This is a genomic window from Streptomyces sp. NPDC020780 (assembly GCF_044334475.1).
Taxonomy (GTDB): Bacteria; Actinomycetota; Actinomycetes; order Streptomycetales; family Streptomycetaceae; genus Streptomyces.
In genome coordinates this window covers 629,038-686,708 of record NZ_JBIRTB010000001.1, presented here as the reverse complement: position 1 = coordinate 686,708, position 57,671 = coordinate 629,038, and the positions used below count along the sequence as shown (strand labels likewise).

General features: G+C 71.1%; 48 protein-coding genes and 1 pseudogene (1 of these 49 running past the window's edge). 17 read left to right on the top strand and 32 right to left on the bottom strand.

What is annotated here, in order from left to right; all coding sequences use genetic code 11:
- The 8 genes from ACH4VO_RS03060 to ACH4VO_RS03025 all read left to right on the top strand — a co-directional run.
- Positions 1-236, top strand: partial view of a nitrate- and nitrite sensing domain-containing protein gene (locus ACH4VO_RS03060; protein WP_360998268.1) — the end only. Its footprint begins 3,544 nt before the window's first position; the window shows 236 of its 3,780 coding nt (coding positions 3,545-3,780); its start codon lies off the left edge, out of view; it ends in the stop codon at positions 234-236.
- 9 nt (positions 237-245) lie between these two features.
- A complete protein-coding gene (locus ACH4VO_RS03055; protein WP_006127850.1) occupies positions 246-659 on the top strand; it encodes a roadblock/LC7 domain-containing protein in 414 nt (137 codons plus the stop codon).
- A gap of 134 nt (positions 660-793) precedes the next feature.
- The gene (locus tag ACH4VO_RS03050) at positions 794-1,201 is read left to right on the top strand and encodes a DUF742 domain-containing protein (protein WP_003966010.1); all 408 of its coding nucleotides are present in this window, start codon (positions 794-796) and stop codon (positions 1,199-1,201) included.
- Positions 1,182-1,763: an ATP/GTP-binding protein gene (locus tag ACH4VO_RS03045; RefSeq protein ID WP_360998266.1), complete on the top strand. Its 582-nt coding sequence runs from the start codon at positions 1,182-1,184 to the stop codon at positions 1,761-1,763. The genes ACH4VO_RS03050 and ACH4VO_RS03045 overlap by 20 nt, the downstream gene beginning before the upstream one ends.
- A gap of 349 nt (positions 1,764-2,112) precedes the next feature.
- A complete protein-coding gene (locus ACH4VO_RS03040) occupies positions 2,113-5,292 on the top strand; it encodes a nitrate- and nitrite sensing domain-containing protein (protein WP_360998264.1) in 3,180 nt (1,059 codons plus the stop codon).
- Positions 5,293-5,302: 10 nt separating this feature from the next.
- Positions 5,303-5,716, top strand: coding sequence for a roadblock/LC7 domain-containing protein (locus ACH4VO_RS03035; protein WP_030125847.1), 414 nt, complete (start codon positions 5,303-5,305; stop codon positions 5,714-5,716).
- A gap of 89 nt (positions 5,717-5,805) precedes the next feature.
- Complete coding sequence (locus ACH4VO_RS03030) at positions 5,806-6,528, top strand: DUF742 domain-containing protein (protein WP_360998262.1); 723 nt, start codon at positions 5,806-5,808, stop codon at positions 6,526-6,528.
- Positions 6,509-7,090: an ATP/GTP-binding protein gene (locus tag ACH4VO_RS03025; RefSeq protein ID WP_014048542.1), complete on the top strand. Its 582-nt coding sequence runs from the start codon at positions 6,509-6,511 to the stop codon at positions 7,088-7,090. Before ACH4VO_RS03030 ends, ACH4VO_RS03025 begins: the two co-directional genes overlap by 20 nt.
- 100 nt (positions 7,091-7,190) lie before the next feature.
- Here ACH4VO_RS03025 and ACH4VO_RS03020 read toward each other — a convergent pair whose 3' ends face one another.
- The 3 genes from ACH4VO_RS03020 to ACH4VO_RS03010 all read right to left on the bottom strand — a co-directional run bounded on the left by ACH4VO_RS03020 (position 7,191) and on the right by ACH4VO_RS03010 (position 13,206).
- Positions 7,191-7,394, bottom strand: coding sequence for an acyl-CoA carboxylase subunit epsilon (locus ACH4VO_RS03020; protein ID WP_360998260.1), 204 nt, complete (start codon positions 7,392-7,394; stop codon positions 7,191-7,193).
- A gap of 62 nt (positions 7,395-7,456) precedes the next feature.
- Positions 7,457-9,040: an acyl-CoA carboxylase subunit beta gene (locus ACH4VO_RS03015; protein WP_398440852.1), complete on the bottom strand. Its 1,584-nt coding sequence runs from the start codon at positions 9,038-9,040 to the stop codon at positions 7,457-7,459.
- A gap of 296 nt (positions 9,041-9,336) precedes the next feature.
- Positions 9,337-13,206 (bottom strand): endo-alpha-N-acetylgalactosaminidase family protein, encoded by a 3,870-nt coding sequence (locus tag ACH4VO_RS03010; protein WP_360984331.1) that lies wholly within the window; start codon positions 13,204-13,206, stop codon positions 9,337-9,339.
- A gap of 439 nt (positions 13,207-13,645) precedes the next feature.
- Here ACH4VO_RS03010 and ACH4VO_RS03005 point away from each other — a divergent pair, with 439 nt between their 5' ends.
- Entirely contained in the window at positions 13,646-14,857 is a 1,212-nt protein-coding gene (locus ACH4VO_RS03005) for a glycoside hydrolase family 64 protein (protein ID WP_360984367.1), read from the top strand.
- A 73-nt stretch (positions 14,858-14,930) separates the two neighbouring features.
- Here ACH4VO_RS03005 and ACH4VO_RS03000 read toward each other — a convergent pair whose 3' ends face one another.
- Positions 14,931-15,452, bottom strand: coding sequence for a hypothetical protein (locus tag ACH4VO_RS03000; RefSeq protein WP_360984328.1), 522 nt, complete (start codon positions 15,450-15,452; stop codon positions 14,931-14,933).
- Positions 15,453-15,677: 225 nt separating this feature from the next.
- Between ACH4VO_RS03000 and ACH4VO_RS02995 the strand changes: the two genes are divergently transcribed.
- Complete coding sequence (locus ACH4VO_RS02995; RefSeq protein WP_360984325.1) at positions 15,678-16,298, top strand: YceI family protein; 621 nt, start codon at positions 15,678-15,680, stop codon at positions 16,296-16,298.
- A 124-nt stretch (positions 16,299-16,422) separates the two neighbouring features.
- Here the strand turns inward: ACH4VO_RS02995 and ACH4VO_RS02990 are convergent, their stop codons facing one another.
- The 3 genes from ACH4VO_RS02990 to ACH4VO_RS02980 form a co-directional block, all read right to left on the bottom strand.
- The gene (locus ACH4VO_RS02990; RefSeq protein WP_360984365.1) at positions 16,423-17,025 is read right to left on the bottom strand and encodes a class I SAM-dependent methyltransferase; all 603 of its coding nucleotides are present in this window, start codon (positions 17,023-17,025) and stop codon (positions 16,423-16,425) included.
- A gap of 110 nt (positions 17,026-17,135) precedes the next feature.
- Positions 17,136-18,176 (bottom strand): NAD(P)/FAD-dependent oxidoreductase, encoded by a 1,041-nt coding sequence (locus ACH4VO_RS02985; RefSeq protein ID WP_360984322.1) that lies wholly within the window; start codon positions 18,174-18,176, stop codon positions 17,136-17,138.
- Positions 18,177-18,190: 14 nt separating this feature from the next.
- A complete protein-coding gene (locus ACH4VO_RS02980; protein WP_360984319.1) occupies positions 18,191-18,637 on the bottom strand; it encodes an ATP-binding protein in 447 nt (148 codons plus the stop codon).
- A 110-nt stretch (positions 18,638-18,747) separates the two neighbouring features.
- Here ACH4VO_RS02980 and ACH4VO_RS02975 point away from each other — a divergent pair, with 110 nt between their 5' ends.
- The 3 genes from ACH4VO_RS02975 to ACH4VO_RS02965 are packed head-to-tail and all read left to right on the top strand — an operon-like array spanning position 18,748 to position 20,230.
- A complete protein-coding gene (locus ACH4VO_RS02975; protein ID WP_360984316.1) occupies positions 18,748-19,569 on the top strand; it encodes a helix-turn-helix transcriptional regulator in 822 nt (273 codons plus the stop codon).
- Complete coding sequence (locus ACH4VO_RS02970) at positions 19,566-19,829, top strand: DUF397 domain-containing protein (RefSeq protein ID WP_360984313.1); 264 nt, start codon at positions 19,566-19,568, stop codon at positions 19,827-19,829. Before ACH4VO_RS02975 ends, ACH4VO_RS02970 begins: the two co-directional genes overlap by 4 nt.
- Before the next feature lie 14 nt (positions 19,830-19,843).
- Positions 19,844-20,230 (top strand): cytidine deaminase, encoded by a 387-nt coding sequence (locus ACH4VO_RS02965; protein ID WP_360984310.1) that lies wholly within the window; start codon positions 19,844-19,846, stop codon positions 20,228-20,230.
- Here ACH4VO_RS02965 and ACH4VO_RS02960 read toward each other — a convergent pair whose 3' ends face one another.
- The 10 genes from ACH4VO_RS02960 to ACH4VO_RS02915 form a co-directional block, all read right to left on the bottom strand.
- On the bottom strand, positions 20,231-20,746 hold the full coding sequence (locus tag ACH4VO_RS02960; protein WP_360984307.1) for a DinB family protein: 516 nt from the start codon (positions 20,744-20,746) through the stop codon (positions 20,231-20,233).
- Between the two features lie 152 nt (positions 20,747-20,898).
- Positions 20,899-22,290, bottom strand: coding sequence for a hypothetical protein (locus tag ACH4VO_RS02955; RefSeq protein WP_360984304.1), 1,392 nt, complete (start codon positions 22,288-22,290; stop codon positions 20,899-20,901).
- Between the two features lie 59 nt (positions 22,291-22,349).
- On the bottom strand, positions 22,350-25,439 hold the full coding sequence (locus ACH4VO_RS02950; RefSeq protein ID WP_360984301.1) for a glycoside hydrolase family 3 N-terminal domain-containing protein: 3,090 nt from the start codon (positions 25,437-25,439) through the stop codon (positions 22,350-22,352).
- 70 nt (positions 25,440-25,509) lie between these two features.
- The gene (locus ACH4VO_RS02945) at positions 25,510-26,922 is read right to left on the bottom strand and encodes a GH1 family beta-glucosidase (protein WP_360984298.1); all 1,413 of its coding nucleotides are present in this window, start codon (positions 26,920-26,922) and stop codon (positions 25,510-25,512) included.
- Positions 26,923-26,970: 48 nt separating this feature from the next.
- Complete coding sequence (locus ACH4VO_RS02940) at positions 26,971-27,957, bottom strand: ABC transporter ATP-binding protein (protein WP_360984294.1); 987 nt, start codon at positions 27,955-27,957, stop codon at positions 26,971-26,973.
- Complete coding sequence (locus ACH4VO_RS02935) at positions 27,954-28,982, bottom strand: ABC transporter permease (protein WP_360984291.1); 1,029 nt, start codon at positions 28,980-28,982, stop codon at positions 27,954-27,956. The genes ACH4VO_RS02940 and ACH4VO_RS02935 overlap by 4 nt, the downstream gene beginning before the upstream one ends.
- A 166-nt stretch (positions 28,983-29,148) precedes the next feature.
- On the bottom strand, positions 29,149-30,129 hold the full coding sequence (locus ACH4VO_RS02930) for an ABC transporter permease (protein ID WP_360984288.1): 981 nt from the start codon (positions 30,127-30,129) through the stop codon (positions 29,149-29,151).
- On the bottom strand, positions 30,126-31,181 hold the full coding sequence (locus ACH4VO_RS02925) for an ABC transporter ATP-binding protein (protein ID WP_360984285.1): 1,056 nt from the start codon (positions 31,179-31,181) through the stop codon (positions 30,126-30,128). Before ACH4VO_RS02925 ends, ACH4VO_RS02930 begins: the two co-directional genes overlap by 4 nt.
- A gap of 180 nt (positions 31,182-31,361) precedes the next feature.
- A complete protein-coding gene (locus ACH4VO_RS02920; protein ID WP_360984282.1) occupies positions 31,362-33,044 on the bottom strand; it encodes an ABC transporter substrate-binding protein in 1,683 nt (560 codons plus the stop codon).
- Positions 33,045-33,261: 217 nt separating this feature from the next.
- Entirely contained in the window at positions 33,262-34,236 is a 975-nt protein-coding gene (locus ACH4VO_RS02915) for a LacI family DNA-binding transcriptional regulator (protein WP_360984279.1), read from the bottom strand.
- 292 nt (positions 34,237-34,528) lie between these two features.
- Here ACH4VO_RS02915 and ACH4VO_RS02910 point away from each other — a divergent pair, with 292 nt between their 5' ends.
- Positions 34,529-36,397: a ricin-type beta-trefoil lectin domain protein gene (locus tag ACH4VO_RS02910; RefSeq protein WP_360984276.1), complete on the top strand. Its 1,869-nt coding sequence runs from the start codon at positions 34,529-34,531 to the stop codon at positions 36,395-36,397.
- A gap of 26 nt (positions 36,398-36,423) precedes the next feature.
- Here the strand turns inward: ACH4VO_RS02910 and ACH4VO_RS02905 are convergent, their stop codons facing one another.
- The 10 genes and pseudogenes from ACH4VO_RS02905 to ACH4VO_RS02860 all read right to left on the bottom strand — a co-directional run bounded on the left by ACH4VO_RS02905 (position 36,424) and on the right by ACH4VO_RS02860 (position 47,078).
- Positions 36,424-36,810, bottom strand: a complete 387-nt coding sequence (locus ACH4VO_RS02905; protein ID WP_360984273.1) for a VOC family protein — start codon at positions 36,808-36,810, stop codon at positions 36,424-36,426.
- A gap of 253 nt (positions 36,811-37,063) precedes the next feature.
- Positions 37,064-38,671, bottom strand: a complete 1,608-nt coding sequence (gene cimA, locus ACH4VO_RS02900; RefSeq protein WP_360984270.1) for a citramalate synthase — start codon at positions 38,669-38,671, stop codon at positions 37,064-37,066.
- Between the two features lie 279 nt (positions 38,672-38,950).
- Complete coding sequence (locus ACH4VO_RS02895; protein ID WP_360984267.1) at positions 38,951-39,583, bottom strand: TetR family transcriptional regulator C-terminal domain-containing protein; 633 nt, start codon at positions 39,581-39,583, stop codon at positions 38,951-38,953.
- Between the two features lie 4 nt (positions 39,584-39,587).
- Positions 39,588-40,592, bottom strand: coding sequence for an agmatine deiminase family protein (locus tag ACH4VO_RS02890; RefSeq protein ID WP_360984362.1), 1,005 nt, complete (start codon positions 40,590-40,592; stop codon positions 39,588-39,590).
- Between the two features lie 109 nt (positions 40,593-40,701).
- Positions 40,702-42,384 (bottom strand): urease subunit alpha, encoded by a 1,683-nt coding sequence (locus tag ACH4VO_RS02885; protein ID WP_360984264.1) that lies wholly within the window; start codon positions 42,382-42,384, stop codon positions 40,702-40,704.
- A 299-nt stretch (positions 42,385-42,683) separates the two neighbouring features.
- Positions 42,684-43,358: pseudogene (gene ureA, locus ACH4VO_RS02880) on the bottom strand (urease subunit gamma); the annotation flags it as partial.
- Between the two features lie 128 nt (positions 43,359-43,486).
- Positions 43,487-44,590, bottom strand: a complete 1,104-nt coding sequence (locus ACH4VO_RS02875) for a branched-chain amino acid aminotransferase (protein WP_360984261.1) — start codon at positions 44,588-44,590, stop codon at positions 43,487-43,489.
- Between the two features lie 270 nt (positions 44,591-44,860).
- Positions 44,861-45,904, bottom strand: coding sequence for a 3-isopropylmalate dehydrogenase (locus ACH4VO_RS02870; protein WP_360984258.1), 1,044 nt, complete (start codon positions 45,902-45,904; stop codon positions 44,861-44,863).
- An 87-nt stretch (positions 45,905-45,991) separates the two neighbouring features.
- Complete coding sequence (locus ACH4VO_RS02865) at positions 45,992-46,120, bottom strand: hypothetical protein (protein WP_360984255.1); 129 nt, start codon at positions 46,118-46,120, stop codon at positions 45,992-45,994.
- Positions 46,121-46,478: 358 nt separating this feature from the next.
- Entirely contained in the window at positions 46,479-47,078 is a 600-nt protein-coding gene (locus ACH4VO_RS02860; protein WP_360984252.1) for a helix-turn-helix domain-containing protein, read from the bottom strand.
- Positions 47,079-47,176: 98 nt separating this feature from the next.
- Between ACH4VO_RS02860 and ACH4VO_RS02855 the strand changes: the two genes are divergently transcribed.
- Positions 47,177-49,504 (top strand): glycoside hydrolase family 3 N-terminal domain-containing protein, encoded by a 2,328-nt coding sequence (locus tag ACH4VO_RS02855; RefSeq protein ID WP_360984249.1) that lies wholly within the window; start codon positions 47,177-47,179, stop codon positions 49,502-49,504.
- A gap of 13 nt (positions 49,505-49,517) precedes the next feature.
- Here the strand turns inward: ACH4VO_RS02855 and ACH4VO_RS02850 are convergent, their stop codons facing one another.
- The 3 genes from ACH4VO_RS02850 to ACH4VO_RS02840 form a co-directional block, all read right to left on the bottom strand.
- The gene (locus ACH4VO_RS02850; protein ID WP_360984246.1) at positions 49,518-50,057 is read right to left on the bottom strand and encodes a GNAT family N-acetyltransferase; all 540 of its coding nucleotides are present in this window, start codon (positions 50,055-50,057) and stop codon (positions 49,518-49,520) included.
- Positions 50,058-50,181: 124 nt separating this feature from the next.
- Positions 50,182-51,813, bottom strand: coding sequence for an L-glutamate gamma-semialdehyde dehydrogenase (pruA, locus tag ACH4VO_RS02845; protein WP_360984243.1), 1,632 nt, complete (start codon positions 51,811-51,813; stop codon positions 50,182-50,184).
- 45 nt (positions 51,814-51,858) lie between these two features.
- Entirely contained in the window at positions 51,859-52,785 is a 927-nt protein-coding gene (locus ACH4VO_RS02840) for a proline dehydrogenase family protein (RefSeq protein WP_360984240.1), read from the bottom strand.
- A gap of 176 nt (positions 52,786-52,961) precedes the next feature.
- Between ACH4VO_RS02840 and ACH4VO_RS02835 the strand changes: the two genes are divergently transcribed.
- Positions 52,962-54,119, top strand: coding sequence for a helix-turn-helix domain-containing protein (locus ACH4VO_RS02835; protein WP_360984237.1), 1,158 nt, complete (start codon positions 52,962-52,964; stop codon positions 54,117-54,119).
- Between the two features lie 86 nt (positions 54,120-54,205).
- The gene (locus ACH4VO_RS02830) at positions 54,206-54,604 is read left to right on the top strand and encodes a hypothetical protein (protein ID WP_360984234.1); all 399 of its coding nucleotides are present in this window, start codon (positions 54,206-54,208) and stop codon (positions 54,602-54,604) included.
- 121 nt (positions 54,605-54,725) lie between these two features.
- On the opposite strand, the gene serA is transcribed toward ACH4VO_RS02830, so the two are convergent.
- Both serA and ilvC read right to left on the bottom strand, forming a co-directional pair.
- A complete protein-coding gene (serA, locus tag ACH4VO_RS02825) occupies positions 54,726-56,318 on the bottom strand; it encodes a phosphoglycerate dehydrogenase (protein WP_360984231.1) in 1,593 nt (530 codons plus the stop codon).
- Between the two features lie 297 nt (positions 56,319-56,615).
- Positions 56,616-57,617 (bottom strand): ketol-acid reductoisomerase, encoded by a 1,002-nt coding sequence (ilvC, locus tag ACH4VO_RS02820; protein WP_069170532.1) that lies wholly within the window; start codon positions 57,615-57,617, stop codon positions 56,616-56,618.
- Positions 57,618-57,671 lie beyond the last annotated feature (54 nt).

The following is a 57,671-nucleotide window of genomic DNA, read 5'->3' as shown; positions in this document are numbered from 1 at the left end:
CCGCAGGCGGGATCACCACGTCCGGGCTGCCTCGCCGGGTCCCACGTGCCAATTTGGTGCCGGGCACTGCTCAGCAGCAGAATCATCAGTCCGGACCTCAGGTCTCGCGTGCGCCCGATGACGTACGTGGCCGTCTGACCAATCTCCGCCGGGGCATCCAGCAGGGACGGCAGGCCAACAACGGCCCGTCTACCGGCAGTTTCCAACTCGGCCCCACTCACCAGCAGGAGCGTTAGTTGAGCCCCATGAGTCAGGCCGCGCAGAATCTGAACTGGCTGATCACCAACTTCGTGGACAACACCCCTGGGGTGTCGCACACGGTGGTGGTCTCCGCGGATGGCCTGCTGCTGGCGATGTCCGAAGGTTTCCCGCGTGACCGCGCCGATCAGCTGGCGGCCGTCGCCTCCGGTCTGACGTCGCTGACGGCGGGTGCCTCCCGGATCTTCGAAGGCGGCGCCGTGAGCCAGACCGTCGTGGAGATGGAACGCGGGTTCCTCTTCCTCATGTCCATCTCGGACGGATCCTCGCTCGCCGTTCTCGCCCACCCGGACGCGGACATCGGCCTGGTGGGATACGAGATGGCTCTCCTGGTCGACCGCGCGGGGACCGTACTCACCCCCGACCTCCGTGCCGAACTACAGGGGAGTCTGCTCCACTAGGCGGCCCCGCGGCAGTCACCTGACGCGATCCCCCCAGGTACTACTCAAAACCCTCACCCGTCCGGCCGTCCCAGTCCCCTCACCGGCCCCTTCCGACGGCAAGGCGACACCCTGCTGTCACGCCCGGAGGATTCATGACCCCGCCACCCGCCTCACCTGATCCGTACGGCGCACTGCACCACGCGTCGTACGACGGTGAAGGCGACCAGCCGCTGGTCCGTCCCTATGCCATGACCGGCGGCCGGACCCGGCCGCGTTACCAGCTCGCGATAGAGGCGCTGGTCAGCACGACGGCAGACCCCGCTCACCTCGGGACCCTGCTCCCGGAGCACCAGCGGATCTGCCACCTCTGCCGCGAGGTCAAGTCGGTGGCCGAGGTCTCGGCCCTGCTGTCCATGCCGCTGGGCGTGGCCAGGATCCTCGTGGCGGACCTGGCGGAAGCCGGCATGGTGGCCATCCACCAGCCGGGCAACGGAGAGGCCGGCGGCGCGCCGGATGTGACACTGCTCGAAAGGGTGCTCAGTGGACTTCGCAAGCTCTAGCGGCGGGACCGCCCGCGCCACCACATCGGCGAAGATCGTGGTGGCAGGGGGCTTCGGCGTGGGTAAGACCACGTTTGTCGGTGCCGTTTCGGAGATCAACCCGCTGCGCACCGAAGCCGTGATGACGTCCGCCTCCGCGGGCATCGACGACCTCACTCACACCGGCGACAAGACCACCACCACGGTGGCCATGGACTTCGGACGCATCACCCTGGACCAGGACCTGATCCTCTACCTGTTCGGCACCCCCGGACAGGACCGCTTCTGGTTCATGTGGGACGACCTGGTCCGCGGCGCCATCGGCGCCGTCGTCCTCGTCGACACCCGCCGCCTCGCCGACTGCTTCCCCGCCGTCGACTACTTCGAGAACAGCGGCCTCCCCTTCGTCATCGCCCTCAACGGCTTCGACGGACACCAGCCCTACACCCCCGACGAGGTCCGCGAAGCACTCCAGATCGGACCGGACACCCCCATCCTGACGACGGACGCCCGCCACCGGGCGGACGCCAAGAGCGCGCTGATCACCCTGGTCGAGCACGCCCTGATGGCAAGGCTCAAGTAACCGCAAGTCGGTATTGCCCTACGGAACTTGCTGTAGTCGCAAGGGGGCGGACTGTGTCCTTTGACACGATCCGCCCCCGTGTTCATAACGTTTCGACAGAGAATTGGAACCACATCGCCACCCGACGCATCCGATCGGTACCACTGCGCTCACATGAGCCCCGCCTTTTGACGGGGCTCGCTCTTTATGCCCGTTTTATCCAAGGCGTGAGCCACTCGGAATCCCTCATTCCGACTGTTTGGAACGCGACCCGTCCGCGTGCTGCAATGCCTCGAACTACCCAGTAGTACGGCCCCTGAACGATAATCCGGCACAACGTAGGTGCCGACGCCGAGAGGTTGTTGGTCGAGTGAGGCGAAGCAACGAGGGCTCCGCGGCGCAGCCGGAGCGGGGCAACTTCACCCCGCCGCCGCGCGCTGCGGTGTCGCCGTCACCGGAGCCGCCCCGGGCTGAACCGGCAGGTGGGGGCAGCAGCAGCCGGTTGTCACCGCGCAACTGGCGGGTGCCCACGCGGCTGAACGCGATCCTCCTCATCCCGGCCGTCGTCGGCCTGGTCATGGGCGGCTTCCAGGTGAAGGGGTCGATCGACACCTGGAACGAGGCCCAGGACGCCGAGAAGACGGCCCTGGTCGTCCGCGCCGCCGCGGAGTACGGACAGGCGCTGCTGAACGAGCGTGACCTCACCGCCCAGCCGCTGCTGTCCAACAAGCGCACCGCCGCCGAGGTCGAGCAGGCCCGGGCCACCACCGACGAGGCCGCGTCGAAGTTCGACACCGCCGTGCGGGGCATGCCGGCCAAGCGGGGCCTGGAGCGCCGCCTGAAGCTGTTCAAGGTCGAGGAGCCGCTCCTCCCCGAACTGCGCAAGGCCGCCTACGCCGAGGCGATGGACCCGGTGAAGACGGAAGAGGGCTACACCAAGGTCCAGCACTCGTTGATGGAGTTCTCCAACGAGCTCGGCCTCGGCACCGGCAACATCACCAGCTACGGCCGGACCGTCTACGCGATCGAGCTGGCCAAGGCTGCAGAATCGCTTCAGCGCTCGATCGGCATGCACCTCCTGGTGCGCCCGAGCCAGGAGGACGGCACGTTCAACGACCAGGTCAAGGCGTTCGGCTCGTACAACTACCTGGAGCAGATCGCCCTCGGCGAGTTCGTCTCCGGCGGTACGGAGGCCGACGCGGCCCGGCTCAAGGAGGTCATGGCGGCCAAGGCCGCCGAGGGTGCGAAGCGGCTCCAGGAGGCCAAGGCGCAGGCCGAGGCCGCCGGGGATCCGTTCGTCATACCGCCGAGCGTCGACGGCTCGGTCTTCGACGGCATGGCCCAGCAGATCGGGCAGGGCAAGGACCCGAAGCAGCTGAAGGCCAAGGGGATCACCCCCGAGACGTGGATGGCCGCCGCCACCGCGAAGTTCGACGGCTACACCACGGTCGAGAACGAACTCGTGGACAAGGCCGTGACCGAGGCGGCGGAGATCTCGTCCGCCGCGAAGACCGACGCCTTCGTCAACGGCGCGATCGTGCTCGTCGCCCTGCTGGCCGCCTTCGTCATCGCCGGCCTCATGGCCCGTCAGATGAGCCGCTCCATGCGCCGGCTGCGTACGGCCGCCTTCGGGATCGCCGAGCAGCGGCTGCCGATGCTGGTCGACCAGCTGTCGCGGACCGAGCCCGGCCGGGTGGACACCCGGGTGCAGCCCATCCCGATCGACAGCAGGGACGAGATCGGTGAGGTCGCCCGCGCCTTCGACCAGGTGCACCGCGAGGCGGTCCGGCTCGCGGCCGAGCAGGCCATGCTCCGGGGCAACGTCAACGCGATCTTCACCAACCTCTCGCGCCGCAACCAGTCGCTCATCGAGGGCCAGCTGACCCTCATCACCGACCTGGAGAACAACGAGGCCGACCCGGACCAGCTGGAGAGCCTCTTCAAGCTGGACCACCTGGCCACGCGTATGCGCCGCAACGGCGAGAACCTCCTCGTGCTCGCCGGCGAGGAGCCCGGCCGCCGCTGGAACCAGCCGGTGCCGCTGGTCGACGTGCTGCGGGCCGCGTCCTCCGAGGTGGAGTCCTACGAGCGCATCGAGCTCACCGGTGTACCGGAGAGCGAGATCCACGGCCAGGCCGTGACCGACCTCGTCCACCTGCTGGCCGAGCTGCTGGAGAACGCGACCACGTTCTCCTCGCCGCAGACCAAGGTGCGCGTGACGGCGACCCGGCTGCCGGACGGCCGGCTCATGGTCGAGATCCACGACAAGGGAATCGGCCTGACCGCCGAGGACTTCGCCGACATCAACCACAAGCTGGCCAACCCGCCGACGGTGGACGCAGCGGTGTCCCAGCGGATGGGCCTGTTCGTGGTCGGCCGGCTGGCCGACCGGCACGGGATCCGCGTCCAGCTGCGCCCCTCGGGCGAGCAGGCGGGGACGACGTCGCTGGTCATGCTGCCGGACGCGATCACCCATGGTGGTGGCGGCGAGGGGCTGCCGCAGGACGACTTCACGGTCTCCTCGATCATGCCCGCGCAGCAGCAGGCGTTCGACCCGATGCCGCCGCAGGTCCCCGTGCGTACGGCGGCGGAGCTCGGCTTCGACGACTCGCGCTACGAGACGCCGGCGGCGGACTCCCCGCGGCTGGACCCGGTCAACCGCTCGCTCATGCGGGAGGAGCGGCGGGCGGCCCTGGATGCGCAGACGGGCGGCGAACAGCCGGCGTTCCCCGGTGAGGACGCGGACCGGCAGGCCTACACCCAGGACAGCTTCGGCGCCCAGCAGTACGCGCCGCAGGCGTACGCCCAGGAGCCCCAGGCGTTCGCACAGCCCGCCTACGAGGGCGGCTACGAGCCGTACGGCGCCGAGGGCACTTTCCCCGGGCCCTCCCAGCAGGACGGCTATGCGGAGGCCGGGTACGCGGCTCCGCAGGAGTCGCAGGAGCAGTACGCCGACCCGTTCGCCCCGCAGTCCGGCCAGCCCCAGCAAGGCGATTGGGCGAACCAGGGTGCCTACCAGCAGACCTACGAGCCGCTTCCGCAGCCCGAAGCGGAATCTGCGTCCAGTGCTCCCGCCGAGCCGCAGGAACACGTAGGCTTCGACCGGCCGGGCCCGACCCCGAACAGTGGTCAGGAGCTCACGGAGGCGGGTCTTCCGCGCCGGGGCGCCGGCCAGCAGCACTGGCAGCCGACCGGTCGCGGAAGCGAGCAGGCGCCCGAGCAGCGGCAGCGGCCGCCGGAGCCGGCACAGCAGCAGGCGGCAGCGGCGAACGGCACCGACGACTGGCGCTCGGCCAACGACGAGCGCTGGGAGCGCGCCGAGAAGCTCCGGGAGCCGAAGGCGGGCGGGATCACCCCCTCCGGTCTTCCCCGGCGGGTGCCCAAGGCCAACCTGGTCGAGGGCACGGCGGAGCAGACCCAGCAGGGCGGCCCCCAGGTCTCCCGCGCCCCCGAGGACGTACGCGGCAGGTTGAGCAACCTGCGCCGGGGCGTCCAGCGGGGTCGCACCGCGGGGTCGGATACAAGTACTACCTACAACCAGGAGCGTTAGTGTGAGCCCGATGAGCCAGGCGGCGCAGAATCTCAACTGGTTGATCACCAACTTCGTGGACAACACCCCCGGGGTGTCGCACACGGTGGTGGTCTCCGCCGACGGACTCCTGCTGGCGATGTCCGAGGGATTCCCGCGTGACCGCGCCGATCAGCTGGCGGCCGTCGCCTCCGGTCTGACGTCGCTGACGGCGGGTGCCTCCCGGATCTTCGAGGGCGGCGCGGTCAATCAGACGGTTGTGGAGATGGAGCGGGGATTCCTCTTCCTCATGTCCATTTCTGACGGGTCCTCGCTCGCCGTTCTCGCCCACCCGGACGCCGATATCGGTCTGGTCGGGTACGAAATGGCACTGCTTGTCGACCGCGCCGGGAGTGTTCTCACACCGGACCTCCGCGCCGAACTCCAGGGAAGTCTTCTTAACTAACAGACAGACAGTGCGTTTCTCGTCACCGCACCATAAGGTGCGGTGGCGCGGCACCACTGGGACGACGACCGGCAGGCGGAGGAGGAAACGTGGCAGCACCCACAGACGGACACCCGTACGAGGGCGTCCAGCGGGTTTCGGGTGAGCAGGGTGACAACCGTTTCGGCACTCCCCCGACGCACGGCAGGCAGGGTTCGCAAGACTCTTACCAGCCGTATCAGTCGTACGAGCACCAGCAGAACGACGGCTGGCAGCAGCAGTCCCAGCAGAACGACCGCTGGCAGCAACAGCACCAGCAGGACACCGGCTGGCAGCAGCCCCGGCATGACGACGGCTGGCAGCAGCAGCCGGGGTCCGGGTGGCCTGAGCAGCAGCCGCACCATCAGCAGCCGCCGCAGCGGTACGAGGCGCCGCCCTCGCGCATCCAGCCGGTGCAGCGGCAGGCTCCGCAGCCGTCGGAGCCCGCGGCGCACAACCCGCTGGTCCGTCCGTACGCCATGACCGGTGGCCGGACCCGGCCGCGGTACCAGCTCGCCATCGAGGCGCTGGTCAGCACGACGGCCGATCCGGCCAGGCTGCAAGGGCAGTTGCCCGAGCACCAGCGGATCTGCCGGCTCTGCATCGAGATCAAGTCGGTCGCCGAGGTGTCGGCGCTCCTCTCGATCCCCCTCGGCGTTGCCCGGATCCTCGTCGCCGACCTGGCCGAGGCCGGACTCGTCGCTATCCATCAGCCCGGCGGCGACGAGGCCGCCGGCGGCCAACCAGATGTGACACTGCTCGAAAGGGTGCTCAGTGGACTTCGCAAGCTCTAGCGGCGGAGCGGCCCGCTCCACTACCTCGGCGAAGATCGTGGTGGCAGGGGGCTTCGGCGTGGGTAAGACCACGTTTGTCGGTGCCGTTTCGGAGATCAACCCGCTGCGCACCGAAGCCGTGATGACGTCCGCCTCCGCGGGCATCGACGACCTCACTCACACCGGCGACAAGACCACCACCACGGTGGCCATGGACTTCGGACGCATCACCCTGGACCAGGACCTGATCCTCTACCTGTTCGGCACCCCCGGACAGGACCGCTTCTGGTTCATGTGGGACGACCTGGTCCGCGGCGCCATCGGCGCCGTCGTCCTCGTCGACACCCGCCGCCTCGCCGACTGCTTCCCCGCCGTCGACTACTTCGAGAACAGCGGCCTCCCCTTCGTCATCGCCCTCAACGGCTTCGACGGACACCAGCCCTACACCCCCGACGAGGTCCGCGAAGCACTCCAGATCGGACCGGACACCCCCATCCTGACGACGGACGCCCGCCACCGGGCGGACGCCAAGAGCGCGCTGATCACCCTGGTCGAGCACGCCCTGATGGCCCGCCTGCGCTGATCGCGCCACCGAACCGGACGAAGGCCCCGTACTCCGAGGAGTACGGGGCCTTCGTCCGGTTCGGCCCCGGCAGGGCCGGGGAGCGGTCGCGGGGCCGCTCTCAGCCCTGCCAGCTGTGCGGGGCGCGGAAACCGGGGGTGCGCTCCAGACGGCGCCATCCGGCGGTGTCACGGCCCCGGCGGGCGGGCGTGGCGGGCTGGGAGGCGGCGCGGGCGAGCAGGACCGCGGTGATGGCCGCGAGCTCCTCGGGGCCCGCGTGGCCCTTCTCGACGCGCAGCACTGACTCGGCGGGGGTAGCACTCATGGGGTCTCCGTCTTCTGGGCAGCTGGTCGCGGGCGCCGTCAGGGTCACTGCGGCGGCTGCGGCTACTGCGGCGGGTTGCCGTGCTTGCGGGACGGCAGGTCGGCGTGCTTGTTGCGGAGCATCGCGAGAGAGGCGATCAGGACCTCGCGCGTCTCGGCGGGGTCGATGACGTCGTCGACCAGGCCGCGCTCCGCGGCGTAGTAGGGGTGCATCAGTTCGGCCTTGTACTCCTTGACCATGCGCGCCCGCATGGCTTCGGGGTCCTCGGCGTCCGCGATCTGACGGCGGAAGATGACGTTGGCGGCACCTTCGGCGCCCATGACCGCGATCTCGTTGGTCGGCCACGCGTAGGTGAGGTCGGCGCCGATGGACTGGCTGTCCATCACGATGTAAGCGCCTCCGTAGGCCTTGCGCAGGATCAGCGAGATCCGCGGCACGGTCGCGTTGCAGTAGGCGTACAGCAACTTCGCACCGTGGCGGATGATCCCACCGTGCTCCTGGTCGACGCCCGGCAGGAAGCCGGGTACGTCCAGAAGAGTGACGATCGGGATGTTGAAGGCGTCACACATCTGGACGAACCGCGCGGCCTTCTCGGACGCCTCGATGTCCAGGACGCCGGCCAGCGACTGGGGCTGGTTGGCCACGATGCCGACGACCTGGCCGTCCAGGCGGGCCAGCGCGCAGACGATGTTGCGCGCCCAGCGTTCGTGGACCTCGAGGAAGTCGCCGTCGTCGACGAGTTCCTCGATGACCTTGTGCATGTCGTAGGGGCGGTTGCCGTCAGCCGGGACGAGGTCGAGGAGGGCGTCGCCGCGCCGGTCTGCGGGGTCGTCGCTCGCCACGACCGGAGGGTTCTCCCGGTTGTTCGAGGGGAGCATGCCGATCAGGTAGCGGACCTCGGCGATGCAGGTCTCCTCGTCGTCGTACGCGAAGTGCGCGACGCCCGAGGTCTCGGCGTGCACGTCCGCGCCACCGAGCCCGTTCTGCGTGATCTCCTCACCGGTGACCGCCTTGACCACGTCCGGCCCCGTGATGAACATCTGCGAGGTCTCACGGACCATGAACACGAAGTCCGTCAGAGCCGGACTGTAGGCCGCGCCACCCGCGCACGGACCGAGCATCACACTGATCTGCGGGATCACACCCGAGGCCCGCGTGTTGCGCTGGAAGATGCCCCCGTACCCGGCGAGCGCGCTCACACCCTCCTGGATACGCGCCCCGGCACCGTCGTTCAGCGACACCAGCGGCGCCCCCGCCGAGATGGCCATGTCCATGATCTTATGGATCTTCGTCGCGTGCGCCTCACCCAGCGCACCCCCGAAAATCCGGAAATCATGCGCGTAGACGAAGACCGTCCGCCCCTCCACCGTCCCCCAGCCGGTGATCACACCGTCCGTGTACGGCCTCTTCGCCTCCAGGCCGAACCCCGTCGCCCGGTGCCGGCGCAACTGCTCGACCTCCTTGAACGACCCCTCGTCCAGCAGCAGCGCGATACGCTCCCGGGCCGTCAGCTTGCCCTTGGCATGCTGCGCCTCGGTCGCCCGGTCACCCGGCCCGCGCAGTGCCTGCTCGCGCAGCGCCAGCAGTTCGGCCACCCGGCCACGCGTGTCACTCGGCTCGCCCGGGATTTCGTCCACAACGGTCATGCATCGACCCTACGAACCCCGCCCCAAGAATCCCGCCGTCCACACCGGACAGTCTCCTGCCCCGTTTCCTGGTGGCACCTGACAGAAGTGGTAGGCCGTGCAGCCCATCCACCAGCTCACGGGGCTGTTCGATTGTGGAGCTCCAACAAACGGCCCGGTATGACGCACGTCACATCACGGTGTGCGCGCCACGCCGGGATCCACCGGTGCGGGGGAGGCGGGACCCCAGAATGGCAGAGGGCGGCGCCGGTTCCGGCGCCGCCCCCCGGGGTGTCCCGTCGGGGCACCCGCCGTGCTCAGCTCCCGCAGTGGAAGCGCGCGGCGCCCCAGTCGGCGTGGTCGTTCCCGTTGCCGTCCCCGCCGTCGCCGACCACCAGGTCGACGTACGCGGCGCCGGTCAGGTCGGCCGTGAGCGGCCATGCCGGGTCCGTCGCCCGCAGCACGGGTGAGGTCGCCCTGTCCGTGCCGTCCGCCCTGACGGAGAACGTCACGCTGCCGCGCGAGGTCTGCGCGTCGTCCACACCGACCTCGGCGGTGAAGGACGTGCACTTCCCGCCCAGGTAGTAGCGGACCTTCGACGGAGCGTGGGTGCCGAGGCCCTTCTCGTACGTGACGCCGCCGATCGTCAGCGGGCCTCCGTCGCCGGTGCCCGTCTCCCCGTTGGACAGGTTGCGCTCTACCGGCCCCCATCCGTTCTCGGACGCCGTCCAGTCCAGGTCACCGGCCCAGCTGTCGGTGACCGGCGGCGGGGGCAGGGTCCGCACGGTGGCCTGCGCGCCGAGGGTGCGCGGGGTGCCGTCGACCGTGTAGGAGGCCCGGGCGCGCAGGGTGTACGCCCGGTACTCGGCGTCCGCCGGCGGGGTGACCTCCCAGGTGCCGGTGGTCCGGCCCCCCGGAGCGACCGGGCCGGGGGTGACCGCGCCCGCGGGCCGGGCCGTCCAGCCGTCCGGGAGGTCCAGCGCCACCTCCACGCCGGTGGCCGCGGCCGTCTCGTGGTTGGTGAAGACCGCCTCGACGCTGTGGGGCTCGCCGGGCACGAGGGTCTCCGCCTCCGGTGCCACCGCGAGGGTCGCACAGGCGGCCCGTTCGCCGGCGGGGGTGGCTCCCAGGTCGGTCACGGTGAACCCGTCGAGGACGAAGTCGGCACCGTCGGGCGCGTCCCCGAGCTTGCGCAGTCCGGTCCAGGTGTCCCCGCAGCCGGCGGTGAGGGTCTGCGAGAAGTGGGCGGTGGTGAGCTGCCGGCCGATCGGCGTGGTCCGGGTCTCGGTCGAGACGGGTGTGCCGCCGGTACCGGTCCGGTCGTAGCCGTCGACCCACGCGTACGCCCCCGCGTGGCTGGACACGTAGTCGAACTCGACCTCGTAGCGGTGGCCGTCGGCCATCGGGACGGTCCAGGGCACGGTGCGGTGGACGAGGCCCGCGTTCTCCTCGTGGGACTTGAGGGACTCCTTGCCGTCGAGCACGTCGTCGACGAGCTTCCCGTTCCAGCCGGCCTGCGTGTACGGGGCGTGCAGCTGGGAGATGCTGGTGCGGGGGTCGGTGGAACCGCCCGCGTCGCCCTTCACGAAGGGCCCCCAGCCCTGGTCGACGTCCTCGAAGTCCTCGTACACGACGGTGCCCGGCTTCGTCGCCGGGGCGTTGGCGACGACGCGTACGTCGTCGGCCCGTACGCGCGCCGTGCTGCCGGCGTCCGCCTGGATCCGCAGGGTGGTCCGGCCGTCCGCGGGGGCGGTGAAGTTGACCTTGGCCCGCTGGAAGTAGGTGCCGTGCCGCTCGGAGGCGGCGACCTGGTCCTGGACCGTGGAGCGTTCCACGGTGACGGACCTCCCGCCGGCCGAGAGCGTGGTACGCCTGGTCTGTCCGGGTTCCACCTCGACGAGGGCCGAGGCGGTGTACCGCGCCCCGGGCTTCAGACCGGTGACGCGCTGCGAGACCGCGGCCGCCGCGCTCCCGGAGAGCCGGGCGCTGTGGTGGCCGAGGCTGTCGGTGTCACGGGTCACCGTGCCGGTCCGGGACCAGTCGTCCAGCCCGGCGTCGTTGAAGCCGGGGTCGGCGACAGGGGTGTCCTGTCCCCACCGGGGGTCGGCCGCCTTCGGTGCCGCGTCCGGGTAGAGGACGTACGGCTGTCCCGCGTCCGCCGTCAGTGTGATCCTCCCGCCGGCGGGCCGGACGGTGCCGGTCTTGACCCGGCCGTTGTCGGTGAGCTCGTAGACGGTGTACGGGCCGTGTCCAGGCACCTCCCAACTGGTCGTTCCGCCCACCTTGTTGTAGTGGTACAGCTTCCTGCCGCCGTCCCACGGCAGAAGGTAGCCGCTGCCGCTGAGGACCTTGCGGCCGTGCTCGTAGAAGGTCCGTCCGCCGCCCTCGACCGTGCCGCGGACGCCGCCGGTGAAGGTGATGTCGTTGCCCTGCCAGCGGGTGATCTTCTGCTGCTGGAGGTACTTGGCGGGCAGGTTCCGCTGCCAGATGTTGTCGTAGAAGGCGTTCCAGTCGGTCTCACCGGTCCAGCCCTCGAACTCCTCGAGGGCGCTCTGGCCGAGGACCGGGTCGTCGTTCCAGGTGTCCTTCTCGTTGTTCCGGATGAACCGGATGATCTTCGAGTTGAGGCCCTTGTTCGTCCTGCCGCCGTAGTTCAGGTCGTTGGCCCAGTGCGACCAGAGGGTGCCCCGCTCGAACTTGTCGGACCACTCGCTGGCCACGTTCCAGCCCTGCCGCTGCATGGTGCGCAGGGTGCGGTCGGCGATCCAGCCGTGCGAGTAGTAGACGTCGACGTAGAGCAGGCTGAGGTTGTGGTCCGTCTCGTCGCGCAGCTGCTGGAGCCGCCGGGCGAGGCCGCCGCTGTTGATGTCGCGGCGCTGGTCGATGTAGTAGCTCTGGTTGAGCCAGTTCCAACCGGGTTTCGTCCGGTCCACGAGCTGCTCGTCGAAGGCCTTGGCCTCGGGGTAGGACTCGGTGGCGTTGATGTGGACGCCGAAGGTGGCGCCCCATTTCCTGCCGCGCGCGAGGAGGGCGTTGAGGTCCTTCAGCCCGCCGGCCCGCTCATTGTAGTTCCCGCCGTAGTCGGGGTGGGCGGAGTCGTGGCCCTCGGAGCCGTAGCCCTTGAGCAGCGCGAGCTGACCGAGGCCGTCCGTGGCGAGCGAGATCCGCTTGACGTCGTCCAGGGTGCGCAGGAAGGGGTGAGTGGCCTGGCTGGCGAAGTTGAACGGGATGTGGGTCACGACCCTGTTCGCCGTGTCCTGTCCGCCTGGCGCCATGATGCCGATGCTCCGGAAGGCCACGGCACCGTCCTGCCAGTCGACCGCCCCGTCCCCGTTGGCGTCGGGGGTGACGACGACCTTGGCCCAGGGCAGGTCCGCGCCGCTCACCGGCGCGGGTGCTCCTTCGCCGCGGTAGGTCCACTGGCCCGACCCGACGCCGACGCGTACCGTGCCGTCGGCTTCCTTGCGGGTCTCGTGCCGGAGACGGGAGTCGTCGCCCCCGGTGGCGCCCGAGGGCTTGTCGTACGAGGAGTTGGACTCGATGGCCGCCGCGAGCGAGCCGGTGTTGACGATCGCGTAGGCGGCGCCGAGCGGCCCGGGGTCGGGTTGGGTGTCCGGGGTGATGTCCCGGAAGACGTCCGCGGTCTTCGTGGCGTCCGGGTCGAGGCGGGTGAAGGCCGTGGCGGCGCCGGCGTCGGTGGAGGCGACGGACATCAGGTCGTGGCCGGGTATCTCCAGGGTGCCCACCCGGAAGTCCCCGGTGTCCCGGACGGCGGTCACCGAGAAGGTGGTGGTGCGTCCGGCGAGGGTGAGTTCGGCCTCGATCTCGACGCCGGGCAGGCCGGGGAAGGCCAGGGTGTAACGGGCGGCGGCGGCGGTGAACCGGGGCGCGCCCTTGAGGTGCACCGGGTGCGCGGCGCCGTTGAGCGTGACGGTGGTGACGGGCCGGGTGCTGCCGGTGAGCCGGCCGCCGCCGGTCCGGTCGGTGTACGACAGGACGCGCGGGAAGTCGTCGGCGACGGCGACCGACAGCTCCCCGGACGTGAGGACGGCACCGGTGGCGGCGTCCGTGGCCGCGGCGGCGGGAGGCGGGTCTGCGGCCGCGGCGGGGAGGGCGGTCCCCGCGAGGGCCAGGACTGCGGCTGAGGCGGCGGCTGCTGCGGCTGCCGAACGGAATCTGGGCGACATGGGAACTGAGTAACGCGGGGCCGGGCCGCCCGGTCAACGGCTTCCGGCCCTGGGGGCCGTACCAGTCCAAGAGCCCCGCGCGTTAGTCCAAGTGCGGTACGGCGGAGGGTGGGAGCAGGGTGGGTGGTGCGTGGCGGGACGCGGGCCCGGGTGGCGCCCGGCGGACGGCCGAGGTGCCCAGGTGGACCGTCCTCGCGTTCAGTTCCTGTTCACGCGGAGCACACGCCGTTCGACCGAGAGCTCCCTAACTCCCTTCTGCAGCGCCGAGTTGTGAAGAAAGACGCAACCCTGAGAGCGCTCTCAGTCGTAACTCTTGACGGTCGCCACCGGCATGGCGAAAGTGGTGGGCACCGCAGACGACCCCCCCACTGCGCCACCTCCCCCATGCTTCCGTCTGCGGCCCCCACACCTCGGGAGTCCCTTCGTGATCTCACGCAGAATGTTCCTGACGGGCGCCGCCGCCTCCGCGACCGCGCTCTCCTACCCCCTCTGGGGCAGCGCCCTGAGCCCGCGCGCGTCGGCCGCGCCCGCCACGTGCGAACTCGCCCTGGAGAACCGTTCACTGCCCGGCACGGTGAACGCCTATGTCACCGGCCACGAGCAAGGCACCGACCGCTGGGTGCTCCTGCGTGCCGACGGCGGCGTCTACCGCCCCGACTCGCCCGGCGCCCCGCAGACCCCGCTGCCGGTGGACTGCGCCATCCCGCTGAAGCCCGCCGGCGCGGGCCCGGTCGTGCTGACACTTCCCCAGATGTACGGCGCCCGCGTGTACTTCGTACGGGACGACAAGCTGGACTTCTACCTGAACCCGGGCCCCGCCCTGGTGGAGCCCGCCTTCGCGACACCCACCGACCCGAACTACGGCCGCACCTGGTCGTTCTGCGAGTTCACCTTCAACCCGCAGCAGATCTACGCCAACATCAGCTACGTCGACCTGGTGACGGCCCTGCCCATCGGCCTCACCGTGGAGGGCGACGCCAGGCACACGGTGGCCCCGCTCCCGGACGGCGCGGTGCAGCGCATCGCCGACGACCTCACCGCCCAGGCCGCCGCCGACGGACAGCCCTGGGACAAGCTGGTCACCCGGGGCGCGGACGGGCGGGTGCTGCGTGTCGTCTCCCCGCAGAACCTGATGGCGCCGTTCTTCGACCGGCCGGACCAGATGCCGTTCCGGGACCTGTTCACCGCGCAGATCGACCAGGTCTGGGAGAAGTACCGCTCCACGGACCTGCGGATCGACCTGCAGGGCGGCCGGCCCACGCTCACCGGCCGGGTCAGCGGGGACGTCCTGACGTTCGAGGGCGGCCACACGTTCGTCAAGCCGACGTCGAAGGACATCTTCACCTGCAACCACGGGCCCTTCACGAACAACCCGGGCGACTCCGACGAGAAGAAGGCGATCCTGGCCCGGCTCGCGGCGGGCTTCAACCGGTCGATCATGCTGAGCCACCCCAGCCAGCCGAACGGCACCTCGGTGGCGGACTACTACAAGGGCGCGGTCACCAACCACTGGTCGCGCGTGGTCCACGCGAACTCCCCGATCGGCTACGCGTTCCCCTACGACGACGTACGCCCGGACGGCGAGCCGGACGTCTCCGGAGCCGCCCATGACGGCAACCCCCGCCGCTTCACGGTGAGCGTCGGTTCCTGACGGGCCCACGAGCCGCGCAGGCCCGCCCGCGTCCCCCGGACGCGGGCGGGCCTCGTGTGTTCTCCCCTGCGGGTCAGCAGCCGCCGCAGTTGTAGTACGTCACGTCCCAGTGGTTGCCCTCGTCCGCGTAGATGTTGCCGGAACCGGACTTGTACTGGGGGGCACCGTCGCCCCGCAGGCCGATGTAGCTGAACGTGCCCTTCACGTAGTTCGTGAGGCAGGTGCCCTTGGCGAAGTCGAGCTTGTAACCGTTCCAGTGCGAGTAGGTGCCGCTCGCGTGTCCGGTCTCCGTGCCGCCGGTGATGTTGAGCGCGCAGCCCGTGGCGCTCTTCAGGGTCTGGGCGCCCTGGGCGCTGGTCAGGTTCAGCTGCTCGAAGGACGTGCAGGTGGAGTTGTACCGGTCGGAGCAGCCACCCGACGACGACCAGGTGATCCCGGACGAGCTGAAGCGGGAGGTCGCCTGGGAGTGGGTCAGCTTGGTGACGGCGTGCGCCTCGGTCGCGCCACCGAGGACGCCGACGCCGGGCGCGAAGAGCGCGCCGAGGACGAGGGCGAGGGCGGTGAGGGCCGAGCGGAGTCGGGGGCGGGTCAACATGGGGCTTCCTCCTGCTCATGACAATCAGGGCAGGGAGATCCTGCCCTGTTCTACGCGCGTCCGCCAGTGGGCGGCAGCAGGACGGACAACCTGTGGGGCGAATTCCGGACCGGCCTGGACCCTTGCTGTTGAACTTTGAACAAAACAGGTCTACAGTGAATCTCGTTGAAGGTTAAACAAATACCTCGACAGCCACTCGTCTGAACCGTCCCCCGAGGAGGAGCCATGGCTCTGTTCACCCGTAAGAACAACGACGCCCCGTCCACCACCGCCACCCTCCCGGTGGACCCGGCGCTGGCCGCCCTGACCGGCGTGTACACGATCGACCCGGCTCACAGCAGCATCGGCTTCACCGTGCGCCACGCCATGGTCACCAACGTGCGCGGCTCCTTCGGTGAGCACGAGGGCACGCTGACGCTGGACGGCGCCGACCCGGCCAACTCCTCGGCCTCCGTGGACGTGAAGATCGCCAGCGTCGACACCGGCATCGCCGACCGTGACGGTCACCTGGTCAGCGGCGACTTCTTCGACGCCGAGAAGTTCCCCCTCATGACGTTCCGCTCCACCCGGGCGGAGCAGCTCGGCGGGGACACCTACCGGGTCACCGGCGAGCTCACCATCAAGGACGTCACGCGTCCGCTCGCCATCGACCTCGAGTTCAACGGCTCCGCCGTCGACCCTTACGGCAACCAGCGCGTGGGTTTCGAGGGCAGCGCCGAGATCCTGCGCTCCGACTGGGGCCTGACCTACAACGCGGCGCTGGAGACCGGCGGTGTGCTGGTCAGTGACAAGGTCAAGCTGAACTTCGACATCTCCGCGATCAAGGCCGCCCCGCAGGCAGCCTGATCCGCCGCACCACGCCGAGCGCCCGCCGTCCCCCTCGTGCGAGGGGGAGGCGGGCGCTCGGCGTGGCGCGGCGGCCGCGGGTGGCACCCGCGGCCCGGGACCGGTGATCAGTGAGGGCCTCGGGTCACCGCGTCCGCCGGAGCTTCAGCACGTTGTCGGTGCGCGTGGTGGGGTTCCCCTCGGGGTCGTTCTGGATCCGCTCGTACTCCTCGCTGAGCAGCACGTCCCACTGCCCCTCCGGCAGTTCGAGTGACGCCAGGACCTCGTCCGTCGTGGGGAGGACCACGTCGGGGTGGGGATTCTTCTCCCAGGCGGGGAAGCCCGCGTGGCCGACGACGAGGAGCACGCCTCCGGGCGCCACCGCCGAGGCGGCCCTGCGCAGGATCCGCTCGCGCGGAAGATCGCCCATGGAGTGCAGGAACGCGGCCGAGACCAGGTCGTACGCACCCTCGGGGAAGGTGGCGCCCAGGTCGTGCCACTGCCAGTCGACACGGTCGGCCACCCCGGCCTCCGCCGCGTGGCCGGCCGCCCGGTCCAGCGCGACGCGGGAGATGTCCGTGGCGGTGACCTGCCAGCCCCACCGGGCGAGCCACACCGCGTCGGCGCCCTCGCCGCACCCGAGGTCGAGCGCGCGCCCCGGCTTCATGCCCTCCACCTCGCGGACCAGCACGGTGTTCGGGTTGCCGCTCCAGATCCGGTCGCTCTCGCGGTACCGGTCGTCCCACATCTCGGCGTCGGTGCGCGCCGTCCCGGCCTCGGTGTGCGCCGTCCCGCCGGTCACCGCGCCCTCGGCGGTCGCGCCGCCGGTCGTCGAGTCATCGGTTGTCGGGTGCTCGTTCATCGGGTCTCCTGCAGTCCGTGTCGGCGGTCGCCGAGCACGCGCTCGGTGACCTTTCGCTCGGCCTCGGCCGAGAAGGGGGCTCGCCGGGTGTCGACCGCCCGGCGGGTGTCGTCGGTGACGAGGTCCATGTTGAGGGCCGCTGCCGCCTTGAGCCCGGCGGCGGCGGAGCCGATGACCTGCTCCATGGGGTTGGCGACGTTTCCGGCCACCCACACGCCGGGCACCTCGGTGGCTCCCGCAGGATCGGCCACGATGTGGGTGCCGATGACCTGGCCCCCCATCTCCAGCTCCGTGGGCGCCAGGCCCAGGCTCTCCAGGACGCCGGAACGCGCGGTGAAGCGTGGCTGGATCACGACTGCCTCACGCGGGATGAGCGTGCCGTCGGCCAGCCGCACCCCCGTGAGCCGGTCACCGGTCACCTCCACACCGGTCACCTCGCCTTCCACCACGGAGATGCCCCGCGCGGCCAGCTGCTCGTACTCCTCGTCGCCGAAGTCCTTCTGCTGGTGGCGGAAGAGCGCCACGTCGCCGGTCCACTGCCGCCACAGCAGGGCCTGGTGCACGGCCATCGGACCGGTGGCCAGGACGCCGACCGGCCGGTCGCCCACCTCCCAGCCGTGGCAGTACGGGCAGTGCAGCACCTCACGGCCCCAGCGCTCGGCCAGGCCGGGGACGGGCGGGAGCTCGTCGACGAGGCCGGTGGTGACGAGCAGCCGGCGCGCCTCGACGGGCTCACCGTCCTCCCTGACCACCCGGAATGCGCCGCCCGGCAGCCGTTCCGCGGCCACGGCCTTGCCTTGGACGATCTCGGCCCCGTAACCGGCCGCCTCCGCCCGGCCGGCGGCCAGCAGTTCCAGCGGCGGGACACCCTCACGGCCCAGGTAGTTGTGCGCGTGGGACGCCGGTGCGTTACGGGGGCTGCCCGAGTCGATCACGAGCACGGAGCGCCGCGCCCTGGCCAGTACCAGGGCCCCGCTCAGTCCGGCCGGCCCGCCCCCGATGATCACCACGTCGTAGCGCTGAGTCTTGTCGCTCATGCGAACACCTCCCTTTACGTGAGAGAGTGCGCCCGCAGGGCCGGACCGACAAACTTGCTTGCCGAAACTGCAAATTCGCACCACACGGTCTTACCCGGGTCCCGCTTCCCCACGCCCCACGCGTCGGCGAGCGCCCCGACGAGCACGAGCCCCCGCCCGCCCTCCGCCTCGGGTGCGGTGTGCGAGGGCCGAGCGACCTCCCCTCCCCCGCTGTCGTGCACCTCGACGCGGAGCACGGCACCCCACGTGAGGTGCACGCGGAACCCCCGACCGGGCGGGACGCCGTGGACCAGCGCGTTGGTGGCCAGCTCGCTCACGCAGAGCAGTACGTCCTCGACGTCCACCTCGCACGCCCAGTCGAGCAGTGCCTCACGCACGAACCGCCGTACGAGGGGGACGGACCTGCGCTCACGGCGGTAGAACGCCTCACGGAAGTGGACGAGTCGCGTTGTTTCATTCACGGGACGACTGTCACAGCCCGTCACTAGAGTTACCCAGCGCATCAGCCCGTACGTCGCGTTCGTACGGGTACTGACGGGTCGGGCCGGTTCGCGCACGGGAGAGGCACTGCATGCAATCGACGAAGAGGACCAAGCGGGTCACGTCCTGGCATCTGATCGGGGCCCAGCTCGCCGCCTTCCGCCGCGCGGCGGGGCTGACGCAGACCGCCCTGGCAGACCGGTTCTGCGTGGGCGAGGACACCATCGCCTCGATCGAGCAGGGCCGCCGGCCGCTCCAGGCGGACTTCGCCACACAGCTGGACGAACTACTGGAGACCAAGGGGGTGTTGAAGGTCGCGGTGGCGAAGGTGCCGCAGAAGGAGCGCTTTCCCGCGTTCGTCCAGGACTTCGTGGAGTACGAACAGGAGGCGGTGACGCTGCTCTGGTACGAGAACCAGGTGGTGCCGGGGCTGCTCCAGACGGAGGAGTACGCCCGGTTCCTGTTCTCGTGCCTCTACCCGCCGCTGGAGGAGGAGCAGCGGGAAGAGTGGGTGGCAGCCCGCCTGGGCCGGCAACGGCTCCTCGAACGCAAGCCGCGTCCGATGCTGCACTTCCTGCTGGAGGAGAGCATCCTGCGCGGCGAGATCGGTGGTCCCGCCCTGCGCCGGGACCAGATCCGGCACCTTCAGCAGTGCATGGAACTGCCGCATCTGGGCCTCCAGATCATGCCGATGCGACTGCCCAAACATGCCGGCCTGGCAGGACCCATGGTGCTGCTCGAGACACCTGACCACGACCACCTTGCGTACGTCGAGGGCCAGTTGACCAGCTTCCTGCATGACGACCCGGACGACGTCAGTGTGCTCCAGCAGAAATATGGGATGCTGCGTTCGCAGGCGCTCTCCGTCGCGAGCAGTGCCTGCCTACTGGCCGACCTGCTTGGAGAGTCATGACGCGCGCAGTACAGGGCACGGACCTCAGCTGGTTCAAGTCGAGCTACAGCAGCGACCAGGGCGGCGCCTGCGTCGAAGTCGCCTACGACTGGCGCAAGTCCAGTTACAGCGGCAGTGAGGGCGGCGACTGCGTCGAGGTCGCCGCGCACCCCGCCGCCGTACACGTCCGCGACTCCAAGGTCACCGACGGCCCGGTGCTCACCGTGCCCCCCGCCGCATGGACCGCGTTCCTCGGGGCCGCCGGCCGGCCCGCCGCGTAGGCGGGAGTATCCGCATGGCACTGGACCAGGAGCTGATCGCCGCGGCTTCCCGGCTCGCCGCGACCCTGCGCGGGAGCGAGGACCACTCGGTGGCAGCCGCGGCCCGCACCGGCGACGGCCGCATCGTCACGGGTGTGAACGTCTACCACTTCACGGGCGGCCCCTGTGCCGAACTGGTGGTGATCGGCGCGGCCGCCGCCGCGGGTGCCCGTGAACTCACCGGCATCGTGGCCGTCGGAAACGACGACCGCGGCGTGATGCCCCCGTGCGGGCGGTGCCGGCAGGTGCTGTCGGACTACTTCCCGGAGATCCGCGTCACGGTCGACACCGGCAACGGCCCGGAAGCGCTCCCCGTACGGGACCTGCTCCCGTACGCGTACAGCCTCACCGACACCGACTGATCAGGCGCCGGTCCGCCCGTCGACGAGTTCACGCACGATGTCGAGGTGGCCGTTGTGGCGGGACGTCTCCTCGACGAGATGGAGGATCACCCACCGGAGGTCGACGTGGCGGCCGTCGCCGATGGGACGCCTGGCCGTCGCGTCCAGGTCGTGGCCGGCCACCAGGCGACGGTAGCGGGCGCTCTGCTCCTCGTACTCGGCGAGAAGCCGGGGCAACGGGATGTCGACCGCTGTCCGCATCTCCGGGTCGGGGTCCTCGTCGGTCGCCTCGGCGAGCGGGCCCGCGAGCTCCTCGCCCAGGAACATCACCTGGACCCAGTAGTACTCGACCCACCGCAGATGGCTGATCAGACCGCACAGCGTCATCAGCGGCGAACCCGGGAGCGGGGCCTTGCGGGCGTCTTCGGGGGACACGCCCTCGCAGATGGCTCGCGCGGTGTCACGGGCGTAGTCCAGGAAGGTGACGAGCTGCGCGCGCTCGTCCCACGTGGGAGGGGTGTCGGTTCGTCGAGTCATCGCGGGGAGTCTCGCGCAGCTCGGAGCGGGTGTCGACCGGAATAGCCGTGAACGTGAGAACACGGACTTCGAAACCGGGCAGAACGCCCGCGTTTCCGTCCGTGGCCTCACAGTGAGCGGGGCGGGGGGCGCGGGGCGGGGCCCGGCGGCGGTCAGAAGCCGCCGCCGTCGAAGCCTCCGCCGCCACCGCCGAAGCCGCCGCCGTCGCCGAAGCCGCCGCCGCCGAAGCCTCCCGCGTCGAAGTCGGAGCCGGAGAAGTCACCGCCGCCCCAGTCGCCGCCCGTGCCTCCGCCGAAGTCGCCGCCGCCGTACTCGCCCGCGTACGCCGGGCTCGACAGCATCGAGCCGAGCATCGTGCCGACGAGCAGACCCGGCAGCAGGCCGCCGCCGAAGTAGCCGCCCGCCCAGGGGCCGTACGCCGGGCCCGCCTCCCAGTACGGGCGGCGGCGGCCGTCGCCGACGTCGACGGTACGGCTCATCGGGTCCTCGCCCTCACGCAGCCGGACCTCGTCCGCGCCGCAGACCGGGACCTCCCGGGACGCGCCTCCGGACGGGGTCCACCGCACGTCGGTGACCGAGGGGCCGTGGCGGGGGTCGAAGAAGCACGGCGGCCGGCGGGCGGGGATCTCGCGGTGCTTGCGGCGGGCGTCCAGGACGGCGAGGGAGAACCGGCCGTCCTCCAGGGCCTGGGTGACCCCGCGGACGTCGGACGGGTGCCGGGCGTTGCCCATTCTCGACTTGGCCTCCTCGTACGAGTCGAGCGCGCGCTCGTAGTCCGCGCGCATCGCGTCGTCGGCGCCCGCCTCCGCGGGATGGAAGTCGAGCCGGTCCAGGGTCTCGCCGTACGCCGTGATGTCCTCGTCCACGACGACCCGGAGCTTCTCCAGGGAGGCCTGTTCCTCGGCCTCCCTGCGCCTGCGGTTGCGATGGCCGACCGTGAGGGCGGCCGCCCCGCCGGCCACCACGACGCCGCCGAGCACGATCAGCCCGACCAGGGGTGCGCCGCTCGTGGTGCCGGTGCCGGTGCCCGTGCCGCCGCCGGACCACGAGGCGGGGGCGCTGCCCCGGGCCTGTTCGAGGGCCCGGTCGACGAAGGCGTTGAGCTGGGTGGTGGCGTTCGTGTCGGTGCCGGGCGCCTTGACGGCGGTGACGAGGTTCTGCACCGCCCGGGTCGGCATCACCTGCGGGTCGGCGCCCGCGTTGAAGCCGTCACCGAGGCGGACCGCGTACACACCCGTGATCCCGGTGTCGGCGCGCAGGTTCCGCAGGAGGTTGTCGGGTGGGTACTGGGACGTCGCGGGCAGCACGGCCACGAAGACCGGCTTGTCGGCGCCCTTGATCTTCTTCTCCAGGGCGGCCTTCTGGGAGGCCGGGAGCTGCCCGGCCGCCGCCGGGTCGACGTACACCGGGCCCTGACGCAGGGCCTGGGCGGCGTCACTGATGGTGGAGGGGGCGGCCAGGGCAGCGGGGGACATGGCCAGCACGGCCGCCGACAGCATCAGCAGCAGGCAGGCCCACAAGGGGGCGAACAGCCTTTTCCGCATACTCCGAAAGTAACCCGGACGGGCGATGAATGCCGCACCCGTCCGGGTCCTTCTCGTGCTTACGCGGCGCGGTACGCCGTGCGCAGCTTGGCCACCGCACCGGTCAGGTCACCGGTGAGCAGCAGGTGATCGGCGTCGGCGAACGGCGCGGACACCGCCTGCGTCAGCTTTCCGCCCGCCTTCCGCTGGACCAGCAGCCGCGCCTGTTCCACGATCGCCCGGCCCGCCGGGGTCTTCCCGAGGCCCGCCTTCTGGGTGAGGCGGGCGGTGGCAGCGAGGCCGGCGAGGGTGGCCTCGCCGGCCGTCGGGACCTTCTTCAGGGTGGTCAGGCCCCAGCCGTAGGGGAACTGCGGGTCGTACACCGCGTCACCGACGTTGACCGGCAGTTGCGACTCCGACTTCGGCCAGGTCACCGGGAGCTGCCCGGTGAAGGCGCGCTTGCCGTAGAGCACGTCGGCCACGCCGTCGCCCTCCGTGCCCGGCAGCCAGGAGGCCACCAGCGCGTCGATGTCCCCGAGCCGGTCGCCGATGAGCTGGGGGCGGCCGGAGACGACGAGGACGGCGCACTTCATCGCGGCGCAGACCGTGTCGACGGCCGCCTTGTCGGCGTCGGTCAGCTCCAGGTCGTGGCCGTTGCCGACGTCACCGATGCCCTCGGCGTACGGCTTCTCGCCGACGACGACGACTCCGACGTCGTACCCGTCGGTCGGGGCGGTGGCGTCCTGGGAGTAGGTGGCCGACGAGGTGTTCTTCCTGATGCCCTCCAGGATCGTGGTACCCGTGGTGGTCCTGCCCGAGGAGCCCTGCCAGCTGACGGTCCAGCCGCCGGCCTGGTTGCCGAGGTCGTCGGCGTTGGACCCGGCGACGTACACCTTCTGGGACGCCTTGAGCGGGAGGACGGCTCCGTCGTTCTTCAGGAGCACCTGGGACTTGGCGGCGGCCTCGCGGGCCACGGCCCGGTGGGCGGCCGAGCCGACGTCGTCCAGGTTGGAGGTGTCGGCGTACGGCTTCTCGAAGAGGCCGAGGCGGAACTTCTGGGTCAGTATCCGGGAGACCGCGTCGTCGATCCGGGCCTGGGTGATCCGGCCCGCGCCGGCCTCGTCCTGGAGCGTCCGCGTGAACTCCTGGTACGCGGTCGGGACCATGATCATGTCGAGGCCCGCGTTGACCGAGGTGCGGACGTCGCTCGCGTAGTCGCCTGGGATCTGGTCGATGGCCTGCCAGTCGCTGATGACGAAGCCCTCGAAGCCCATCCGGTCCTTGAGCACGCCGTTGATCATCTCGGCGTCGGCGTGCATCTTCACCGGGCCGGCGCCGTCGCCGATGATGTCCAGCGAGGAGTAGGAGGGCATGACCGTGCCGACGCCCCGCTTCACGGACTCGGCGAACGGCGCGAGGTGCACCGCTTCGAGCTCCTCGCGGGTGACCCGGGTGACGCCCTGGTCGATGGTGTACGAGCCGGTGGTGGACGAGCCGAACTCCGTGCCGCCGTCGCCGACGAAGTGCTTGGCGCTGGCCAGCACCTTGTCGTTGCGGTCCAGGTCCGTGCCCGAGGGGCGGCCCTGCATGCCGGTGATGACGGTCTCCATGGACTCGACGAGGGCCGGGTCCTCGCCGTAGGCCTCGTAGGACCGGCCCCAGCGCTCGTCACGGGTGACGCAGAGGCAGGGGGCGAAGTCCCACGGGATGCCGGTGGCGCGCACCTCGTTCGCGGTGACGGCGCCCGTCCTCTGCGCGAGCTCCGGGTCGCGTCCGGCACCGATGCCGATGTTGTGCGGCATGATCGTCGAACCGATGACGTTGTTGTGGCCGTGCACCGCGTCCACGCCGTAGATCAGCGGGATCTGGAAGCGCGTGGCCTGGGCGCGCAGCTGGTAGGCGTCGATCATCTTCGCCCAGGCGGCGGCCGTGTTCGGGGTGGGTACGGAGCCCCCGCCGGAGAGCAGCGAGCCGAGGTCGTACATGGCGATGTCACCCGGCGACCTGAGGGCGTTGCGCTCGGCCTGGGTCATCTGGCCGGCCTTCTCGGCCGGGGACATCCGCGACAGCAGGTCGGCGACGCGCTTCTTCACCGGCAGCTTCGCGTTCTGGTAGGGCAGCCCGTGGGCGTCGATGACGACCTGCGGGTTCTCCTTGGGCGGCTTGGCTCCGGTGACGGTGAGTTCGAGGGGGATCGTCTCGGCCGCCTCCGCTCCCCTGTCCTTCGTGGTGGCCACGGAGACGGTGTGCGAGGTGCCGGACGCGGTGCCTGCCGGGAAGGTGTACGTGCCGGTGACCGGCGTGTAGTCTCGGCCGGCCTCGGCGCTGCCGCCCTTGGTCGTGTACGCGACGGTGACGGGCTCCTCGATGGGGAGGGAGCCGGTGGTGGCGACGGAGACCTTGATGTCCGCCGTGCCACCCTCCGTGACCGGGTGCACCGCCGAGTCGACGACGACGCTCGACTTCAGGGCGGGATCGGCCTTGCCGTACAGCTCGACGGCGTCCATCGCGAACGCGCCGGGGGCGCCGGTCGGCAGCGTGAGCGCGTATCCCCACATCTCGTTCAGGCCGAGGACCTGGTCGATGCCGCCGACGGGCTGGTAGTCGGTCCGGTAGACGAAGTCCGCGAACGGGATCTCGACCTGGTGCCAGCCCTCCCAGTCGTCGGTGAACGAGGTGGTCCACAGTTCGGACGCGCCGCCGTTGGCCCCGCCGTCCTTGATCTCGAAGTGGATCCGCCTGCCCGAACCGGGCGGCAGGGGCGCGGTGTTCTGGCCGTACCACCAGAAACGGATGCCCTTGTGGGCGGTCCAGTCCTTCGGGGGCTGGTCCACGGCGAACTCGTGGCTGAGTCCGCCCCAGGCGCTGATGTCGTAGGTGCCCTGGAGGACCTTGGCGCCCTCGGGGGCGTCGGAGCGCTCGGCGAACGACAGCTTCGGCTGGTCGTCCGCGTCGCCGCCCCAGGTGAAGAGGGAGTCGGCGGGCGGGTTGCCGAGGGGGACCTCTCCCTCGAAGCGGTCCACGAGGACCGGCGCGGGCTCGTCCCCGCCGGCCGCTGCGCTGGGGACGGCTCCGGCGAGGAGTCCGGCGAGGACGGTGACGGCCGCGAGAGCGGCCGTGACCGGTCTCGCTGCCCCGCGGCGGGCGCGGGCTTGCGGTGTGCTCGGCATGTGCGATTCTCTTCCGTCCGGGTCGGTCGGTGCTGGTGTCACGGGTTCGGTCAGTGCTGCTGTCACGGGTTCAGGCGGTGCTGCTGCCGCGGGTGAGGTGGATCGTGTCGCGGTACCACTTGGCGCTGTCCTTGAGGGTCCGCACCTGGGTGTCGTAGTCCACGCGGACGATGCCGAACCGCTTGTCGTAGCCGTACGCCCACTCGAAGTTGTCCATCAGCGACCACGCGAAGTAGCCCCGGACGTCCGCCCCGCGCCGGCGCGCCTCGGACACGGCGGCGATGTGGTCGGCGAGGTAGGCGGTGCGGTCGGCGTCGGGGACGGTCCCGTCGGCCGCGACGGTGTCGTCGAACGCGGCCCCGTTCTCCGTGATGACGGTCGGCAGGGCGTAGTCCCTCTGGAGCCGCAGCAGCAGATCGGTGAGCTCACCCGGGGTGATCTCCCAGTCCATGGCCGTACGGGGCAGGTCGCGCTCCACCCCGCGGACGACGGGCAGGCCGTCGGCGCCGGTCGGTGAGCCGTCCTCGGTCACGCCGGAGAACAGGGCGCCCCGGTAGAAGTTGACGCCGAGGACGTCGAGGGGGGTGGCGATGGCGGCGAGGTCGCCGTCCCGGACGGGCAGTGCGATGCCCTGGGCCGCGAGGTCCTCGACGACGTCCTGCGGGTAGCGGCCGTGGACGATCGGGTCGAGGTAGAGGCGGGTGCCCATGCCGTCCGCCCGGCGGCAGGCCTCTCGGTCGGCCTCGCTGCCGGTCTCCGGGGTGGCGGTGCCGAGGTTGAGGGTGATGCCGAGTTCCAACGGGCGACTGCCCGCCGCCTCGCGCATCTGCCGGGCGGCTAGGCCGTGTCCCAGGAGCAGGTGGTGGACGGCGCCCATGGCGTCGCCCAGGTCGGTGCGCCCGGGGGCGTGCGCCCCGTAGGCGTAGCCGAGCATCGCCGAGCACCACGGCTCGTTCAGCGTCGTCCAGTGCTCGACCCGGTCGCCGAGCGCCTCGTAGGCGAGCATGGCGTACTCGGCGAAGCGCAGGGCGGTGTCGCGGGCCGGCCAGCCGCCCGCGTCCTCCAGCTCCTGCGGCAGGTCCCAGTGGTAGAGGGTGATCCAGGGGGTGACGTCCCTCCCCCGGAGCTCGTCGACCAGCCGCTTGTAGAAGTCGAGGCCCTTGGCGTTGGCCGGGCCCCGGCCGCCCGGCTGGATGCGCGGCCAGGCCAGCGAGAAGCGGTAGGTGTCGACGCCCAGGCCCGCGATCAGCTCCACGTCCTGGGGCATCCGGTGGTAGTGGTCGCAGGCCACGTCGCCGTGCTCCGCCTGGTGCACGGCGCCCGGGACCCGGCAGAAGGTGTCCCAGATGGACGGGGTCCGCCCGTCCTCCGAGGCCGCGCCCTCGATCTGGTACGAGGAGGTCGCCACACCCCAGCGGAAGTCGGCGGGGAGTCCCTGGACGGCGGCGGGCTGCGGGCTGCTGCGGGGCGTGACGAGGTTCATGGGTCTCCGTAACTCCTCTTGGCCGGTGGGTGGGTGGTGCTGGAGCGGTCAGTGGTGCAGCCAGCAGGCGACCTCGCGGTCCTGGGCGGCGTCCGGCGCGGCGAGGACCGGGACCCTGGCGGCGCACGGTTCGAACGCCTTGGCGCAGCGGGGGTGGAAGGCGCAGCCGCTCGGCATCGCGGACAGGTGCGGGGGTGATCCGGGGATGCCGGTGAGCTCGCGGCGCGGGCCGTGCAGCGCGGGGAAGGAGTGCAGCAGGCCTTCGCTGTAGGGGTGGCGGGGGTCGCGGTAGATCTCGGCGGCGCCCGCCTGCTCCACGATCCTCCCCCCGTACATGATCGCGATCCGGTCGGAGAACTCGATCAGCAGCGAGATGTCGTGGGTGATGAACACGACGGAGAAGGAGAGGCGCTCCCGCAGTTCCACCAGCTTGCGCAGGATCTGCCGCTGCATCACGACGTCGAGGGCGGTCGTGGGCTCGTCCATGATGACGATCTCGGGCTCCAGGGCGAGCGCCATCGCGATCATCACGCGCTGGCGCATGCCGCCGGAGAGCTGGTGCGGATAGGCCGCGAGCCGGTCGGTGGAGATCCCGACGAGGCGCAGCAGTTCCTCGGCCCGCGCGGTCCGCTCGGCGGCCCGCATACCGGGGCGGTGCGCGGTGAGTACGTCGGTGAGCTGGCTGTGGACGGTGTGCACCGGGTTCAGCGAGTTCATGGCTCCCTGGAACACGAGGGACAGCTCCTGCCAGCGGAAGGCGCGCAGCTGCTCCGGGGACAGGGCGAGGATGTCGACGGTCCCCCCGCCCGGCCGGTGGTAGTGGACGTCGCCCCCGGTGATCACCCCGGGCGGGGAGAGCAGCCGGGTGACGGCGTACGCCAGGGTGGACTTCCCTGACCCCGACTCGCCCGCCAGGCCGAGGACTTCGCCGCGGTGCAGGGTGAGGTCGATGTTCCGCAGCGCGCGGACGCCGCCGGCGCCGGTGCCGTAGTCGACGTCCAGGCCGCTGATGGTGAGGATCGGCTCGGCGGTCATGCGCTGTGCTCCTTGCTGGGCTGTCCGGACGGCCCGGGCGTGCCGGGCGGCTCGGGCCCCTCGGGTGCTGCGGGTGCTGCGGTGCGGGCCACGGGGGTGAAGCCGACCCGCATGCGGACCGTGCGGGAGGCGCCCGTCGCGGTGCGCAGGCGCGGGTTGACGAACTCGTCGATGCCGAAGTTGATGAGGGAGAGAGCGGTGCCCAGCAGGGCGATGCACAGGCCGGCGGGTACGAACCACCACCAGGCCCCCTGGGCCAGCGCCTGGTTGGACTGGGCCCAGAAGAGCACGGTGCCCCAGTTCCAGTGGGAGATGTCGGCGACGCCGATGAAGGCGAGGGTGATCTCGGAGAGGATCGCGAAGATGACCGTGCCCACGAAGCCCGAGGCGATGACGGCGGTGAGGTTCGGCATGACCTCGAACAGGATGATCCGCCAGGTGGACTCGCCGGTGGCCCGGGCCGCCTCCACGTAGTCGCGCCGTCTGAGCGACAGGGTCTGGGCGCGCAGGACGCGCGAGCCCCAGGCCCACGAGGTGAGGGCGATGACGAAGGCGATCAGCAGGTCCCCGGTGTCCTCGACGAAGCTCGCGATGATGATGATCAGCGGCAGCCCGGGGATGACGAGGAAGACGTTGGAGAGCATGGAGAGGGCCTCGTCGGCGGCCCCGCCGAGGAATCCCGCGCTGACCCCGATGAGCACCGAGAGCACGGTGGCGAGGAAGCCGGCCAGGAATCCGACGACGAGGACCCCGCGGGTGCCGACGAGGATCTGGGAGAGGACGTCCTGCCCGGTGTGCGTGGTGCCGAACCAGTGCTCGGCGGACGGTGGTTGCAGCAGCTGGTCGCTCATCGCGTCGGGGTCGTACGGGGCGATCCACGGGCCGATGACGGCGAGGACCACGAAGACCAGCAGGATGAGCAGCCCGGTGCGGGTCTTGCCGCCGCGCAGGAAGCGGAACCTGGCCCGGCCGGCCGCGGCCGGGACGGGGTCCGTGACGACTACGTCGGTGGTGGTGACGGCCATAGTCAGGGCCTCTCTTCCGGGACAGGCCGGAACAGGGAGCGTGGTCTGGTGCATGCAGCCGCAAGGCGGAGGAGGGAGGCAACGCGGAGCGTTGTGGACTGACGACAACGCGGCGGATGTGCGTGCCAGGCCGCGCGAGCCCGGCCTGTCCCGGAAGAGAGGCCCACTATGCCTCCTTGCGGGTGCGCGGGTCGAGGAGGGCGTAGGCCATGTCGGCCAGCAGGTTCGCGGCGAGCACGGAGAGCGTGATGATCAGGAAGACGCCCTGCATGAGCGGGTAGTCCTTCGCGCCGACGGCCTGGAGCAGCCGGAAGCCGATGCCGGGGTAGTTGAAGACCATCTCGACCAGCAGGGTGCCGCTGACGATGAAGCCCAGGGAGAGGGCGAAGCCGGAGATGTTGGGCAGGACCGCGTTGCGGGCGGCGTAGGAGAACATCACCCGCCGCTCGGAGAGCCCCTTGGCCTGCGCCACCATGACGTAGTCCTCGGAGGAGACCGTCACCATCATGTTGCGCATACCGAGGATCCAGCCGGCGACGGCGCTGAGCACGATCGTGATGCCGGGCAGCACCCCGTGGTAGAGCGCGCTGGAGATGAACGGCCAGTCGAAGGCCGGGACCAGGGAGCTGTCGTAGCCGCCCTCGAAGGGGAACAGCGGCCATTTCACCGCGAACAGCGCGATCGCGATGAGCCCCAGCCAGAAGTAGGGGACGGACGAGATGAAGGTGGTGACGGGCAGCAGCCCGTCCAGCCAGGATCCGCGCCGCCAGCCGCTGTAGACGCCGATGCCGGTGCCGAGCAGGAAGCTGATGAGGGTGGTGATCCCGACGAGCGCCAGCGTCCAGGGCAGCGCGTCGGAGAGCACCTCGCCCACCGGGGTGGGGAAGTAGGTGAAGGACAGGCCCAGGTCGCCGTCGAGCAGGCTCGACCAGTAGTCGGTGTACTGCGACCAGAGGGACTGGTTCTCGTCGAGTCCGAACAGGGCCTTCAGTGAGGCGATGGCGCTGGTGTCGAGCTGTCCCTGGTAGCGGCTCATCAGAGCCTCGACGGGGTCGCCCGGCATCAGGCGCGGGATCAGGAAGTTGATGGTGATCGCGGCCCACGCGGTGACCGCGTAGAAGGCGAGCCTCTGGAGGACGTACTTCACTTCGCCGCCCCCTCGGCCGTGGTGCCGTCGTACAGCCAGCAGGCGGCCCATCGGCCGTCCGCCAGGTCGAAGCGCGGCGGCAGTCCGGTGCGGCAGCGCTCCATGGCCTTCGGGCAGCGGGGATGGAAGCGGCAGCCGGCCGGCGGGTCGATCAGGGAGGGCGGCTCCCCGCTCCCGGCCTCCTCCTGCGCCTGGGCGTCGGCGACCCGGTCGGGGTCCGGCGCGGAGGCGATCAGCAGCTGGGTGTAGGGGTGGGCGGGGTGCTGGGTGACGCTCTCGCTGTCCCCGCCCTCGACGAGCCGGCCCGCGTACATCACCAGGGTCGTGTCCGCGAAGTAGCGGGCGGACGCGATGTCGTGGGTGATGTAGAGGATCGCGAGGTTCAGCCGCTCCTTGAGGTCGCGCAGGAGGTTGAGGACGCCGAGCCGGATCGACACGTCCAGCATCGACACCGGCTCGTCGGCCAGCAGTACCTGGGGGTCGGCGCCGAGCGCGCGCGCGATCGCGACGCGCTGGCGCTGGCCTCCCGACAGCTCGTGCGGGAACGTGTCCAGGAACCGGTGAGGAGGAGTCAGCTGGACGCGTTCGAGCAGAGCCGCCAGGTTCTTCTCCAGCTCCTCGTCCCCGCTCCCCGCCCGGCCGTGGATCCTGAGGGCCCGGGTCAGGTGGTAGCGCACGGTGTGCACCGGGTTGAGCGAGGCGAACGGGTCCTGGAAGATCAGCTGGACCTGCTTGACATACCTGCGGAAGGACCGGCCGCGCCCGGCCCTGACCGCCGTACCGCCCAGCTCCACCTCGCCCGCGGTGAGCGGGTACAGCTGGGCGAGCAGCCGTGCGACGGTGGATTTGCCCGAGCCGGACTCCCCCACCAGAGCCGTGACGGTGCCGCGCCGGAGCTGCAGCGAGACGTCGTCGACGGCGTGGACGGAACGGTGCCTGCGGGCCAGGAGGTCGCCGACGGTACGCCGTACGGGGAAGTGCTTGGTGACTCCGCGTGCTTCGAGGACCACATCGGTCCCGGTGCGCACGTCTGCGGACTGTTCGGTGGTCATGGTCGGTTCTTCCCCGTGCTTAGAGGGTCCGGCAGTTGAGGGGCGGGAGACGGAGCGGGGTTGGGCGCGTGCAGCTGCAAGGCGGAGGATTGAGGCAACGCGGAGCGTTGTCGATCGACGACAACGCCGCAGATGCGCGCGCCCGACCCCGCGACGCCGCCCCCCAACTGCCGGCCCCTCTCACTTCTTGGCGGGCTTCAGGTTCAGCACGACTTCCAGCGCGTCGGGCTGGGTGTGCTGCGGCGCGGCGTACGGGTCGGCCTCGGTCGGCCAGCCCACCCAGTTCTTCGTGGAGTACTCGGCGCCGATGGGGGCCGCGGCCGTCGGGATGACGGGAGCCTGCTCGACCATGATCTTCTGCAGGGCGTTCATGGCGGTGGTGCGCGCGGCGTCGTCCGTGGCGTTGGCGTACTGCTTGAGCAGGGCGGTGGCCTCCGGGCTCTTGAACCGGCCGAAGTTGCCGAGCTGGGCGGTCTTGCCGACGGGCTGGAGGATCGCCCCGTCCATGATGTTCTGGTACATGTCGTACGGCGTGGCGCCGCTGTTGGTCCAGTGCAGGGTGGCGTCGAAGTTGCCGGTGGCGACGTCGGTCCCCCAGGCCTCCGCGGTCTGTGTCTTGACCTTGGCCTCGATGCCCAGCTGCTTGATGTTGTCCTTGATGATGGACAGCCCGGTGATGTAGTCGTTCCAGCCGGCCGGGTCGGTGAAGGTCAGCTCCACCGGCTTGCCGCCCGGGTCCTTCAGCACGCCGCCGCTGAGGGTGAAGCCCGCCTCGGCGAGGATCTTCTTGGCGCCGGCCACATCGGGCTCGGTGGTGGCGTTCCTGTACTCCGGCGCGAGGAACGCCTCACCGGCGGGCAGCGGGATGCCGGTGGGGTTGGTGATCTCCGGGTAGAGGGTCGCCTCGGCCTGGACATGGATGGCCTTGCGGTCGACGACCATGGCCATCGCCTTGCGCAGCACCGGGTTGTCGAACGGCTTGCGGGCGGTGTTGAACCAGAGTCCGTGGATACCGAGGCCGGAGGGGAACCAGAGCTTGTGGTTCTGGGGGTCCTTGGCGATGTACAGCTGCTTGTAGTTCGGCATGAAGACGAACGACCACTCGACCTTGCCGTTCGCCAGGGCCGTGGTCGCCGCGCTGTTGTCGTTGTACGCGGTGTAACGCAACTCCTTGACCTGGGTCTTGCCCTTCCAGTAGGTGGGCGTGGCGGTCAGGGTGGTGGTCTGCGGGGTGAAGGTCTTGAGCTGGTACGGGCCGGAGCCGACCGGGGTGCGGTTGGGCCAGGTCTCCGGGTTCTCGACCTTCTCCCAGATGTGCTTGGGCACGACGTAGGTCGTGATGATCTTGTTCTGGTTGACGAACTGCGATTCCTTGAAGGTCAGGACGACCTTCCCGCCCTCGACGGCGATCCCGTCGTACGGGATGCCGTTGCCGTTGAGCGCCGGGTGCTTCTTGAGCAGGTCGAAGGTGAACGCCACGTCGGCCGCGGTCAGCGGCTTGCCGTCGGCCCACTCGGCCCGCTCGTCCAGGGTGAAGGTGACCTTGCGGAAGTTGTCCTCCCAGGCCCAGTCGGTGGCGAGCCACGGGTCGCCCTTCTCCGTGGGGCGGACCTGGTTGGTCATCACCAGCGGCTCGTAGATCATGAACCGGTAGCCGAGGGTGGCGCCCGCCGAGGTGGCGAGGAACGGGTTGCTGTTGTTGGTCTGCGGTCCGTCCGGCTTGCCGAGGGTCAGCACCCCGGACGCGCCGGCTCCCCCTCCCTTGTTGGCACCCGAGTTGGCGGACGAGCAGCCGGCGGCGAGCGCGACCACGGCGGTGGCGGCTGAGAGCGCTCTCAGAGTGTGACGGCGGCGTACGGACATGACGACTCCAGGGGGACTGCGGCCGGGGGGAATCCGGGTGGTGGACAGCGCTCGACGCGCCGGGGTACGGGCGGTGCGGGGTGGGGCGGACCGCTACGGGCGGCGTGGTGCGGGCGGTTCGTGTGAGGTGGGTGGTGCGGGGGTGCTGGTGCGGGTGCGTGTGTGCGGGTCGGGGGCTGAGGGGGCGGGCGCGGGCCGTGGATCGTGGCCCCGCCCGTTACGGCGCCGAGTGACGCACGACCAGTTCGGTGGGCAGCACGACCGGTCCGTCCGGTACGGCGGTGCCGCCGAGGTGGGAGAGCAGCAGTCGCGCCGCGGCCTCGCCCATCCGTCGTGTGGGCTGGTGCACGGTGGTCAGCGGGGGTTCGGTGTGCTCGGCCATCGGGATGTCGTCGAAGCCGACCACCGCGATGTCGTCCGGCACTCGGCGGCCGGCGGCCCGCAGGGCCCTCAGCACCCCTGCCGCGGTGATGTCGTTGTGGGCGAAGACCGAGTCGAACTCCGTACCGGCGCAGAGGAGTTCCTCCACCGCGAGACGGCCGGACCGTTCGGTGAAGTCCCCGCGCGCGACGAGATCGGTGGGCAGGACCGCACGGAAGCCCGCGAGCCGGTCGCGTACGCAGCCGAAGTGCTCGGGGCCCGTGACGACCAGGGGTCTGGTGCGTCCGCCGGCCCGCAGATGGCGGGCCGCCGACGCGCCTCCCTCGTGATTGGTGGTCACGACGGAGGGGAACTCCGGATGGTGGCCGCGATCGTCGATGAGCACGATCGGCAGGCCGGACCGGTGCAGCTCGGTGAGGTGGGCGAGGGTGTTCTCCGGCTCGACGACGACGAGCCCGTCGAAGGCGCGCGCCGACACCTGGCTGGTGAAGCGCTCCACGGACTCCGCACCCCGGTTGCAGGTGAAGAGCAGCAGTCCGTAGTCGGCGGCCTCGACGGTGTCGACGACACCCTGCAGCACCTCACCCATCCACGGCCAGGTGAGCGAGGGCACCAGCATCCCGACCGTGCGGCTGCTGCCGCGGGCCAGTCCGACGGCGCCCGAGCTGGGCACGTAGCCGAGGTGTGCGATCACTTCACGAACACGAGCGGCCGTGGAACCGTCCACTTCCCCCTTGAGGTTGATGACCCGGGACACGGTCGTCTTGCTGACGCCGGCCTCACGGGCGACGTCGGCGATGGTGACACGCATCGGGGGCCTCCGGGGGCAAGGCAGGACAGGGCGGCCGAGAAGACGTCGGTACCGGTTCCGCAACCGGTACCGGAACCGGTTCCGGCGTTGCGGCTGGAGTTAACCGGGCCGGAACAGGGGCGTCAATACTTCACACCGAGATTGGTCGGGACAGACGTCCGGAGCAGCTTCGGGAAGCCACCCGTTCAGCTCTTGAACGCACCACCCTCTTGACGTGGGCACGTAAGAGCAGTTCACTCACGGCTCGTTCGACGGCACTTCCCCCACACCTCTGCCGAGAAAGGCAGCAGCCATGATGCGAACCAGCAGGGCGCTGAGAGTCCTCGTCGCGACGGCGCTCGCGACCGCGGGCCTCGCCGGCCTCTCCTCCGGTACGGCGCAGGCCGCCGGTGCGACCGTGAACATCGCGCTGACCACCACGGACGACGCCGGCGGGCGGCACGTCACCCGTGGCCTCCAGGCGCAGACACCGATCGCCTTCGGCGCCGGGAACGGCGGCACCGGCACGACCGTGACCGTCGACGAGAACACCCGCTACCAGACCTTCACCGGCGGCGGCGCCTCGTTCACGGACACGGCGGCCTGGCTGATGAAGGGCAGCGGTGCCCTCTCCCAGGAGACCCGCGACGCCACGATGAAGAAGCTCTTCTCCCCCACCGAAGGCATCGGGCTCTCGTTCGTACGCAATCCCATGGGCGGCTCCGACCTGGCACGGTTCGGCTACACCTACGACGACATGCCCGCCGGGCAGACGGACCCGAACCTCGCCCACTTCTCGATCGCACACGATCTGCAGGACGTGCTGCCGCTGACCAGGCAGGCGAAGCAGCTCAACCCGGCACTGACGACCGTCGCCTCACCGTGGACGGCGCCGGCCTGGATGAAGGACAGCGGTCAGCTCAACGGCGGGTGGCTGAAGGCCGAGAACTACGGGGCCTACGCCACCTACTTCGTGAAGTACCTCCAGGCGTGGAAGGACCAGGGTGTCCCGGTCGACTACGTCACCGCGCAGAACGAGCCGACCTGCTGCTCCGGCTATCCGTCGATGAGCTGGAACGGCTCCGGGCTCGCCTACTTCACCAAGAACGAGCTGCTGCCGAAGCTCCGGTCGGCCGGCCTGGCGGCCAAGGTCCTCGCGCACGACTGGAACTGGGACACCTACGACGCGTACGCCGCCCCCACGGTCGACGACGCGGCGGTGCGCAGCCACCCCAATTTCGGCGGGATCGCCTGGCACGGCTACGGCGGCGACATCGCGAAGCAGACGGCGGTGCACGACCGCTACCCGCAGCTCGACGCCTTCCAGACCGAGCACTCGGGCGGCACCTGGATCGCCGACCAGCAGCGCGAGGACATGCTGAACATCATCGACTACACCCGCAACTGGGCCAAGTCGGTGACCAAGTGGTCCCTCGCCGTAGACCAGGACCGGGGCCCGCACAACGGCGGCTGCGGCACCTGCGACGGCCTCGTCACCGTGCACAACGGGGACAGCAGGCACGGCCAGGTCGACTACACGGTCGAGTACTACACGATGGGCCACCTGACGAAGTTCGTCCGGCCCGGCGCCTCGCGCATCGCCTCCACCGCCAGCTCCACCGTGCCGAACGTGGCCTGGCGCAACCCCGACGGCTCCAAGGCCCTCATCGCCTACAACGGCTCCGCCTCCACCCGGCAGATGACCGTCAACTGGGGCGGCAGCACGTTCACCTACGCGCTGCCGGCCCGCACCTCGGCGACCTTCACCTGGTCGGGCGCCCAGTCCGGCACGCCGGGCACCACCGGAACCCTCACCGGCCTCGCGGGCAAGTGCCTGGACGCCACCGGCAACACCGGCGCGGACGGCACACCCGTCCAGCTCTGGGACTGCACCGGCGCGGCCAACCAGCGCTGGACCCTCTCCGGTGATGGCTCGGTCACGGTGCTCGGCGCCTGCCTGGACGTCACCTCGGGCTCGACGGCCGACGGAGCAAAGGTGCAGCTGTACACCTGCAACGGAACGGGCGCGCAGCGCTGGACGTACGACTCCGCGACCGGGGACCTGGTCAACACGGCGGCGGACAAGTGCCTCGACGTGGTGGACCACTCCTCGGCCAACGGAGCCCGTACGCAGATCTGGACCTGTACCGGAGCCGCCAACCAGAAGTGGCGGCTCGGCTGACGTCCTCCCGTCCGGGGCCCGGTTCCTCAGCCGCTGTGCACGATCTGGATCAGATTGCCGCAGGTGTCGTCCAGGACGGCGGTGGTGACCGGGCCCCTCTCCACCGGCTCCTGGGTGAAGCGCACCCCAAGGCCGCGCAGCCGCTCGAACTCCGCGGCCACGTCGTCCACGGCGAAGGACGCGGCGGGGATGCCGTCCTTGACCAGCGCCGACTTGTACGGCTTCACCGCGGGGTGGCCGTCGGGCTCCAGCAGCAGTTCGGTCCCGTCCGGGTCGTCGGGCGAGACCACGGTCAGCCAACGGGCCGCGCCCAGCGGGACCTCGGTCTTCTTCACGAAGCCCAGCACGTCGGTGTAGAAGCGCAGGGCCTTGTCCTGGTCGTCGACGAAGACGCTGGACAGGTGGATCCTCATGGGCTGCTCTCCGGGAGGTCGGGCCTGAGCCACCGGGGCGCGATGCGCTCAGGGGGGTCGGTGTGCGGACCGTGACCTGCCTATCACACCGGCGGCCCGCCCGTCCCGGCGTCGCGGCGTGCCGCACCGCCACTGCCACCGCCACCGCGTGGCCGGTGCGGTGACGGTGGGGCGGGACAGGCGGGCGGGGCCCTGCCCGGGCCCTCACCAGGCGGGTTCCGAAAGTCCCGCCGGGAAGAGCGCGGGACAGCCCTCAGTCGGTGGGCTCCACGCCGGCCCGCAGCAGGCCGTAGGTGTACGCGTCCTCCAGGGCCTGCCAGGACGCGGCGATCACGTTCTCGGCCACACCCACCGTCGCCCAGTCACCGGATCCGTCACCTGTGGTGATCAGTACCCGGGTGGTCGACTCGGTGCCCGTACGGCCCTCCAGGATGCGGACCTTGTAGTCGATCAGCTCCAGCTTGGCCAGCTGCGGGTAGATCCGCTCCAGCCCGACGCGCAGCGCCCGGTCCAGGGCGTTGACCGGGCCGTTGCCCTCGGCCGTGGCGACGATCCGCTCCCCCTTGGCCCAGAGCTTCACGGTCGCCTCGTTGGCGTGCGTACCGTCGGGGCGGTCCTCGACGATGGCCCGCCAGGACTCGACGCGGAAGTAGCGGCGCGGCCTGCCGTCGACCTCCGCGCGCAGCAGCAGCTCGAAGGAGGCGTCGGCGGCCTCGTAGGTGTAGCCCTTGAGCTCGCGCTCCTTGACCCGCTCGACGACGCGGCCGACCAGCGCCCGGTCGCCGCTCAGGTCGATCCCGAGCTCCTTGCCCTTGAGCTCGATCGAGGCGCGGCCCGCCATGTCGGACACCAGCATGCGCATGGTGTTGCCGACCATCTCCGGGTCGATGTGCTGGTACAGGTCCGGGTCGACCTTGATCGCCGAGGCGTGCAGTCCGGCCTTGTGGGCGAAGGCGGACACCCCGACGTAGGGCTGGTGCGTGGACGGCGTGAGGTTGACGACCTCGGCGATGGCGTGCGAGATGCGCGTCATCTCGGCGAGTGCGCCCTCGGGCAGGACGGTCTTGCCGTACTTGAGTTCCAGGGCTGCCACGACGGGGAAGAGGTTGGCGTTGCCGACCCGCTCGCCGTAGCCGTTGGCGGTGCACTGCACGTGCGTGGCGCCCGCGTCCACGGCGGCCAGGGTGTTGGCGACGGCGCATCCGGTGTCGTCCTGGGCGTGGATGCCGAGCCGCGCGCCGGTGTCGGCGAGGACGGTGGCGACGACGGCCTGGATCTGGGCGGGGAGCATGCCGCCGTTGGTGTCGCAGAGGATGACCACGTCGGCGCCGGCCTCGGACGCGGTGCGCACGACCGACGTGGCGTACTCCGGGTCGGCACGGTAGCCGTCGAAGAAGTGCTCGCAGTCGACGAAGACCCGGCGCCCCTGCTCCCGGAGGTGGGCGACGGTGTCGCGGACCATCTCCAGGTTCTCCTCGAGCGTGGTGCGCAGGGCCAGCTCCACGTGCCGGTCGTGGGACTTGGCGACCAGCGTGATCACCGGGGCACCGGAGTCCAGGAGCGCCTTGACCTGGGGGTCCTCGGCTGCCTTGCCGCCCGCCCTGCGGGTGGCGCCGAAGGCCACGAGCTGGGCGTGCTCGAAGGTGATCTCCTGCCGCGCCCGGGCGAAGAACTCGGTGTCGCGCGGGTTGGCGCCGGGCCAGCCGCCCTCGATGAAGCCCACGCCGAAGTCGTCCAGGTGCCGGGCGATGGTCAGCTTGTCCGCGACCGTCAGGTTGATGCCTTCACGCTGTGCACCGTCGCGCAGTGTGGTGTCGAAGACATGGAAGCTGTCGTCGGAGGCCGTGGCCTTGGTGGTCATGCTGATCTGACTCCTGTCGGGTGAGCGGATCCGGACGAATCGGCTCCACTTGCCCCCATCATCCCGCGTGCCTCGCCCCGGCCGTGGTGCGGGCCGGAAAACGAAAAAACCCCTCGCGGGTGCGAGAGGTCTGCGCGCGGGTCTGGGGCACGATGTCCGCTCCGTGCGTGGTGGTCACGGGGCGGTCACTGCGGACCGGCGCGCCTGCTGCCGATAATCATGGCGGTCCAGGACACGCACGCAGTCTTGCACAGCCCGGCCGCCGCACCCCTCCCCGTCTCAGGATGCGGGCGGAACGTCCACCGGGCCGGGTGCCGGGAGCGTTTCGTCCACGTACCGCCGCACCTGGTCCAGGACCCGCGCCCGGCCGGTTCCGGGGATACCGACGGTGACGTGGACGCTGAAGCCGTCCAGGAGGGCCCGGAGCCGGGTCGCGGCCCGGTCGGTGTCGACGGGGCGGAACTCGCCTCGCGAGACCCCCTCGGCCAGCAGTTCCACCAGGTCACGGTGCCAGGCGTCCTCGATCGCCGCCTGCCGGGCGCGGGCGTCGCCGTCGGCGTTCTGCGAGCGGTTCCACACCTCCAGCCAGAGCGTCCAGTGCGGGTCGCGGTGGCCGGCGGGGACGTACAGGGCGATGTACGCGTCGAGCCGCTCGCGGGCGGTGCCCGGGCCGGCGAGCAGGGCCCTGCGCTCCGCGCCGAGCCGTCCCTCGCTCCACTCCAGGGTCTGGAGCAGCAGTTCGTCCTTCGTGCGGAAGTAGTAGAGGAGGTGTCCGCTGCTCATGTGGACCTCGCGGCCCAGACCGGCCATGGTGAGGCCGTCCAGGCCGCGTTCGGCGACGGTGGCCATGACGGCGGCCAGGACGTCCTCCCGGGGCGGGGCGATGTTGCGGCGGCGCGGGGTGTCGGGCACGTTCTCAGATCCTGGGCTGTTGCTGCGTGACGCAGTGGATGCCTCCACCGCCGGCAAAGATCGTACGGGCGTCGACCGGTGTCACCGTACGGCCGGGGAACAGGTCGCCGAGAACGGCCGCCGCCTCGTCGTCCCTCGGGTCGTCGAAGGCGCAGAGGATCACGCCGTCGTTGCAGAGGTAGTGGTTGATGTAGGAGTGGTCCACCCAGCCGCCGTCGGGGCCCCGCAGAGTCGTGGGCGCCGGGATCTCCACGACCTCCAGGGGGCGTCCGCCCGCGTCGGTGGCGGCGCGCAGGAGCCGGACCGTCTCGCGGGTGACCTCGTGGTCCGGGTGGGACGGGTCGGGCTGGACATGCGCGAGGACCAGCCCGGGCCGGGCGAACGCGGCCACGATGTCGACATGGCCGAGGGTGCCGTACGTGCCGTAGTCGCCGGTCAGGCCGCGCGGCAGCCAGATGGCCCGCTCGGTGCCGAGCCGGGCGTGGATCTCCGCCTCGACGGCCTCCCGGGTCCAGCCGGGGTTGCGCTCCCTGCCGAGCTGGACGGTCTCGGTGAGCAGGACGGTCCCCTCCCCGTCGACGTGGATCGCGCCGCCCTCGTTGACCAGCGGCGAGCTGTGCACGGGCACACCGGCGAGCTCCGCGACACCGCGGGCGATGTGCCGGTCGTGCTCCCAGCGGGCCCAGCCCTGGGCTCCCCAGCCGTTGAACGTCCAGTCGACGGCGGCCAGCCGGGTGCCGTCGGTGACGAACGTGGGGCCGATGTCCCGCATCCAGGCGTCGTCCAGCGGACGGACGGCGATCTCGATGTCCGGACCGAGGAGGGAGCGGGCGCCGTCCTCCTGGCCGGGACCGGTGATCACCGTGACGGGCTCGAACGCACGGACGGCGCGGGCGACGGCGGCCCAGGCCCGGCGCGCCTCGTCCAGCTCGGTGCCGGTGGCGAAGGTCGGGTTGGGGCCGGGCCAGGCCATCCAGGTGCGCTCGTGCGGGGCCCACTCGGGCGGCATGCGGAAGGTCACGGGAGGTCCTCGGGTCTTTCGGTCCTGGTCGGGTCGGGTCGGGAAGGGAGTCAGGTGCCGCCCGCCTGGGGACGCGGGGCCGCCCTCGGAGGAACCCTCAGAGGAAGTAGAGGCGGTTGAGGGAGACGGATGCGGCCGCCGGGGAGCGCAGCGGGTCGCCGTCCAGGGTGACCAGGCCGCTGTCGGCGTCGACGGCCACCTGCCCCGTACGGGAGTTGAGGCGCAGGTCGGCCGGTCCGATGCCGCGCGTACCCCGGACCGCGACCCTGCGGCGGCGGGTGGGCATGAGGTCGCCGCCCAGCTGGGCGGCGGCCTCCGCGACGAAGGCGACGGAGAGATCGGCGGCGGTGGCTCCGTAGGCGCCGAACTGCGGCCCCAGGACGAGGGGTTCGCAGACGTCGGTGGCGGCGTTGGGGTCGCCGGTGACGCCGTACGCGGGAAAGCCGGACTTCAGCACCAGTTGGGGCTTGGCACCGAAGAACTCCGGGCGCCACAGGACGATGTCGGCGAGCTTGCCCGTCTCGATCGAGCCGATCTCGTGGGCGAGGCCGTGGGCGATGGCGGGGTTGATGGTGAGCTTGGCGATGTACCGCAGCACCCGGGCGTTGTCGTCGCCGGGGCCGTCGCCCTCCATCGGACCGAGTTCGGCCTTCATCTTCGCGGCCATGGCGAACGTGCGGCGCACGGTCTCGCCGGCCCTGCCCATGCCCTGCGCGTCCGAGGAGGTGATCCCGATGGCGCCCAGGTCGTGCAGCACGTCCTCGGCACCCATCGTGCCCGCGCGGATACGGTCGCGGGCCAGGGCGGCGTCGCCGGGCAGGTCCGTCTTGAGGTCGTGGACGGAGACGATCATGCCGTAGTGCTCGGCGACCGCGTCCCGGCCGAAGGGGAGCGTCGGATTGGTGGAGGAGCCGATGACGTTCGGGATCCCGGCCATCTTCAGCACGTCGGGGACGTGCCCGCCGCCGCAGCCCTCGATGTGGAAGGCGTGGATCGTGCGGCCGTCGAGGACGCTCAGGGTGTCCTCGACGGAGAGGCACTCGTTCAGCCCGTCGCTGTGCAGGGCGACCTGGACGTCGTAATCCTCGGCGACCCGCAGCGCGGTGTCCAGGGCGCGGGTGTGGGCGCCCATGTCCTCGTGCACCTTGAAGCCGCAGGCGCCGCCCTCGGCGAGCGCCTCGACCAGCGGGGCCTCGTGGGAGGACGAACCGCGGCCGAGGAAGCCGATATTGACCGGCCACGCGTCGAAGGCGCCGAACGCGTGGCGCAGGGCCCAGGGGGAGTTGACGCCGACGCCCCAGACCGGGCCGAACTCCTGGCCGATGATCGTGGTGACGCCGGAGGCCAGCGAGGCCTCCATGATCCGCGGGGAGAGCAGGTGGACGTGGGGATCAACGGCTCCCGCCGTCGCGATCAGGCCCTCGCCGGAGACGATGGTCGTCCCGGTGCCGACGACCACGTCGACACCGTCGAGGGTGTCCGGGTTCCCCGCCCGGCCGATCGCGGCGATCCGGCCCTCCCGGATGCCGACGGACACCTTCCGGATCCCCAGTACGGCGTCGATGACCAGGACGTTGCTGATGACGACGTCACAGGTCTCCCGGACCGCGGCGGCCTTGAGGTGCAGTCCGTCGCGGGCCGTCTTGCCGAAGCCGGCGAGGAACTCGTCGCCGGGCTTCTGGGCGTCGGACTCGACACGGACGGTCAGCCCGGAGTCGCCGAGCCTGACCCGGTCCCCGGCGCGTGGCCCGTGCACGGAGGCGTACGTGTAAGGGTCCATCAGTGCTCCTCCTCCCCCGGTCCGGGGGACGTCGCGGTGTCCGCCGGGGTCTCGGGGCCGGGAACCGCTCCGGTCTGCGGCACGGACCCGGATGCGTTTCCGGTTCCGAGTCCGGTTCCGGGGGTCGGTCCGTTACCGGTACCGGTGCCGGGGGTCGTTCCGATGCTGTCCGCAGGTCCGACCCCGGTTCCGAGTCCGGTTCCGAGTCCGGTTCTGGGGATCGTCCCGTCGACGCCCTCGGACCGGGCTCCGGCTCCGGCTCCGGCTCCGGGGATCGTTCCAATGTCGTCCGCGGGGCCGGCTCCGAGGTAGCCGCAGGCCGCCGCCCTGCGCAGCGCCTCCTCCTTCGCGCCGGGGGCGTCCAGCGGCCCGTCCACGAGCCCGGCGAAGCCGATCGCGATCCGGTCGCCGCCGATGGGCAGGAGATCCACCCGCGCACTCTCCCCCGGACCGAAGCGGACGGAGGACCCGGCCGGCACGCAGAGCCGCATCCCGTACGCCGCAGCGCGGTCGAAGTCGAGCCGCGGGTTGGCCTCGAAGAAGTGGAAGTGGGAGGTCACGCTGACCGGCACGGCGGCGGTGTTGCGGACGCCCAGCCGTACGGTGGGCTCCGCCCCGGGCCCCGCCGGGCCGGGCAGGAGCGCGCCGGGGGCGTCCTCGCCGAGCGAGCCGCCGTCGAGGGGGCGGCTGACCACCGCGAGCCGGGAGCCGTCGTCGAAGACGGCCTCCACCTGCACCTCGGTGACGATGTCGGCCACGCCGGGCAGCACGTCGCCGGGCCCGAGGACGGCGCGGGCCGCCTCGATCGCCTCGGCCAGCCGGCGTCCGTCCCTGGCCGCCTCGCAGACGGTGTCGGCGATCAGCGCCGTCGCCTCGGGGACGTTGAGCCGGAGCCCGCGGGCGCGCCGCGCCCGGGCCAGTTCGGCGGCGCCGAAGAGCAGCAGCCGGTCGCGTTCGGTCGGGGTCAGCCGCACGTCACCGCACCTCCTTGTTGGAGCAGCACTCTAACCACATTTAGAGCGGCGCTCAAACCTCGGAGGACGGCGCAGGCCGCGCCCCGGTACGGAGCGCGGCCTGCGGAGGGACCGTAGGGGCTCAGGGGCTAACCGAGCCGGTGCATCCAGCCGTGGGTGTCCTCGGCGATGCCCCGCTGGATGTCCAGCAGCCGCTCGCGCAGCCTGAGGGTGACCTCGCCGGGCGTGCCGTCGCCCTGGACCCACTCGCCGTCCGCGGACTTCACGGTGCCGACGGGCGTGATCACGGCGGCGGTGCCGCACGCGAAGACCTCGGTGAGGGTGCCGTTCGCGGTGTCGGCACGCCACTGGTCGATGGAGACCCGGCCCTCCTCGGAGGCGTAACCGAGGTCACGCGCGACGGTGAGCAGGGAGTCGCGGGTGACGCCGGCGAGCAGCGAGCCGGTGAGGGAGGGGGTGACGATCCGCTTGCCGCCGTCCTCCTGCTCGTACACGAAGTAGAGGTTCATGCCGCCCAGTTCCTCGACCCACTTGTGCTCGACGGCGTCGAGGTAGGCGACCTGGTCGCAGCCCTTCGCGGCGGCCTCGGCCTGGGCGAGGAGGGAGGCGGCGTAGTTGCCGCCGGTCTTGGCGTCGCCCATGCCGCCGGGGACGGCGCGCACCCGGTCCTGGGAGAGCCAGATCGAGACCGGCTTCACACCGCCGGGGAAGTAGGCGCCGGCCGGGGAGGCGATGACGATGAAGAGGTACTCGTTGGCGGGCCGCACCCCCAGGCCGACCTCGGCGGCGATCATGAACGGGCGCAGGTAGAGGGACTCCTCGCCGCCGTGCGCGGGAACCCATGCCTCGTCCTGCCGGACCAGCGCGTCGCAGGCCTCGATGAAGGTCTCGACCGGCAGCTCGGGCATCGCGAGCCGGGCGGCGGAGCGCTGGAAGCGGGCGGCGTTGGCCTCGGGGCGGAAGGTGGCGACCGAGCCGTCGGGCCGGCGGTAGGCCTTGAGGCCCTCGAAGATCTCCTGCGCGTAGTGCAGGGTCATGTTGGCCGGGTCGAGCGACAGCGGTCCGTACGGCACGAGCTGGGCGTCGTGCCAGCCGCGACCCTCGGTCCAGCTGATCGTCACCATGTGGTCGGTGAACTGCCGGCCGAATCCGGGGTTGGCCAGGACCGCCTCGCGCTCCGCGTCGGACAGGGGGTTCGAGGAGGGCTTGAGCTCGATCGTGGGCGTCGTCATGAGTGCGTGTCCTTCACCGGTCTTGTGTGTGATGGACCGCGCTCACGCCCGCTCCCGTCCGACGCGTGTCGGGCAGGTCCGAGGACGTCCGAGCTCTACCGCAAGCCACGGCCCCGCGTTCGATTATCGCTCGCGGGCGGCTCTGCACGAAATGGCACGTTTGCGGTGACGTGAAACGCGGTCCTGGGGTCGATGGTGGCACCCGGGGACCGCGAGGTGAAGCCGCCGGGCGCGGATGCGACCCGGCGGCTTCGAAGAGGAGTCGTCGGGTCAGCTCGCTACGCGTACCGCGAGCGCGTCGCCGATCTCGTCGGTGGTGCGTGCGGCGGCCCCGTCGCGTCCCGCGAGGTCGGCGGAGACGGCCTCCTCGATGCGGGCGGCCTCGGTCTCGTAGCCGAGGTGGCGCAGCAGGAGGGCGACGGAGAGGATCGTGGCCGTCGGGTCGGCCTTGCCCTGGCCCGCGATGTCGGGGGCGGTGCCGTGGACGGGCTCGAACATGGACGGGAAGGCGCCCGTGGGGTTGATGTTCCCGGACGCGGCCAGGCCGATGCCGCCGGTCACGGCGGCGGCGAGGTCGGTGAGGATGTCACCGAAGAGGTTGTCCGTGACGATGACGTCGAAGCGCTCGGGCTGGGTGACGAAGAAGATCGTCGCGGCGTCGACGTGCAGGTAGTCGGTGGCGACCTCGGGGTACTCGGCCGCGACCCGGTCGAAGGTGTTCTTCCACAGGTGGCCCGCGTACACCAGGACGTTGTTCTTGTGCACCAGCGTCAGCTTCTTGCGCGGGCGCGCGGCGGCGCGTGCGAAGGCGTCGCGGACGACGCGCTCGACACCGTAGGCGGTGTTGACGCTCACCTCGGTGGCGACCTCGTGCTCCGTGCCGGTGCGCAGGGAACCGCCGTTGCCCGTGTAGGGGCCCTCGGTGCCCTCGCGGACGACGACGAAGTCGATCTCGGGGCGTCCGGCCAGCGGCGTCGCGGTGTTCGGGAAGAGCTTCGACGGCCGCAGGTTGATGAAGTGGTCGAAGGCGAAGCGCAGCTTCAGCAGCAGCCCGCGTTCGAGCACGCCCGACGGCACGGACGGGTCGCCGATGGCGCCGAGGAGGATGGCGTCGTGGCTCCTGAGGGCCTCGAGCTCCGCGTCCGGGAGGGTTTCACCGGTGCGGTGCCACCGCTGGGCGCCGAGGTCGTACTCCTTGGTCTCCAGCTTCACGTCCTGCGGGAGGACAGCGTTGAGGACCTTCAGGCCCTGGGTCACGACCTCCTGGCCGATACCGTCGCCGGGGATCACTGCGAGATTGATGCTGCGAGACATGGATGCACCCTAGTGCTCGTCCCACCCCATGACACCCGCTGTCCACGATGCGGACGAGTGCGGGTGGTCACGCGGTGGGACCGGCTGTCAGTGGCCCGTGGATCCGCCGTTGTCCCGGCGGTCGAGGGCCCGCTGCAGGGCGGCGGCGGCGTTCGCACGCTCGGAGGCGGTGGGGCGCGGGGTGCGGCGGACGCGGCGGACAGTGGTCTCGGCCATGGGGGATCGACTCCTTGAGATCGCGTGGATATCGAGAGCGGGACTTCGCGCGACGTGACATCGGGGACGTGATGTCACGACTGACGTCCGGGACGTGATGTCCGGAACGGATGTCGAGGCGCCGGAAGGGGCGGGGAGCCGGTGCCGCAGGGGTTGCCTGCTTCGGGGCACGTGCTCGCGACCGCCGGTCGCTGGATCGCGCGAATCGTTCGGCTCCTACAAAGTTAGGGCAGTCGGAGCCATCTGTCTCCACAGATACTCGGACTTCCTACTATCTGAGACGGGATCCCCACCGGACGGGGATCCCGCGCCCCCGGGCCGCCTCCGGGGCGGGAGGTCCCGGCAGGCGGCGAACCACTCAGAGCGGGACGGTGAGCTGCGCCCGGACGTGCGCGCGCAGCACATCCGCCATGTCCGTCGCACAGCCACCCAGGAGCCATTGCACCTGGAGCCCGTCCATCAGGGCGATCAGCTGCCGCCCCGCCGCGTCCGGGGCGACCCCGGCCCGCAGGGCGCCGTCCGCCCGCGCCTGCGCGTAGGCGAGTCCGGCCCCGGACACCGATGCGCGGTAGCGCCGTACGAAGTAGTCGTGGGCCGGGTGATCGGCCGCCGTGGCCTCCGCGGAGACCACCGTGAACAGCTCGACGATCCCGCGCCGGGTGGCGTTCAGCGCCGCCAGCTCGGCGTACCTGCGCAGCCGGCCGACGCCCGTGGTCCCACCCAGCGAGAGCCATTCCCCGTCCACCTCGTCGCGGTGTTCGAGCACCGCGAGCAGCAGGGACTCCTTGGTCGGGAAGTGGTGCAGCAGACCGGGGTGCGAGATGCCGCACCGGCTCGCGATCGTCCGCAACGACGCCCCCCGGTAACCGGCCTCGCCGAAGAGGGCCATGGCCTGGTCGAGGATCTCGCGACGCCTCGCCCGCCCTTTCGCGTAGCCGCGCCGTACTTCGGCCGCCACTCCCCACCCTCCCCGTTCCGGTCCGCCGGCGGGTCCGGCGGCTCAGCGCTCAGATTCGCACGTCCGAAGATACCTACCACATGGTCGGGATCGACTCTATGGTGGTCCGGAACCGTGTCGCGAAAGGACCCCCTGTGGCCCCCTCCCTGCCCTATCTGGACCCCTCCCTGCCCGTCGCCGAGCGGGTCGAGGACCTTCTCGGCCGTATGACGCCGGCGGAGAAGACCGGCCAGATGCTCCAGCTCGACGCCAAGGACGGCGTACGGCACCTCGTCGAGGACCTGCACGTGGGGTCGATCCTGCACGCATCGCCCGAGCGGATCCGGGAGGCCGGAGCACTCACCGGGCAGACCCGCCTGCGCATCCCGCTGCTGATCGCCGAGGACTGCATCCACGGCCACTCCTTCCGGGAGGGCGCGACGATCTACCCCACCCAGCTCGGCATGGCCGCGTCCTGGGACGCCGGGCTCGTGGAGCGCGTCGCCAGGGCCACGGCCGTCGAGGTGGCGGCGACCGGCGTCCACTGGACGTTCTCGCCGGTGCTCTGCATCGCCCGGGACCTGCGCTGGGGACGGGTCGGCGAGACGTTCGGCGAGGACCCCTTCCTCATCGGCGAGCTCGGCTCGGCGATGGTGCGCGGCTACCAGGGCGACGGCCTGGACGACCCGACGGCGGTCCTGGCCTGCGCCAAGCACTTCGCGGGCTACTCCGAGACCCAGGGCGGCCGCGACGCGAGCGAGGCCGACATCTCCCGGCGCAAACTGCGCTCCTGGTTCCTGCCCCCCTTCGAGCGGGTCGCCCGCGAGGGCTGCCGCACCTTCATGCTCGGTTACCAGTCCATGGACGGGGTCCCCGTCACGGTGAACGACTGGCTCCTGAACGAGGTGCTGCGCGGCGAGTGGGGCTACACCGGCACCCTGGTCACCGACTGGGACAACGTCGGCCGCATGGTGTGGGAGCAGCGGATCTACGGCGACCACACCGAGGCCGCCGCCGCCGCTGTCCGCGCGGGCAACGACATGGTGATGACCACGCCGAAGTTCTTCGAGGGGGCGCAGGAGGCGGTCGCCCGGGGCATGCTCGAGGAAGCCGGGATCGACGCGGCGGTCCGGCGCATCCTGACGCTCAAGTTCGAGCTGGGCCTCTTCGAGGACCCGCGCCACCCGGACGTCGCCCGGCAGGCCGCGGTCATCGGCAGCGCCGCCCACACCCAGCTGAATCTGGAGGCGGCCCGCCGCTCGCTGGTGCTGCTCACCAACGACGGCACCCTGCCGCTGGCCGGCGGCCTGCTGCCGGGGGAGGACGGCCGCGCCGCCGCGGAGCCCGGGACACCACCGCGCACGGTCGCCGTCATCGGGCCCAACGCCGACGACGCGCAGACCCAGCTCGGCGACTGGGCCGGCTCCTCGGGCCAGGCGGACTGGCTGCCCGACGGCCACCCCCGCTCCATGATCCGTACCGTGCTCGACGGTTTCCGCGCGCACGTACCGGCCGACTGGACCGTCTCCTACGCCCGGGGAGCCCGGATCCTCACCGTGGGACCCGACCCGCAGGGCGCGTTCTTCCCCGACGGGCAGCCCCGTCCCGAGGTCGTCGTCCCGGCGGAGCCGTCGAAGGCCCTGATCCGTGAGGCGGTCGCCGCGGCCGAGGCCGCCGACCACGTCGTCGCCGTCGTGGGCGACCGTATCGAGCTGGTCGGGGAAGGGCGTTCGACGGCGACCCTGGAACTCGTCGGCGACCAGGTCGCACTGCTCGACGCGCTCGCCGCGACGGGCAAGCCGCTCGTCGTCGTGGTCATCAGCTCGAAGCCGCTCGTGCTGCCGCCCTCGGCGCTCGGCGCGGCGGCGGTCCTGTACGCCGCCAACCCGGGCATGCAGGGGGGCCGGGCCGTCGCCGAGCTGCTGCTCGGGCTCGTCGAGCCGTCGGGGCGGCTGCCGATCTCCTTCGCCCGGCACGCCGGCCAGCAGCCGACGTACTACAACCAGATCCGCGGCCAGCACGGCACCCGGTACGCCGACCTCACCCAGCGTCCGGCGTTCGTGTTCGGTGAGGGCCTGAGCTACACCACGGTCACGTACGCGGACCTGGAGGTTCTCACCCCGGCCGTCGGACCGGACGACACGGTGCGGGCACGCGTCACCGTCCGCAACACCGGGGCCCGCCCCGCGCTGGAGACGGTGCAGGTCTACGTCAGTGACACGGTGACGTCCGTGACGTGGGCCGAGAAGGAGCTGAAGGCCTACCGGCAGGTGCCGCTCGCGCCGGGCGAGGAGCGTGAGGTGCGCCTGGAGCTGCCGGTGTCCGCGTGCACCCTCGTGGACGCGCGGGGTGTCCGCGTCGTCGAGCCCGGCGCCTTCGAGCTGCTCGTCGGCCCGTCCTCCCGCGACGACGTCCTGCTGCGGGCCGGCTTCACCGTGAAGGGCTGAGGCCGGGTCCGGGTCAGAGCACGTCGCCGTCGCGCCAGTCGAAGAGGAGGGTCCCCTCGCGGGGGAAGGGCAGCGGGCCCCCGGCCACGCCCCGGAGGTAGGTGCTGCCCTCCTCCTCCGGCAGCGGTACCGTCCCGTCCGGGCCCAGCGCGGCGAGCCGCCCGGGCCAGGCCTCCCAGCCGCGCGCCGTGTAGAGCGGTGCCCCGGACGCGGACGCGGAGAGGGCACCGACGGCGTAGGCCCCGTCGAGGACCCGCTCCAGGGCGGCCATCACCTGGCCGCCGAGCCCTTCGCGGCGCCGGTCGGCACGGACGGCGACGCCTTCGGCGTATCCGGTCCGGTACGCGCGGCGGCCGTGGACCACCCGGCGCTGGACCACGCTGCCGTGCGCGAGGAGTTCGCCGCCGTCCAGGACGCGGGCGTGGACGCCGCCCAGGGTGTGGTCCCAGTCGTCGTCGGCGAAGTCGCCGTCGAAGGCGGTGTCCAGGAAGGCACGGATCGCGGCCAGGTCCGCGGCGGCCAGCTCGTGCGTGTGGGCGGTGTGCAGGCGCATGGCGCCACCCTGGCACCCGGCCCCCGTGCGGCGCACCCGGATAGGTGGAAACCGCCTCCCGGCAGGCGGGGGGAGCCGGCCGGGAGGCGGAGTGCGGGGCGGGGCGCGGGTGCGCCCCGGGGTGTCAGCCCTGGTGGGGGTAGGTGTACTCGGTCGGCGGGACCAGCGTCTCCTTGATGGCGCGGGTCAGCGTCCAGCGCTGCAGGTTCTGCGGGGCGCCCGCCTTGTCGTTGGTGCCGGAGGCGCGGCCACCGCCGAAGGGCTGCTGGCCGACGACGGCACCGGTCGACTTGTCGTTGATGTAGAAGTTGCCCGCGGCGTAGCGGAGCTTGTCCATCGTGTACGCGGCCGCCGCACGGTCCGTGGAGATGACGGCGCCGGTCAGCGCGTAGTCGGAGACCGACTCCATCTGCTCCAGCATGGCGTCGTACTTCTCGTCCTCGTAGACGTGGACGGCGAGGATCGGGCCGAAGTACTCGGTCGTGAAGACCTCGTTGGCCGGGTCGTCGCACACGATGACCGTGGGGCGGACGAAGTAGCCCACGGAGTCGTCGTAGGTGCCGCCCGCGACGATCGTGCAGGACGGGTCGGCGGCGGCGCGGTCGATGGCGGCCTTGTTCTTCGCGAACGCACGCGCGTCGATGACGGCGCCCATGAAGTTCGACAGGTCGGTGACGTCACCCATGGTGACGGAGTCGACCTCGGCGGCGAACTCCTCCTTGAACCCGGAGTTCCAGATGGACGCCGGGATGTACGCGCGCGAGGAGGCGGAGCACTTCTGGCCCTGGTACTCGAACGAGCCGCGGGTCAGCGCCGTCTTCAGGACGGCGCGGTCGGCGCTCGGGTGGGCGACGACGAAGTCCTTGCCGCCGGTCTCGCCGACCAGTCGCGGGTAGGTGCGGTAGGTGGCGATGTTGTTGCCGACGGTCTTCCACAGGTGCTGGAAGGTGGGTGTCGAGCCGGTGAAGTGGATGCCCGCCAGGTCGCGGTGGTTCAGCACCACGTCGGAGACGGCGATGCCGTCCCCGGTGACCAGGTTGATGACGCCCTTGGGCAGCCCGGCCTCCTCCAGGAGCTGCATGAGCAGCACGGCGGCGTGGGTCTGCGTCGGGGAGGGCTTCCACACCACGACGTTGCCCATGAGGGCGGGCGCGGTGGGCAGGTTGCCTGCGATGGCCGAGAAGTTGAACGGCGTGATCGCGTAGACGAAGCCTTCGAGCGGGCGGTGGTCCATCCGGTTCCAGACACCGGCCGAGTTGGCCGGGGGCTGCTCGGCGAGGATCTGGCGTGCGTAGTGCACGTTGAAGCGCCAGAAGTCGACGAGCTCGCACGGGCAGTCGATCTCGGCCTGCTGGGCGGTCTTGCCCTGGCCGAGCATCGTGGAGGCGGCCAGCGTCTCGCGCCAGGGGCCGGCGAGCAGCTCGGCGGCGCGCAGGATGATGGCGGCGCGGTCGTCGAAGGACATGGCCCGCCAGGCCGGGGCGGCGGCGAGGGCCGCGTCGACGGCGTCCTGGGCGTCCTGCCGGGTGGCGCCGGCGAAGGTACCGATGACGGCCTTGTGGTTGTGCGGCTGCACGACGTCCACGCGCTCGCCGCCGCCCATGCGCTTCTCGCCGCCGATGGTCATCGGCAGGTCGACGGGGTTCTCGGCGAGCTCCTTGAGCTTCGCCTCCAGCCGGGCGCGCTCCGGGCTGCCGGGGGCGTAGCTGTGGACCGGCTCGTTGACCGGCGCGGGGACCTGGGTGACAGCATCCATGAGTGCCTTGTCTCCTTGGTTGAGGTGGGTGGTCGGCCGGGCGGGTCAGCCCTTGGTGACGACGGAGCGGGCGAAGAAGAGCAGGTTGGCCGGCTTCTCCGCGAGGCGGCGCATGAAGTATCCGTACCAGTCGGTGCCGTACGCCGTGTACACGCGCATCCGGTGGCCCTCGGCCGCGAGCCGGACGTGCTCGTCGCTGCGGATGCCGTACAGCATCTGGAACTCGTACTCATCCAGTTTGCGCCCTGCCTGGCGGGCGAGCTCCTGTCCGATGGCGATGAGCCGCGGGTCGTGGGAGCCGATCATGGGGTAGCCCTCGCCCAGCATGAGCGTCCTCAGGATGCGGACGTACGCCTTGTCGATCTCCGCCTTGTCCTGGTGGGCGACGGAGGCGGGCTCCTTGTAGGCGCCCTTGACCAGGCGGACCCGGCTGCCCGCGGCGGCGAGGCGGCGGGCGTCGTCCTCGGTGCGGAACAGGTAGGACTGGATGACGCAGCCGGTCTGCGGGAAGTCCTTCCGCAGTTCCTCGTGGATGGCGAACATCGAGTCGAGGGTGGTGTGGTCCTCGGCGTCCAGCGTGACCGTGGTGCCGATCGCGGCGGCGGCCTCGACGACGGGGCGGACGTTGGCGAGGGCGAGTTCGTGGCCGCCCTCCAGCGACTGGCCGAACATCGACAGCTTGACCGACATCTCGGCCCGGGTGCCGAGGCCGAGCTCCTTCAGCCGGCCGACGAGCTCCAGATAGGCGTCGCGCGCGGCGGCGGCCTGTCCCGGGGTGGTGATGTCCTCACCCACGACGTCCAGGGTGACCTCGAGGCCCTTGGCCGCCGAGTCCTGGATGACCGGGACGACCTGGTCGACCGTCTCACCGGCGATGAACCGGTCGACGACCTGCTTGGTGCCCGGGGCGGCCGAGACGAAACGACGCATCGTGTCGCTGCGGGACGCGGCGAGAATCACGGGACCCAGCACGGGGCACCTCCACGGAAAGTACGGACGAAGGCCGGACCGGCAGGTGAACGGACCGGGACGGCACGGAGAACCACTGTGAAATCTAGGGACGGCCCCGGCCCCGTGCCATCGACACCTGTCACGCATCTGTGGCCACCACCTCAGACATGTGTCTGAAGGAGTGGGAGAATGGCGAGGTGAAAGGCGATTACCAGGAGCTGGTCGACGAGATCTCCGCACTGCTGGGCGCCCCGGCCACGCTGGAGAACCGCGATTTCGGGCTGGTCGCCTTCGGGGCACACGACAGCGACGACGACACGGCCATGGACCCTGTCCGGACCCGCTCGATCCTCACCCGGCGCTCCACCCCGGCGGTCCGCGCCTGGTTCGAGGGCTTCGGCATCACCCGAGCGACCGGCCCGGTCCGCATTCCGGCCGCCCCGGAGGCGGGGGTGTACCGGGACCGGATCTGCCTCCCGGTACGCCATCGGAGTGTCGTCCTCGGGTACGTCTGGCTGCTCGACACCCACCCCGGGCCGGCCGACGCCCAGCTGGCGGCGGCCATGGACGTGGCGGCCCGGATCGGGGCGCTGCTCTCCGACGAGGCGCGGGCGGGCGCGGACCTGTCCCGGGAGTTCGGCGCGGCGCTCACCGCGGGGCGGGGCCGGCAACGCGAGACGGCACTGGCCGCCCTGCGTGAGGCCCTCGGACCGGACGCGGACGGGCTGCACACCGTGGTGTGCGTGACGCCGTGGCCGGACGAGCCCCCGTCGGTGCGTACGGTGCCCTCGGCCGCGGCCCTCGCCCCGGTCCCCGGAGCGGGCCCCCGGGCACTGGCGGCGCTGATCCGGCTGCGCGCCCCCGACGCCCTGGACCCGGCGACGGCTGCGGCGGAGCGGCTGCGGGCCGCGGCCGGTCCGGCCGCCGCGGGTGGCAGCGCGGTCGCCGGGGGGATCGCGCTCCCGCGGCGGGGGCTCGCGGAGCTGGCGGACTCCTGGCACGAGGCCCTGGCCGCCGCGCGTGCGGCCTCGGCGGAACCACGGCTGGGCCCGGTCGCCGACTGGTCGGCCATCGGCCCGTACCGGCTGCTGACCTCGCTCCCCCGGACCCCGGGCGCCCCGCCGGATCCCGCCGTACGCGCCCTGTTGACCCCGTCGCACGCCGAACTGGCCCGCACCGCCGAGGTGTTCCTCGACCGCGCGGGGCAGGCGAGCCGCACGGCCGCCGAACTGGGCATCCACCGGCAGACGTTGTACTACCGGCTCGCCAGGGTCCAGCAGCTCACCGGCCTCGACCTGAACGACGGTGAGTCCAGGCTCCTGCTGCACATGGCCCTGAAGTCGGCCCGGCTGTGAGCGCGGCCCCGGATGAGTACGCCGCAGGCGGGTCCTGAGTACGGCAGCGGAGGAAGGCTTCCCTGCCGGAACGGTGAACTGGGAGCATGAGCAACAGCGTTCGGACGCACGTCCCGCACCCCGTCGCCACCGCCACCGCGTCCGCCACCGCCACCGCCGGCGCCGCCGCCCGCCCGGAGCCCGACCCCGGCTGGTGGGTCCTGCCGCTGACCGGGACGGTGCTGGCGCCCGTCCTCGCCGTCGTGGCGTCGGGGGCGGACCACTTGTTCGCCGACAGGGCGTTCCTGCTGGCCGGCGGTCTGGTGCTCGCGTACGCGCTGATTCTGCCGAGCTGGTTCCTGGCCCGGACGGCGGGCCGCAGGCGCCGGCGGGGCGACCTCGTCCTCGCCGGCTGCGCGTGCGCGGCAGGGCTGCCGTCCCTGCTGACCGCGCTGGGATGGGTCGTCTTCCTCGTCATGCTGTTCACGGACGGCGTCAGCGGCTGACACCCCCGCCGACAGGGGCGCCGTACCCCCTGAGGGCACGCAGGTACCCGGTCGTGCGACCGCACCCGGCGGGCAGAGGGAGCTCTGCCCGCCGGGTGCGGTGTCGGATCGGGGTGACGGATCAGTCGGTGAGGTTCACCGTACGGGCCGAGGTGGCGCCGATCTCCTCGGCGATCTCGGTCAGGACCGACTGCGGCACGGTGTCGTCGACGGTGAGGACGACCAGCGCCTCGCCGCCGGCGTCCTGCCGGGAGACCTGCATACCGGCGATGTTCAGACCGGCCTCGCCGAGGATCTTGCCGACCGCGCCGACGACGCCGGGACGGTCCTCGTACCGCAGGACGACCATGTGGTCGGCGAGCGCGAGGTCCACGTCGTGCTCGCCGATGGCGACGATCTTGCGGAGGTGCTTCGGGCCGGCCAGCGTGCCGGAGACCGCCACCTCCTCGCCGCTCGCCAGCGTGCCGCGGACGGTCACCACGTTACGGTGGTCCGGAGACTCCGAACTGGTGGTCAGCCGCACCTCCACACCACGCTCCTGGGCGAAGAGCGGGGCGTTGACGTAGCTGACGGTCTCGTCGACGACGTCCTCGAACACGCCCTTGAGCGCGGAGAGTTCGAGCACCTTCACGTCGTGCTGGGTGATCTCGCCGTAGACCTCCACGTCGAGGCGGGCCGCGACCTCGCCCGCGAGCGCGGTGAAGATGCGGCCCAGCTTCTCGGCGAGCGGCAGGCCGGGACGCACGTCCTCGGCGATGACCCCGCCCTGGACGTTGACCGCGTCGGGCACGAGCTCACCGGCGAGGGCGAGGCGGACCGACTTGGCGACGGCGATGCCGGCCTTCTCCTGCGCCTCGTCGGTGGAGGCACCGAGGTGCGGGGTGCAGACGACCTGGTCGAACTCGAACAGCGGGGAGTCCATGCAGGGCTCCTTCGCGTACACGTCCAGCCCGGCGCCGGCGACCCGGCCCTCCTTGAGGGCGGAGGCGAGCGCCGCCTCGTCGACGATGCCGCCGCGGGCCGCGTTGACGATGCGCACCGAGGGCTTCACCTTGTGCAGCGCCTCGTCGCCGATCAGGCCGAGCGTCTCGGGGGTCTTGGGCAGGTGCACCGTGATGAAGTCGGAGACCTCGAGCAGCTCGTCCAGCGTGAGGAGCTTGACGCCCATCTGCGCGGCCCGCGCGGGCTGCACATAGGGGTCGTACGCGACGATCTTCATACCGAAGGCCGACATCCGCTGCGCGACCAGCACGCCGATGCGGCCGAGGCCGACGACGCCGAGGGTCTTCTCGCTGAGCTCGACACCCGTGTACTTCGAGCGCTTCCACTCGCCGTTCTTCAGCGCCGTGTTGGCCTGCGGGATGTTGCGCGCGGTGGCGACGAGCAGGCCGCAGGCCAGCTCCGCCGCGGTGACGATGTTGGACGTCGGTGCGTTGACGACCATCACGCCGGCCTTGGTGGCCGAGGAGACGTCGACGTTGTCCAGGCCCACACCGGCGCGGGCCACGACCCTGAGCTTCTTCGCGGCGGCGATGGCCTCGGCGTCGACCTTGGTGGCGGAACGCACCAGGATGGCGTCGACGTCGGCGATCGCGGGGAGGAGTTCGGCGCGGTCGGCGCCGTTGACGTGCCGGATCTCGAAATCCGGACCCAGTGCGTCGACCGTGGCGGGCGACAGCTCTTCAGCGATGAGTACGACAGGTTTCGAGCTCACGTGTGTCCTCACAAGTCCAGTGCGGACGGCCGTCCCGACGGCCGCAGGCGGTGGAGGGGCTAGCCGCGTGGAAGACGCACGACACTGTGGGCCCTGACGCGTGTATGTGTTGAGCAGTGTAGTCATGCGGCCGGACGCGGTCTGCGCCCTGGTGGAAGGATCACCCGCACGGGGGTGGACGGTCTGTACAGCCGTACGGAGCCGCCCCTGCCACCGCCCCTCCCCGCAGTGACACGGGGGGTGAGGCCGGCCTGTTGCCGGGGGCGGGCCCGGGTGGACCCCGCCCCCGGCGCGAACTCAGGCTTCCTCGTTCTCCACCCAGCTCATGAGCTTGCGCAGTTCCTTGCCGGTGGTCTCCAGCAGGGATTCGCTGTCGGCCTTCTTGTACTCGTTGTACTTGGGCAGGCCGTTGTGGTACTCGGCCATCCAGTTCTTGGCGAAGGTGCCGTCCTGGATCTCGGCGAGGACCTTCTTCATCTCGGCCTTGGTGGCGTCCGTGATGATGCGCGGACCGGTGACGTAGTCGCCCCACTCGGCGGTCTCCGAGATGGACCAGCGCATCTTCTCCAGGCCGCCCTCGTACATGAGGTCCACGATGAGCTTCAGCTCGTGCAGGCACTCGAAGTACGCGATCTCCGGCTGGTAGCCGGCCTCGGTCAGGGTCTCGAAACCGGCCTTGACCAGGGCGGCGGTGCCGCCGCAGAGGACGGCCTGCTCACCGAACAGGTCGGTCTCGGTCTCCTCGGTGAAGGTCGTCTTGATGACGCCGGCGCGGGTGCCGCCGATGCCCTTCGCGTAGGAGAGGGCGAGCTCCAGGCCCTTGCCGGTGGCGTCCTGCTCGACGGCCACGATGCACGGGACGCCGCGGCCCTCCTCGTACTGGCGGCGGACCAGGTGGCCCGGGCCCTTCGGGGCGACCATGCAGACGTCGACGTCGGCCGGCGGCTTGATGAAGTCGAAGCGGATGTTCAGGCCGTGGCCGAAGAACAGCGCGTCGCCGTCCTTGAGGTTGTCCTTGACGGACTCCTCGTAGACCTGGGCCTGGATCGGGTCCGGGACGAGGATCATGATGACGTCGGCCTCGGCGGACGCCTCGGCCGGAGTCACCACGCGCAGGCCCTGCTCCTCGGCCTTGGCCCGGGACTTCGAACCCTCGTGCAGACCGACACGGACGTCGACACCCGAGTCACGCAGCGACAGGGCGTGGGCGTGGCCCTGGCTGCCGTATCCGAGGATCGCGACCTTGCGGCCCTGGATGATGGACAGGTCGGCATCGTCGTCGTAGAACAGCTCGGCCACTGGGTCTTCTCCTTGGTGTGCAGGTGTTGCGTCCCACCGTACGGCGGGGTGCTT

Coding starts and splice junctions, on each gene's coding strand:
- ACH4VO_RS02875 (WP_360984261.1), bottom strand. CDS start 44,590: ATGACGACGCCCACGATCGAGCTCAAGCCCTCCTCGAACCCCCTGTCC.
- ACH4VO_RS02905 (WP_360984273.1), bottom strand. CDS start 36,810: ATGAGGATCCACCTGTCCAGCGTCTTCGTCGACGACCAGGACAAGGCC.
- ACH4VO_RS03010 (WP_360984331.1), bottom strand. CDS start 13,206: ATGTCGCCCAGATTCCGTTCGGCAGCCGCAGCAGCCGCCGCCTCAGCC.
- ACH4VO_RS03055 (WP_006127850.1), top strand. CDS start 246: ATGAGTCAGGCCGCGCAGAATCTGAACTGGCTGATCACCAACTTCGTG.
- ACH4VO_RS02945 (WP_360984298.1), bottom strand. CDS start 26,922: ATGAACCTCGTCACGCCCCGCAGCAGCCCGCAGCCCGCCGCCGTCCAG.
- ACH4VO_RS02850 (WP_360984246.1), bottom strand. CDS start 50,057: ATGCGCCTGCACACCGCCCACACGCACGAGCTGGCCGCCGCGGACCTG.
- ACH4VO_RS02970 (WP_360984313.1), top strand. CDS start 19,566: ATGACGCGCGCAGTACAGGGCACGGACCTCAGCTGGTTCAAGTCGAGC.
- ACH4VO_RS02925 (WP_360984285.1), bottom strand. CDS start 31,181: ATGACCACCGAACAGTCCGCAGACGTGCGCACCGGGACCGATGTGGTC.
- ACH4VO_RS03015 (WP_398440852.1), bottom strand. CDS start 9,040: ATGACCGTTGTGGACGAAATCCCGGGCGAGCCGAGTGACACGCGTGGC.
- ACH4VO_RS02890 (WP_360984362.1), bottom strand. CDS start 40,592: ATGCCGCCCGAGTGGGCCCCGCACGAGCGCACCTGGATGGCCTGGCCC.
- ACH4VO_RS02965 (WP_360984310.1), top strand. CDS start 19,844: ATGGCACTGGACCAGGAGCTGATCGCCGCGGCTTCCCGGCTCGCCGCG.
- ACH4VO_RS02950 (WP_360984301.1), bottom strand. CDS start 25,439: ATGCCGAGCACACCGCAAGCCCGCGCCCGCCGCGGGGCAGCGAGACCG.
- ACH4VO_RS03050 (WP_003966010.1), top strand. CDS start 794: ATGACCCCGCCACCCGCCTCACCTGATCCGTACGGCGCACTGCACCAC.
- ACH4VO_RS02985 (WP_360984322.1), bottom strand. CDS start 18,176: ATGAGCGACAAGACTCAGCGCTACGACGTGGTGATCATCGGGGGCGGG.
- ACH4VO_RS02915 (WP_360984279.1), bottom strand. CDS start 34,236: ATGCGTGTCACCATCGCCGACGTCGCCCGTGAGGCCGGCGTCAGCAAG.
- ACH4VO_RS02920 (WP_360984282.1), bottom strand. CDS start 33,044: ATGTCCGTACGCCGCCGTCACACTCTGAGAGCGCTCTCAGCCGCCACC.
- ACH4VO_RS02960 (WP_360984307.1), bottom strand. CDS start 20,746: ATGACTCGACGAACCGACACCCCTCCCACGTGGGACGAGCGCGCGCAG.
- ACH4VO_RS02885 (WP_360984264.1), bottom strand. CDS start 42,384: ATGGACCCTTACACGTACGCCTCCGTGCACGGGCCACGCGCCGGGGAC.
- ACH4VO_RS02990 (WP_360984365.1), bottom strand. CDS start 17,025: ATGTGGGACGACCGGTACCGCGAGAGCGACCGGATCTGGAGCGGCAAC.
- ACH4VO_RS02910 (WP_360984276.1), top strand. CDS start 34,529: ATGATGCGAACCAGCAGGGCGCTGAGAGTCCTCGTCGCGACGGCGCTC.
- ACH4VO_RS03000 (WP_360984328.1), bottom strand. CDS start 15,452: ATGTTGACCCGCCCCCGACTCCGCTCGGCCCTCACCGCCCTCGCCCTC.
- ACH4VO_RS03005 (WP_360984367.1), top strand. CDS start 13,646: ATGTTCCTGACGGGCGCCGCCGCCTCCGCGACCGCGCTCTCCTACCCC.
- ACH4VO_RS02855 (WP_360984249.1), top strand. CDS start 47,177: ATGGTGGTCCGGAACCGTGTCGCGAAAGGACCCCCTGTGGCCCCCTCC.
- cimA (WP_360984270.1), bottom strand. CDS start 38,671: ATGACCACCAAGGCCACGGCCTCCGACGACAGCTTCCATGTCTTCGAC.
- pruA (WP_360984243.1), bottom strand. CDS start 51,813: ATGGATGCTGTCACCCAGGTCCCCGCGCCGGTCAACGAGCCGGTCCAC.
- ACH4VO_RS02975 (WP_360984316.1), top strand. CDS start 18,748: ATGCAATCGACGAAGAGGACCAAGCGGGTCACGTCCTGGCATCTGATC.
- ACH4VO_RS02865 (WP_360984255.1), bottom strand. CDS start 46,120: ATGGCCGAGACCACTGTCCGCCGCGTCCGCCGCACCCCGCGCCCCACC.
- ACH4VO_RS02870 (WP_360984258.1), bottom strand. CDS start 45,904: ATGTCTCGCAGCATCAATCTCGCAGTGATCCCCGGCGACGGTATCGGC.
- ACH4VO_RS02955 (WP_360984304.1), bottom strand. CDS start 22,290: ATGCGGAAAAGGCTGTTCGCCCCCTTGTGGGCCTGCCTGCTGCTGATG.
- ACH4VO_RS03035 (WP_030125847.1), top strand. CDS start 5,303: ATGAGCCAGGCGGCGCAGAATCTCAACTGGTTGATCACCAACTTCGTG.
- ACH4VO_RS02935 (WP_360984291.1), bottom strand. CDS start 28,982: ATGGCCGTCACCACCACCGACGTAGTCGTCACGGACCCCGTCCCGGCC.
- ACH4VO_RS03020 (WP_360998260.1), bottom strand. CDS start 7,394: ATGAGTGCTACCCCCGCCGAGTCAGTGCTGCGCGTCGAGAAGGGCCAC.
- ACH4VO_RS02995 (WP_360984325.1), top strand. CDS start 15,678: ATGGCTCTGTTCACCCGTAAGAACAACGACGCCCCGTCCACCACCGCC.
- ACH4VO_RS02830 (WP_360984234.1), top strand. CDS start 54,206: ATGAGCAACAGCGTTCGGACGCACGTCCCGCACCCCGTCGCCACCGCC.
- ACH4VO_RS02940 (WP_360984294.1), bottom strand. CDS start 27,957: ATGACCGCCGAGCCGATCCTCACCATCAGCGGCCTGGACGTCGACTAC.